Here is a 57671-nt window from a genome sequence, read left to right as displayed (position 1 = left end):
TGGTCGACCCCGGCATCGGGGTGCTCGGCCGCCTCGACGCGCTGCTCGCCGAGCACCGCCTGCATCCGGCCGCCGTGCTGCTCACCCACGGCCACCTCGACCACACCTTCTCGGTAGCGCCGGTCTGCGGTGCGCGCGGCATCACCGCCTACGTGCACCCGGGCGACCGGGAGATGCTGGCCGACCCGGCCAAGGGCCTCTCGGCCGACCTGACGTCGCTCTTCGGTGGCCGGTTGAGCTACACCGAGCCGGAGGACGTGGCGGAGCTGACCGACGGCGCCACCCTCACCCTCGCCGGCCTGGAGATCGCCGTCGACCATGCCCCGGGCCATACCGGCGGGTCGGTGCTGTTCCGGCTGCCGGGCGCCGGGTCGGGCTGGGAGGCCGACGAGCTGTGCCTCTCCGGTGACGTCCTCTTCGCCGGGTCGATCGGCCGCACCGACCTGCCGGGCGGGAGCATGCCGGCCATGCTCAGCAGCCTGCGCGACAAGATCCTCCCGCTGGCCGACGACACCGTCGTGCTGCCCGGCCATGGCCCCAGCACCACCATCGGCCGCGAGCGCGCCAGCAACCCGTACCTCATCGAGGTGGCTGGCACGTCGCCGGCCGCTCCCACCCGGGGCCTCTAGATCTTCGTCCGCGCCACGCGCGGACCCACGACACCACCGCGCCACCGGCGCGGAACCGCAAGGAGTACGCCGATGAGCAAGCCCACGCCCATCTCCGGCTTCCCGGAGTGGACCCCCGGTCAGCGGATGATCGAGCAGTTCGTGCTCGACAAGATCCGGGCCACCTTCGAGCTGTACGGTTTCGCGCCGCTGGAGACCCGCGCCGTGGAGCCACTGGACCAGCTGTTGCGCAAGGGCGAGACCTCGAAGGAGGTCTACGTGATCCGGCGGTTGCACGCCGACGCTGAGGGCTCCGGCGGTGACGACCAGCTCGGCCTGCACTTCGACCTGACAGTGCCGTTCGCCCGGTACGTGCTGGAGAACGCCGGAAAGCTGAGCTTCCCGTTCCGCCGCTACCAGATCCAGAAGGTGTGGCGCGGAGAGCGGCCGCAGGAGGGTCGCTACCGGGAGTTCGTCCAGGCCGACATCGACATCGTCGACCGGGACACCCTGGCCCCGCACCACGAGGCGGAGATGCCACTGGTCATCGGGGACGCGCTGCGGTCGTTGCCGATACCGCCGGTGGCGATCCAGGTCAACAACCGCAAGATCAGCGAGGGTTTCTACCGGGGTGTCGGGCTGACCGACCCGGAGGCCGCGCTGCGCGCCGTCGACAAGCTCGACAAGATCGGCCCGGCGAAGGTGGCCGAGCTGCTCGCCCAGACCGCCGGGGCGAGCGAGGCGCAGGCCAAGGCGTGCCTGGCGCTGGCCGAGATCTCCGCCCCGGACGCGTCGTTCGCCGACGCCGTGCGGGCGCTCGGGGTGAGTGACCCGCTGCTCGACGAGGGCATCGAGGAACTGATCCGGGTGGTGGAGACCGCCGCCGCGCACTCGCCCGGGCTCTGCGTGGCGGACCTGCGCATCGCCCGTGGCCTGGACTACTACACCGGCACCGTCTACGAGACCCAGCTGCGCGGCTACGAGCGCTTCGGCTCGATCTGCTCCGGCGGCCGGTACGACAACCTGGCCAGCGCCGGTGCTGTCTCGTACCCGGGGGTGGGGATCTCGATCGGTGTGACCCGGCTGCTCGGGCTGCTCTTCGGCGCGGGGGCGCTGTCGGTCTCCCGGGAGGTGCCGACCGCCGTGCTCGTCGCGGTGACCAACGAGGAGCAGCGGGCGGCCAGCAACCGGGTGGCGGAGGCGTTGCGGCGGCGCGGGGTGCCGACCGAGGTGTCACCGAGCGCGGCGAAGTTCGGCAAGCAGATCCGCTACGCCGAGCGGCGGGGGATTCCGTACGTCTGGTTCCCGGGCGTCGACGGAGCGCCGGACGAGGTGAAGGACATCCGCTCAGGTGAGCAGGTCACCGCCGCTGCGCAGGAGTGGATGCCCCCTCTGGAGGACCTCAAACCGACGGTTGGGTGAGTCTCTCCACTGGCGCTGACGGCTGCGGGGACCTACGGTAGCGTAAGTTACGCCACCGTAGGGAGTTTCTCGTGACCGTCAGCACCACATTGAGTCAGACCGCGCTGCTCGTCGAGTTGGAGCCGGTTGTCGCGCGCAACCTCGACCGCCACCTCTCGCTCGCCAAGGAGTGGTTCCCGCACGAGTACGTGCCGTGGAGCGAGGGGCGGACCTTCGACGGGCCGCTCGGCGGCGAGGCGTGGTCGCCGACCGACTCCACCATCCCGGACGTGGCCCGCACCGCGCTGATCGTGAACCTGCTGACCGAGGACAACCTGCCCTCGTACCACCACGAGATCGCCACCCTGTTCGGCCGGGACGGCGCGTGGGGCACCTGGGTGCACCGGTGGACCGCCGAGGAGGGGCGGCACGGCGTCGCGATCCGCGACTACCTGACCGTCACCCGGGCGGTCGACCCGGTGGCGTTGGAGCGGGCCCGGATGACGCACATGTCGGAGGGCTACACCAACGCCCACGGCGACGAGGTGCTGCACTCGCTGGCGTACGTCTCGTTCCAGGAGTTGGCCACCCGCATCTCGCACCGCAACACCGGCAAGGCCACCGGCGACCCGGCCTGCGAGGCGCTGCTGGCGCGGGTGGCGGCCGACGAGAACCTGCACATGGTCTTCTACCGCAACCTGCTCGCCGCCGCGTTCGAGCTGGCCCCGAGTCAGGCCATGCGGGCCGTCGCCGACGTGGTGGCCGACTTCCAGATGCCGGGCAGTGGCATCGACGGCTTCGCCCGCAAGTCGGTGGCGATCGCCCTGGCCGGCATCTACGACCTGCGCCAGCACCGCGACGAGGTGCTGCAGCCGGTCCTGCGCCAGTGGGACGTCTTCAACGTGACCGGCCTCAACGCCGACGGCGAGGCCGCCCGCGAGCAGCTCGCCACCCAGTTGGCGGACCTGGACCGCGCCGCGAGCCGCTTCGAGGAGAAGCGCGACGCCCGAGCCGCCCGCCAAGCCCTCCGCTAACCCCACCCCCAACCCCAACCCCCCCACCCCCGAACCCCCCACCCGCCTGGCTCGTGTTGATCAAGAGGTTTCGGTCACCGGAAGCCGGTTTTCTGACGCAAACCTCTTGATCAACGCGCGGTGGGGCGGGGCAGGGGCGGGGCAGGGGGTTAGGGGAGGGGGAGGATTAGGCAGGTGCTGGTGGCGTGGGCTGTCAGGCGGCCGGCGGCGTCGGTGATGCGGGCCTCGGCCAGGGCCGTGCGGCGGCCGCGTTGCAGCACCGTGCCCTCGCAGCGCAGGGTGCCGCTGGCGACGGTGACCGGGCGGAGGAACTTCACGTTGAGGTCCAGCGACGTGTAGCCGACGCCGGCCGGCAGGGTGGTGTGCACGGCGCACGCCGCGGCGGTGTCCAGCAGCGTGGAGAGCACGCCACCGTGGACGCTGCCGAGCGGGTTGTAGTGGAACTCCTGCGGGGTCAGTTCGACCACGACCCGACCCTCGTCGGCTTCCATCCGGCTCATGTCGAGAAGGTGCATCACCGGCGGCGCGGCCAGTTCGCCGGCGATCATCGCCCGGAGCATGTCCAGGCCGCTGCGTTGACCGACCTGGGCGGCGTTGACCGACGGGTCCGCCCAGGTGAAGGTACGGCTGCGCGCTGGTTCCTGCGTCTGCGTCATGGACGCAGCCTGGCAGCCGGTTGCTGAGTCTGTCAACGAGACTTAGCCTGGTCGGATGCGACCTGCGGCTCTGGACTGGTCAGTGGAGAACTGCACCATCGCCCGTGCGATGGAGATCCTCGGTGAGCGGTGGACGCTGGTGGTCCTGCGCGAGGTGTTCACCGGCGTACGCCGCTTCGACGACATGCGGGTGCGGACCGGCATTCCGCGCCAGGTGCTGACCAACCGGCTCGCCAGCCTGGTAGAGCAGGGCGTGCTCAGTCGCGAGCCGTACCGGGAGCCCGGCAGTCGCCTGCGCCACGAGTACCGGCTGACGGCGAAGGGTCTGGACCTGTGGCCGGTGCTGGTCGCCGTCCTCGGCTGGGGTGACCGGTACCTCGCCGACGCGGACGGCCCACCGCTGAGCGTCACCCACCGCGACTGCGGCGCCGAGGTACGCGCCGAGTTGCGCTGCGCCGACGGGCACGACGTCGGTCGGCCACGCGACGTGGTGCCCCGCCCGGGTCCCGGTGCCCGTCGCCGTACCCCCTGACCGACGGCGCCCGTCGCGCCGCGTGCCCCCACGCGCCGCGCCCCCCACGCGCCGCGCCCCCACGCGGCCCGCTCATCACGCGGCGCGCTCACCGGGCCGCGCTCATCACCCGGCGCTCGCCGTCGTGCCCGTCGCGGCGGGCGGTGCGCGCCGCGCCCGGTGCGCGGCGCGCATCGATGATTGTTCACTTCCTGATGGGCCGGGCGTCGGTCGGGTGTGACGGTGCCTGTTCACCAGCGTGTCGAGGGTGTTGCGGCCGTGTGGCCGATCAAGGACGGTGAATTCGGGCGAATCCAAGCCTTGTTAATGATCTTAAGTATGTGAATACTTCAGTCTCAGCCGGCCGGTTTCCCCAGATCGGCCGGGTTGCCCTCGGGTCAGCCGCCCCCGGCGAGACCCGCTCCCCCGCCCAGGAGGTTGTTACATGCGACCCACGAGGTCCTCATTCCGTGTTGCGGCTACCGTCGCCGTTTCCGGAACCCTGGTCGTCGGCTCGCTGATCGGTGCGCCGGCTCAGGCCGCTCCCGCCGCGTCGCCCGATGCCGCCGCCGCGATCGCCGCGGAACTCGGCGACCGCTCCGCCGGCTCGTACATCGACGCCAGCGGCAAGTCCGTCGTCACGGTGACCGACGCGGCCGCCGCCAGCAAGGCCAGCAAGGCCGGCGCCGTCGTCCGCTACGTCACCCGCGGCGCGGCCGAGCTCAACCGGGCCACCGCCGACCTGGAGCGCTCCGCCAAGATCCCCGGCACCGCCTGGTGGAGCGACCCGGTCACCAACCAGGTCGTCGTCTCCGTCGACAGCACCGTCACCGGGGCCAAGCTGGAGCGGGTCAAGGCCGCCGCCGCGCGGGCCAACGGCGCGGTCCGGGTCGAGGCCGAGGCCGGCGTGCTGAGCACCCGCATCTCCGGTGGTCAGGCCATCTACGCCGGTGGCGGCGGGCGTTGCTCGCTCGGCTTCAACGTGCGCAGCGGCAGCACCTACTCGTTCCTGACGGCCGGGCACTGCACCAACATCTCGTCGAGCTGGTACTCGAACTCCGCCCAGACCGCGCTGCTGGGCACCCGTACCGGCACCAGCTTCCCGGGCAACGACTACGGCATCGTGCGGCACAACAACTCGGCCAACGCGGCCGGCAACGTGTCCCTCTACAACGGCAGCTTCCGGGACATCACCGGCGCCGGCAACGCGTCCGTCGGCCAGGCGGTGCAGCGCTCCGGCAGCACCACCGGCCTGCGCAGCGGCTCGGTCACCGCGACCAACGCCACTGTGAACTACGCCGAGGGTTCGGTCTCCGGCCTGATCCGCACCAACGTCTGCGCCGAGCCTGGCGACAGCGGCGGCTCGCTCTTCGCCAACACCACCGCGCTGGGCCTGACCTCCGGTGGTAGCGGCAACTGCCGCACCGGCGGCACGACCTTCTTCCAGCCGGTAACCGAGGCGCTCAGCCGCTACGGCGTCAGCGTCTTCTGATCCACGCACCGCTCGCGGGCCGCCGGAACACTCCGGCGGCCCGCGTCGCGTTCACGGCCACCGGACCCCGCCGACACCGGCGAACGCGTCGGCGGTCAGCCGGGACCGGACGGTCTCGGCAGCAGCCGGGAGAACAGCACGGCGGCCAGCGGTGCGCCCGCCTCGGCGGCCGCCGCCAGCCGCTCGGTCAACCCGATCCACGCCCCGTCGGTGAAGAACTCGACGCCGAACCAGCCGACCAGGCCGAGCAGGACCGCCGCCGCGGCGAGCGCCACCCGGCGTACGGGAGCCGGCCCGTCCTGCGGCGGATGGCGGTGCTCCCGGGCGAGGGGCGACGCGGCGCGACGGGGCACCGCCAGGGCCGGCCAGACGGCCAACGCGCCGAACGCCACCCCGGCGGCCACGACGTGCGTCGTCGAACTGCCCGTCGCGTTCTGCGGGAACACGGCCACCAGCACCGTCGCCAGCCCGCCCAACCCGAGCAGCCCGCGGCCCGCCCGTGCGGCGCTGACCAGGCCGAGCGCGGTCGTCAGGTGACAGAGGCCCAGGCCCGCCAGCCCGATCGTCATGATCCAGCGATGGTCCGCGCCGGTGGCGGCGAGCGCGCTGATGGTCTGCCGCACCGGGTCGAACCCGTCGGCCTGGGCGGCCTGCGCCACCGTCCAGCCGCCGATGAGGAACAGCGGTGCGCCGGCGGCCGATAGCAGAGCCCAACGGGGAACGGCGGACATCGGGCGATCGTAGCGGTGCGACCGGCGCGGTTCCCGGGCCGCGCGGTCCGGGCAGACGGACGACGCCGAGGGCGCCGCCCGTCGACGGGCTGAAGCCCCCACCGACCACGCGGGGGCAGCGACGTCAGACCGGGGGCGGTGGCGACGCCAGCTCAGGTCCGGCGGCGACTCACGGCAGCCGGTCGGGTCGCCCGGGGGTCGGCCCGCTCGGGGGTCCGAGTGGATCCGGGGGTACGACGCCGATGGTCGGCAGGTCCGGGCCCACCCGTACGGTGCCGTCGGCCGACCAGGCGAGGTGCGCCCGCCGGGCGGAGAGGAGCGCCAGCAGAGGCCAGAGGGAGACCGCCACCGCCGTCACCCGCTCGGCCAATCCGGTGCGGGACCCGCTGGTCACCTCGAACGCGCACCAGCCGAAGAGCGCGAGCAGCACGAGCGTGGCGCTCAACCCCACCGACCGGCGGAACGCCCAGGGTGGCTCCGGCCGGTCGGGGTGTTCGGTGTCGTGGCCGCGCGGCAGCCGCAGCGCCGAACCGGCCGGCCAGAGCACCAGGGCGAGGACGGCCACCGTCGCCGTGACGCCGTGGCTGACCGAGCCGCCGACCGGCGGCCGGGGGAAGGCGACGAGCGCGATGGTGGCCACCCCGCCGATCGCGAGCAGGAAGCGGCTGGGCAGCCCGGCCGCGTGCAGGACGGCGGCGACGGACAGGTAGCAGCAGCCGAGCAGCACCAGGGCCACCACCATGATCCAGGCGTCGGTGGCGTCCTGCCCCGCCAGCTCGCTGATGGTGTCCCGGACCGGGTCGTACCCGACGGGCTGTCGGGCCTGGGCCACCGTCCAACCGGCCACCAGCAACACGGGCGCCGCCGCCCCCGTGGCGACGGCCCAGTTCGGTACGGGCCGCATTTCGCCACGTTAACCGCCGCGGCTGCCGGGGGAGTCGGGTTCGCCGGTCCACCCCACCAGCGAATCGTGCCGGCCTGCCGGGTGCCCGGAGGCGGGGCGGCCACCCCTGACAGAATGCGGGTGAGGACTGTTCCACGATGAGGAGTTGCCAGCCGTGATCCGTACCCACAATGCCGGAAGCCTGCGCGCCGCGGACGCCGGCTCGACGGTGACGCTCGCCGGCTGGGTGGCCCGCCGCCGCGACCACGGCGGGGTCATCTTCGTCGACCTGCGCGACGGTTCCGGTGTTGTCCAGGTGGTGTTCCGCGAGGAGGACGCGCACGCGCTGCGCAACGAGTTCTGCGTGAAGGTCGTCGGCGAGGTGACCCGCCGTCCGGCCGGCAACGAGAACCCGGAGCTGCCCACCGGTGAGGTCGAGGTGACAGCCGCCGAGCTGGAGGTGCTCTCCGAGGCGGCGCCGCTCCCGCTGCCGGTGGACGACCAGATCGAGGCCGGCGACGACATCCGACTTCGGTACCGCTACCTGGACCTGCGGCGCAGCGGCCCGGCGAACGCGCTGCGGCTGCGCTCGCGCGCCAGCCAGCTCGCCCGGGGTGTGCTGCACGAGCGGGACTTCCTGGAGATCGAGACCCCGACGCTGACCCGTTCGACGCCCGAGGGCGCCCGCGACTTCCTGGTGCCGGTGCGCCTGCAGCCCGGCAGCTGGTACGCGCTGCCGCAGTCGCCGCAGCTGTTCAAGCAGCTGCTGATGGTCGGCGGCATGGAGCGGTACTACCAGATCGCCCGCTGCTACCGCGACGAGGACTTCCGCGCCGACCGGCAGCCGGAGTTCACCCAGCTCGACATCGAGATGTCGTTCGTCACCGAGGACGACGTGATCGACCTCGGCGAGGCGATCGTCTCGGCGCTGTGGAAGGACCTGGCCGGGCACGAGATCAGCCGGCCGATCCCGCGGATCACCTGGCACGACGCGATGGCCCGGTACGGCTCGGACAAGCCGGACCTGCGCTACGGCGTCGAGCTGACCGAGCTGACCGAGTACCTGCGTGGCACCGAGTTCCGGGTGTTCGCCGGGGCGATCGATGCGGGCGGCTACGTCGGCGCGGTGGTCATGCCGGGCGGCGCGGCGCAGAGCCGCAAGGAGCTGGACGGCTGGCAGGACTGGGCGAAGGCGCGGGGCGCGCGCGGCCTGGCGTACGTGGTGCTGGACGCCGAGACCGGCGAGGCGCGCGGCCCGGTGGCGAAGAACCTCTCCGCCGAGCACCTGGGCGGGCTCGCCGACGCGGTCGGCGCCAAGCCGGGCGACGCGGTCTTCTTCGCGGCGAGCGCCACCACCCGGGAGGCGCAGGAGCTGCTCGGGGCGGCCCGGGTCGAGATCGCCAAGCGGTCCGGCCTGATCGACGAGAGCGCCTGGGCGTTCTGCTGGGTGGTCGACGCGCCGATGTTCGAGCGCACTGACGAGGGTGGCTGGACGGCCGTGCACCACCCTTTCACCTCGCCGAACGCGGATTGGGTGGACCGGTTCGAGGAGGCTCCGGACCGGGCCCTGGCGTACGCGTACGACATCGTCTGCAACGGCAACGAGATCGGCGGCGGGTCGATCCGTATCCACCGGGGTGACGTGCAGAAGCGGGTCTTCGACCTGCTCGGCATCACCGCCGAGGAGGCGCAGGACAAGTTCGGCTTCCTGCTGGAGGCGTTCAAGTACGGCGCCCCGCCGCACGGCGGTATCGCCTTCGGCTGGGACCGGGTCTGCATGTTGCTCGCCGGCGCGGACTCGATCCGTGAGGTCATCGCCTTCCCGAAGACCCGGGGTGGCTTCGACCCGCTGACCAGTGCTCCCACCCCGATCACCGCCCAGCAGCGCGCCGAGGCCGGCATCGACGCCAAGCCCAAGCCGGCCGCGACGGCCCACGCCGGCACGGCAGGCCCGGCAGCCCCGGTAGCCGACCCGGTCTGACCCCCTTCGCGCCGTCGATCATGGGGTTGACGGGCCCGCGCCACGGCGTGTCGCTCGTTAACCTCATGATCGACGTCGGCGGCGGCAGGGGAGTGGGCTGGGATGCGGGTGCTTGTTGTCGGGGGTAGTGGGTTACTCGGGCGGTCGGTTTGTCGGCGGGGCCTCGGGCTTGGTTGGTCGGTTGTTGGGACGTTCTACTCCGGTGAGATCGACGTGCCGGGTGTCGAGGCGCGTCGGCTGGACGTGACCGACCGGGCCGCCGTGCGTGCGCTGGTCGCCCAGGTGCGGCCGGACGCCGTGGTCGGGACCCCCTATCGGTACGAGAACTGGGCGGTCACCGCCGACGGGGCCGCGCACGTGGCGCTCGCCGCCGCCGAGGTGGGTGCCCGGCTGGTGCACCTGTCCAGCGATGCGCTGCACGCCGGACGACCCGTGCCGTACCTCGACGACGAGCCACCCACGCCGGTGCATGCGTACGGGGCTGCGAAGGCCGCCGCCGAGACCGCCGTGCGGGCGATCGACCCCGGCGCGGCGGTGGTGCGGACCTCGCTGATCGTGGGGGAGGGCAGCAAGCAGATCCAGCTCTGCCGGGACGCGCTCGCCGGCCGGGCCACCCTGTTCAGCGACGAGCTGCGCTGCCCGATCGACGTCACCGACCTGGCCGACGCCGTGCTGGAGTTGGTCGCCTCGGCGTACGCCGGTCTGTTGAACGTGGCCGGCCCGGACGCGGTCAGCCGGGTCGAGCTGGGCCTGCTGGTCGCCGAGCGGTACGGCCTGGATCCGGCCGGGTTGAAGAGCACCACCAGCGCGGCGAGCGGCCTGGTCCGCCCGACGGACGTACGCCTCGACTCCACCCGTGCCGCAGGCCTGCTGCGTACCCGGCTGCGCGGAGTTCGCGAAGTCCTCGCCCCCTGAACGGACTCATCCACACTTCCTGTGCACAACAGTTGTGCACAGGAAGTGTGCAGAGATAGTGTGCAGCCATGGAGAACCCCCCACCCGACGGCCGCACCGAGCCACGGCGCGTCGATCTGGACGGCCGGCAGGTTCGCGTGCTGGCCCACCCCCTGCGGATGCGGCTGCTCGGCTCGCTGCGCATCGACGGCCCGGCGACCGCGACGGCCCTCGCCGAGAAGCTGGGCACCAACACCGGCGCGACCAGCTACCACCTGCGGCAACTCGCCGAGGTGGGGCTCGTGGCCGAGGATCCCGACCGGGGCACCGGTCGGCAGCGTTGGTGGCAGGCCGCGCACGACATGAGCCACTTCGACCCCACCGACTTCGACGAAGACCCGGATACCCGCGCCGCCGTCCAGTGGATCCAGGCGGACCAGGTGCGGCTGATGGGTGAGCTGGCCGAGCGTTGGATGGCCGTCGAACACCACCAGACTCCGGCCTGGCGCGACGCCGCCGGGATGAGTGACCTGGTGCTGCCGCTCGACCCGGACCGACTGCGTGCTCTCAGCGACGACCTCTGGGCGGTGCTGATGCGCTACCGCGACGAGGCCGCGACCGATGCCCCCGACGTCAAGCCCGTGCACGTGTTCCTGGCCGGCTTCCCACGTCTGGACGAGCGCTGGTGAGCGCGCTGACCGTACGCCAGGTTCGGCGTCGTTACCTCACGCTGTACGGCCTGCGCTGGCTGCCCACGGGTCTGATGATCCCGGTGATGATCCTGCTGATGCAGGAGCGCGGCCTGACGTTGCCGCAGATCGGGCTGGTCGGCACGGCGCAGGGGCTGCTGGTGCTGGCGCTGGAGTTGCCCACGGGTGGGCTCGCCGACGCTCTCGGCCGGCGACCGGTGCTGCTCGCCGCCGGCGTGCTCAACCTCGCCTCGTTGGCGCTGTTCGCGGTGGCCGACTCGTTCGTGCTGTTCTTCGTGGTCTGGGCCTTGCAGGGCATCTACCGGGCACTGGACAGCGGCCCGTTGGAGTCCTGGTACGTCGACGCCACCCTGGCCGCTGACCCGGAGGCCGAGTACGAGCGCGGCCTCGGTTACGCCGGCACTGTCATCGGCGGGGCGATCGCCGGCGGCGCGCTGCTCAGCGGTGGTCTCATCGCGCTCGGCCCGATCGGGCCGGTCAGCGCGCTCACGGTGCCCGTGTTGGCCGCCATCGTCGCGCAGGCGGCGGCGCTCGTCGCGCTGGTCGTGCTGCTGGTCGAGGAGCGGCCGGCCACCGGGTTCGCGGCGCTGCGGGCCTCGGTGGTCCAGGCGCCCCGGATGATCGGCCAGGCCGTCGGGCTGCTGCGTCGCTCCCGGGTGCTGCTGGCGTTGGTGGCCGTCGAGCTGTTCTGGGGCTTCGGCATGGTCACCTTCGAGTCACTGCTGCCGGTCCGGCTCGCCGAGGTCATCGGCGACCCGGAACGCGCGGCGGCGCTGCTCGGACCGGCGAACTCAGCCGCCTGGCTCGCCTCGGCGGCCGGCGCGGCACTGACTCCACTGCTGCTGCGCTGGTTCGGCGCCGCGCCGGGTGCGGCCATGCTGCGCATCCTCCAGGGCGTGACGGTGGTCGGGATGGGGTTGTTCGCGGGGCCGGTCGGCGTGCTGGTGGCGTATCTGGCCTGCTACGCCGTGCACGGCGCGTCCAACCCGCTGCACAGTGGGTTGCTGCACCGGCAGGTCGACGGCCCGTACCGGACCAGCGTGCTCTCGCTGAACTCGATGATGGCGGCACCGGCCGGCGCGCTCGGCGGGGTGGTCCTGACCGCGATCGCCGCCGCTGCCAGCGTGAGCACCGCGATGGTGGTCGGCGCTGTGGTGCTGGCCGTCGCCGCACCGCTCTACCTGCCCGCCTGGCTGGCCGGGCGTCGGGCCGCCCCGGCTGTGGAGCCGACAGCGGTTCCGGTTCCCGCCGCCGACCGCTGAGGAAGGGGGCCCCTTGTCCGCGAGGGGCCCCCTTACTGCCGTCAGGCGAGGCGGATCGAGCTGAGCGGAAGAGTGTTGGTGTAGCCGAGGCGACGGTAGAGCCGCGCCGCGCCGACATTGTGCGTGTAGACGCCGAGCCCCACTGTGTCGTGGCGCCCCAGCAGCGCCCGGGTCATCCCGGCGGTCAGGGACGCGCCCAGCCCTCGACCTCGTTGGTCGGGGGCGACGGTCAGGCCGGCGAGGAAGCCGATGTCACCCTGGCTGCGGTCCGCGCCGCACGCCACCAACCGGTCGCCGGCCCGGATGCCGTACCAGTCCACCACCCGTGGGTCTCCCGGGCGGGAGGTGCTGCTGGGGAACGACTGTTCGACCAGCGCCGCCAGCGCCGGCTGGTCGGCGTCGGTGAGGCGTACCACCGACTGCTCGTCCGGCTGCGTCGGCGGCGACGCGTCGGTCCAGTGGAAGTCCCAGTCGCTGTGCTCGGCCACCGCCAACCGGTCGGCCAGCAGAGCGCGATCGTGTCGCGGCAGGTGCAGCCGTTGTCCGGGCTGGAGCAACCCGTCGGCGGCGAGCGCGACACAGATCTCCAGCGCCGGTTCGGCCGGGCCGATCGCGCAGCCGACCGGTCCGTGCTCGGGCGGGACCAGCCACAGCACGGCGCCATCGCGCCGGTACGCGCGGGCCGGCACGGCCCCCCGGAGCGCGTGCCGGGCGAACGGGTGATGGCCGACGGCGGCCAGGATGGCGCTCCGGTCCTGGAGCCCCCGGTCGTCGATGATCATGCGGTTCAGCCTAGGAGGCCGGGGGTGGAACGTCCGCGCCGGGCCGGCGCGGGGTAGCCACCTCCACCGTGGAGATTGGCGAGTCGACCGATTGGGTACATCACGCGCCGACCTACTGGGAACCCCCACCGGAGGACCGACATGCTCGCCATTCTCGCGGCCATCGTCTTTGGCTTTGCCCTGCTGCTCGACCTGCTCGACACCAACTTCGGCGCACCCGACCTGTTCAACTGGAACACCCTGGTGCTCATCGGACTACTCCTGCTCTCGCTCTACCTGGCCGGCGTGGGCAGCGGCCCGCGCGGCGGTGGCGGCGGTGGCGGTGGCCGCTGGTACCGGGGTCGTCGCCCCGGGCGTGGCTGACCGGAACCGATCACTGGCAGCGGGCCCACGGCGCGATTCCGGCGTCGTGGGCCCGGCCCGGTACTGTCTTCGTGATGGAGTCCGACGCCCTCTTCTCCCTCGGTGAACCGACCGGGTCGCGCAGCGCGCCCGACGGTCCCGCCGGTGTCGACGGCTTCACCGCGGTGGCCGACGATTCGCCCCTGCCGGTCCGGATGCGCCCGGTCACCCTCGACGAGTTGGTCGGGCAGGAGCACCTGCTCGCTCCCGGTGCACCGCTGCGGCAACTGGTCTCCGGCGGGGCGCCGATGTCGGTGATCCTCTGGGGTCCGCCGGGCAGCGGCAAGACCACCATCGCGCACCTGGTGGCCGGGGCCACCGACCGCCGCTTCGTGGCCATGTCGGCGCTCTCCGCCGGGGTGAAGGACGTCCGGGCGGTGATCGAGACGGCCCGCCGCCAGCGCCGTTCCGGCGGCCCGCAGACAGTGCTCTTCATCGACGAGGTGCACCGGTTCAGCAAGACCCAACAGGATTCGCTGCTCGCCGCCGTCGAGGACCGCACTGTCACCCTCCTGGCGGCGACCACCGAGAACCCGTACTTCTCGGTCATCTCACCGTTGCTGTCGCGGTGCGTGCTGCTCACCCTGCAACCGTTGGACGACGAGGCGGTGCGGGGCCTGCTGCGCCGCGCGGTCGCCGACAAGCGCGGCCTGGACGGTGCGCTGACCCTCACCACCGAGGCCGAGGACCACCTGGTCCGGCTGGCCGCCGGTGACGTCCGCAAGGCCCTCACCGCCCTGGAGGCGGCGGCGGCCTCCGCCACGGCCCTCGGCGGCGGGCGGATCGACCTGGCCACCGCCGAGCAGGCGGTCGACGTGGCGGCGGTGCGCTACGACCGCGACGGCGACGCCCACTACGACGTGGTCAGCGCCTTCATCAAGAGCATGCGCGGCTCGGACGTGGACGCCGCGGTGCACTGGCTGGCCCGCATGCTGGTCGCCGGTGAGGACGCCCGCTTCATCGCCCGTCGCCTGGTCATCTTCGCCAGCGAGGACGTGGGCATGGCCGACCCGACCGCGTTGAGCGTCGCCACCGCCGCCGCGCACGCTGTCGAGTACGTGGGCCTGCCCGAAGCGCAGCTCAACCTGGCCCAGGCGGTGATCCACCTGGCCACCGCGCCGAAGTCGAACTCGGCCACCACCGCCATCGGCGCCGCGATCGCCGACGTCCGGGCCGGTCGCGGTGGCCCGGTGCCCCGAGGGCTGCGCGACGCGCACTACGCCGGTGCGCGTGGGTTGGGCCACGGGACCGGCTACCGCTACCCGCACGACGACCAGCGCGGCGTGGTCACCCAGCAGTACGTTCCGGACGACCTGGTGGGCACCGACTACTACCAGCCCAGCCCACACGGCGCGGAGCGGTCGGTGGCCGGCCGGCTGCCGCTGCTGCGCCGGATCGTGCGTGGTCTGCCGGCCCCGGCCGCGCGGCCGACGCCGGCATCCGAGCCGTCCGTAACGGCGCAGAACGCGCCAGCGCTATCCCCGGGGGTCGCCCGTCCGACGACGGACACGGGTGCCCCCGGCATGATGCAGGACAGCGGCACCGACGCCGCAGGAGAGGGTCAACAGTGAGATCGCGTGGTGGGGACCGCCCGGACGAGGGCCCGGACGAGCGGCGCGATCCGCGTGCCAAGACCCGCCGTTGGGGTCGTGGCCGGGCGGCCGAGCCGGAGCCGGAGGAGCCGGTCGCCGGCGAGGAGTTCGGCTGGATCGACGACCTGCGCTCGGCCAAGCAGCAACGCACCGAGCTGGGCCCGGACGGCGCACCGGCGGAGCCGAACCGCCCCCGGGGCGGCATGCCGCCCGCAGACCCGGCCGGGCCGCCGGCCCAGGCCGCCCCGCGTACGCCGGCAGAGCCGCCCGGTGCGCGCGGCGGTGGGCCGGAGGCCTCGGCGCCGCCGACCCCGCGTCAGGGTGAGCCGGGCGTCGCCGCCCGTCGACCGGTCGACGGCCCCTGGCCGGGGGAGACGCCGCCAGCGGGCCGCCGCCCGGATGACCGGCCATCCGCCCCGGTCCCCGGCGCACCCGGGCAGCCACCGCGCCGAGGCGTGCAGCCGGTGCCGGGCGCCCGCGCCGCCGTACCGCCGTCTCCACCCACCGCCCGCCCGGGCGGGGGTGACCCGACCGGCCCGCAGGGGCCTCGCCCGGCGCCCGACGTGCCCGGCGGCCCGGCTCGTTCTCGCGGTGCGGCGGCCCCTCCGGGCCCACCCGTGGGCCCACCGGTCTCCGGCGCGCCGGCCGGTCGTCGTCCGGACGCCGCTGTGGCGCCGGGCCGTCGTCCGGACACCGTCGGGCCCGGCGGACATCCCGACGCGATGCCGCCGCTGCGCCGTCCGGACGCCGGCCCGCCGGTCCGCCGACCCGGCCCGGAGCAGCCGGTCGAACCTGGCCGTGCCCGGCCGACCGCCGACGGCATGCCCGCCGGTCGACGTGCCGCCGGCCCGACACCCGACCCGGCGCGGGCCGCCGGAGCACCCACCGCCGGCGGGCCGACCCGCTTCGACGGCGCGCCGGCTGGCGCGGTGCCGCCGACCGTGGACGGCCCGCGGCCCGACCCCGCCGTCGATCGTGGGCCGCGCGCCGCCCGGCGTCGTCCGGGCCCGGGCGACCCCGGCGCCCCCGAGCCCGTCGAACGGCCCGCCGCCGAACGTCCCCGTCCGGCAGCCGGCGGGCGTCGCCGCGCCGCGGAACCCGACGAGCCAGCGGTGCCCCGCTCGGGCAACGCGCCACCGGTGCCCCGTGCGGGCGAGGCGCCACCGGTGCCCCGCTCCGGAAACGCGCCGCCCGTGCCCCGTGCGGGCGAGGCGCCGCCCGGGCCCCGCTCGGGCAGCGCGTCGTCGATGCCCGAGGCGCCCGGCGCACACAGCGGCGCCCATCCCACCGTGAGCCCCGCCGACGGCACCGGTCGGCGTCGGGTCGTCTCCGACGAACCGGAACGCCGAACGCCACCCGGTGGCGAACCCCGCGTGGACCGGCCGGAGCGGCCGGCGGACTGGCTGCGCCAGGCCGGCCGGCTGCCGCACACCGACCCGGGCCTGCCGGTGGTCAACCGCCGCGAGGGCAGCCCGCCGGCCGGAAGTCGCCGTCCGGCGTCGCCCACCGGGCCGGGAGAGCACGCCGACCAGGCGTCCGGTCGCCTCGCCGTGCCGGACCCGGCCGCCGACCGCACCGCCGCTCGCCGGCCCGCCGGCCCGCCGGTCGACCCGGGCGCCGACGCACCGACCGGTCGTCGCGCCGTCCGGCCCGATCCGCTGGGGTCCACCGGAGAGCAGGCGTCGCCCTATCCGCCGGCCCCCGGCGAGCGGACCGCCCGTGGTCGGGGCGCCGCGGCCGTACCCACTCCCGACCCCACCGTCCGGCGTGGCCGGGCCGCGGCGGGGCCCGGTCCGGACGCACCGCCCACGGCGGACCCGACCGGCCGCCGACGTCGTCCGGCAGTCGAGCCCGGCCCCGACGGTACGGCCGGTCCCGGTCGACCCGGGCCGGCCAACGACACCGGCGAGGACCCCTACGGCGGTGGGCGACCCGCCCCCGGCGTCGGTCCCGCCGCTCGGGGCGCCGCCCGCTCCACCCCACCCGGCCGGGCGAGGCCCATCCCCGGCGACGCGCCGGCACCCGGCAGCGGGCGTCGGGGCGTTGACGGCCCAGCGCGCCCCGGCCCGGGTGTCGAGGCGGCCCCCCGGGACGCGACCCGTCCGGACGGTCCGGCCCGTGCGGCGGTGCCGCCGGGCGTGGATGGTCCGCCACGGTCACGTCCCGACGGTCCTGCTCGCGCGGCGGTGCCGCCGGGCGTGGACGGTCCGCCACGCTCACGTCCCGACGGTCCGGCTCGCGCCGCCGTCCGTCCCCCCGGTGTGCAGCCGCCCACCGACGAGCGGACCACCGGTGAGCCGGGGCCGGCGGGTCCGGCCCGTGGCGGTGCGTCGGTGGGCCGACCCGCGCCGGCCGACCGTGCCGCCGGGCGGGCCCTGCCCCCGCATCGGGAGCCCGGCCGTGCCGAGCCGAGCGGTGTCGCGCCGGTGCCGCCGCCCGGACGTGCCGGTGAGCCCGTCGGCGTGGCGCGCGCCGCCGTGGTGGTGCCCTCCGCGTCCGGTCCGGTCGACCGGCCGGCGCCGGAGCCCACCGACGGACCGGCGCTGCGCGCGGCCGGCCAGGACGTGCCGGACGACGACGCCGCGCCGGGTGCCCGTTCCGAGGAACGCCGGCAGACCCGGGAACGACGCCGCCTCCGCGCGGCGGTGTTGGTGCTGGTCAGTGTCGTGCTGCTCGGCGCGGTGCCGCTCTTCTTCGGCCTCCGGACGCTGAGCCGTGACCCGGTCTTCGACAACCTGGACCAGCTCAACGTGCCCGGTTGGGCGGCCGCGAAGACCGTCGACGACGTCAGCGGCAGCCGGTGGTGCCTGATCGACTGCCGGTTGCGGGAGCGGACCGTGACCTCGGAGAAGGCGCCCGAGGAGACCGCGCGGGTCTACGAGGACGCGCTGCGTGCGGACGGGTGGCGGCCGTGGAAGGTGAGCCGCTGCCCGGAGCAGCAGACGAAGGGCAGCTACACCTGCTGGCGTCGCGACGAGCTGACCCTCGACCTGTGGGTCCGCGAGCCGACCTGCGTGCCACCGCCGGTGGACGGCGAGCCGGCAGTCGTGCCGTCCGGTGACCCGTCGGCCGCTGCGACCGAGTGCACCGGCTCGTTGGTGTCGGTGAAGGTGCGCAATGCGATCGACGACGAGCGGACCAGGCCGCAGCCGACCACCGACCCGTCACTGACCGGTGAGGATCCGTTCCCCACTGTCAGTGCGGATCCGCTGGGCGAGCTGACACCCTCACCGTCCTGAGCCGGTCTCCATCACGGACGGTAGGGTCTGGGGCTGGCGGGCACGCCCGCCGTCGGTCAACGCCGACGGCTCGGCGGCCGGCCCGGGTGTCATGGTGGTGCGTTCCGAGGACGTCGGGTCCTGCGGAACTCTGCATGAGGAGGACAGGCATGGGCGACATTGGAGCGATCGCGGCGCTGATCGCGGCATCCGCGTTCGCGGTGCTGGTGCTCATCCTGACGCTGCCCATCCTGCGGCTGCGGCACACGGTTGACGCCACCACCCGCATGATCAACGACCTCAATGATCGGACGGCGCCGCTGCTCGGCGACGTGAACACCACTGTGAAGAACGTCAACACCGCGCTGGAGCAGGTGCAGACCTCGCTCGACGGGGTGAACCTGCAGTTGGCGAAGGTCGACACCATGACCAGCCACGCGCAGAACGTCACCGCCAACGTCGCCAACCTGGCCACCGTCGTCTCCGCCGCGGCTGCCAACCCGTTGGTCAAGGTGGCCGCGTTCGGCTACGGCGTGCGGAAGGCCGCCGCCGGCCGCCGGCACGCCGAGACCGAGCGCCAGGTGCGCGACACCATCAAGCAGCAGCGACGGGCCGCGCGACGCGGCAACAGCTGACCGGCCGGACCAGGGGGTAGCGGGACATGAAGCGCTTGTTCTGGCTCGGCGTCGGAGTGGCCGTCGGCGTGATCGTGGTACGTCGGGCGACCCGGACCGCGCAGGCGTACACGCCGGCCGGCATCGCCAGCTCGCTGACGGAATCCGCTGGCGGCCTCGTTGAGTCGCTGCGTAGTTTCGTGGAGGACGTCCGGGTCGGGATGGCCGAACGCGAGCAGGAGATCCACCAGGCGTTCGCCCAGGGCGAGGCGTTCGACGATCAGTTCGCCGACCTGCGGGAAGACCCGCGGATCGGCGATCGAGAAATCTTTCCGGAGGAACACCAGCGATGAAGACGGCGGAGATCAAGCGGCGGTACCTCGCGCACTTCGAGGCGAATGGCCACACCGTGGTGCCGTCCGCTCCGCTGCCCGCCATCAGCGACCCGAACCTGCTGTTCGTCAACGCCGGCATGGTGCAGTTCGTCCCGTACTTCCTGGGTCAGCAGACTCCCGCGTACCAGCGGGCGGTCAGCGTGCAGAAGTGCATCCGCACCCCGGACATCGACGAGGTCGGCAAGACCAGCCGGCACGGCACGTTCTTCCAGATGAACGGCAACTTCTCCTTCGGTGACTACTTCAAGGCCGGGGCGATCCCCCTGGCGTGGGAGTTGTCCACGAAGCCGATCGCCGAGGGTGGTTACGGGCTCGATCCGGATCGGATCTGGCCGACGATCTACCTCGACGACGACGAGGCGTACGAGATCTGGCGGTCGGTGGGGGTGCCCGCCGAGCGGATCGTCCGCCGGGGCAAGGCGGACAACTTCTGGTCGATGGGCATCCCCGGGCCGTGCGGCCCGTCGTCGGAGCTGTTCTACGACCGGGGCCCGGAGTACGGCCGTGAGGGCGGGCCGGCGGTCGACGAGGACCGCTACATGGAGTACTGGAATCTCGTCTTCATGCAGTTCGAGCGGGGCCCTGGTACCACCAAGGAGGACTACCCGATCCTGGGTGACCTGCCGGCGAAGAACATCGACACCGGCATGGGCCTGGAGCGGATGGCCTCGATCCTGCAGGGCGTCGACAACCTGTACGAGATCGACGAGGTCCGGCCGATCCTGACCCGGGCGGCGGAGCTGACCGGTAAGCGGTACGGCGCGCACTCCGGGCACGTGGCCAGCGAGTCGCACCCGGACGACGTCCGGCTGCGGGTGATCGCCGATCACGTTCGGACGGCGTTGATGCTGATCGGCGACGGGGTGACCCCGTCGAACGAGGGTCGCGGGTACGTGCTGCGCCGGATCATGCGTCGGGCGATCCGGTCGATCCGGCTGCTCGGCTGGCAGGACCGGGCGCTGCCCGAGCTGCTGCCGGTGGCCCGCGACTGCATGTCCCCGTCGTACCCGGAGCTGGCGACCGACTTCGACCGGATCGCGGATTACGCGTACGCGGAGGAGGAGGCGTTCCTGTCCACCCTGCGGGCGGGGACGACGATCCTGGACACCGCGATCGCGGAGACCCGCACGGCGGGCGGCTCCGCCCTGTCCGGTGCGAAGGCGTTCCAGCTGCACGACACGTACGGCTTCCCGATCGATCTGACCCTGGAGATCGCTGCCGAGCAGGGCCTCACTGTCGATGACGAGGGTTTCCGGCGGCTGATGGCCGACCAGCGGACCCGGGCGAAGGCGGACGCGCAGGCCCGCAAGACGGGGCACGTGGACCTGTCGGCGTACCGTTCGGTGCTCGACGCGGGTGGGCCGGTGACGTTCACCGGGTACAGCGAGGTGTCCCGCGAGTCGACGGTGCGGGCGCTGCTCGGCGCCGACGGCCCGCGCCAGGCGGCGACCGAGGGTGACACCATTGAGTTGGTGCTGGACACCACCCCGTTCTACGCCGAGGGCGGTGGCCAGCAGCCCGACCAGGGCATGATCACGGTCGGTGGCGGGCAGGTCGAGGTGCTCGACGTGCAGCAGCCGGTGCCCGGCCTGATCGTGCACCGGGCCCGGGTGATCCGGGGTGAGGTACGCGCCGGTGAGGCCGGCTTCGCCGAGATCGACACGACCCGGCGGCGGGCGATCTCCCGGTCGCACACCGCCACCCACCTGGTGCACCAGACGATGCGGAACTTCCTCGGTGAGTCGGCCACCCAGGCCGGGTCGCTGAACGCCCCCGGTCGGCTCCGGTTCGACTTCAACACCCCGACGGGGGTGTCGCCGAGCGTCCTGCGTGACGTGGAGCAGCAGGTCAACGAGGTGCTGCTGGCCGACCTGGAGGTGCACGCCTTCATCACCTCGTTGGACGAGGCGCGGCGGATCGGCGCGATGGCGCTGTTCGGCGAGAAGTACGGCGAGGAGGTGCGGGTCGTCGAGGTGGGTGACTACGCCCGGGAGCTGTGCGGCGGCACGCACGTGGCCCGCTCGGCCCAGCTCGGCCTCGTGAAGATCCTCTCCGAGTCGTCGATCGGTTCCGGTGTCCGCCGGGTCGAGGCGCTGGTCGGCATGGACGCGTTCGGTTTCCTGGCCAAGGAGCACCTGCTGGTCTCCCGGTTGGCCGAGCTGTACCGGGTGCCCAACGACCAGGTCGCCGACCGGGTGGAGCAGACCGTCACCCAGCTGCGCGACGCCGAGAAGGAGCTGGAGAAGCTGCGCGCCCAGCTGGTGCTGGGTGGCGCGGCGGCGCTCGCGGCCCAGGCCAAGGACGTGCGCGGGGTCGCGTACGTGGGCACCGAGGCGCCGGAGGGCGCGGCCGGCAACGACGTGCGCACCCTGGCCCAGGAGATCCGCGGCAAGATCGACCCGGCGCGGCCGGCGGTGGTCGCGGTGGCGGCCCGGTCGAACGGCAAGGCGTCCCTGGTGGTGGCGGTCAACGCGGCGGCGCGCGGTCGGGGCCTCGCGGCGTCGGATCTGGTGAAGGCGGCGTTCTCGGGGCGCGGCGGTGGCAGTCCGGACCTGGCGCAGGGCGGCGGTCTGCCCGCGGCCGAGGCGCCGAACCTGCTGCTCACCGTCGAGAAGGCGATCACCGAGGCGTGATCAATCATTACTGTGGGTCAGGGCGGGCCATCTGGTCCGCCCTGGTTCGTACCTGGCCGGTGGTGACCGTCGGTGGCTGAGCTGACGCGTGGGGTGCGGATCGGCGTGGATGTCGGTCAGGTGCGGGTGGGTGTCTCCCGCTCGGACCCGGACGGGATCCTGGCGACGCCGCTGGTCACCCTGGCCCGTGACCTCACGGCGGCGCCGGACGCGGTGCCGAGCGACCTCGCCGAGCTGGCCGCGTTGGTGGCCGAGCACGAGGCGGTGGGGGTTGTCGTCGGCCTTCCGGTCAACCTCGCCGGCAAGCACGGCCCTGCGGCCGCCCACGTGAAGGCGTACGCTGACCGACTGGTCGATGTGATAGCGCCTGTCCCGGTAACGCTCACTGACGAGAGGATGTCGACCGTGGTCGCTTCTCGTAGGCTTGCCGAGCGTGGCGTCCGAGGTAAACGTCAACGTGCGGTTGTCGATCAGGCGGCCGCGGTGGAGATCCTGCAGAGCTGGCTGGACGCGCAGCGGAGGCGGACGTAATGATCGACGATCTGGACCTTGGGTTCGACGAGCCGGAGCGGGGGGAGAAGGGTCGGCACCGGCGCGGCTTCCGCAAGCGCAAGAGCGGGTCCGGCGGCGGCCGGGGCAAGACATTCCTGGCACTGCTGATGGCCCTGGTCCTGCTGGGCGCGATCGGCGGCGGCGCGTTCTACGGCTTCGACCGGATCCAGAACTACTTCGTCACCCCCGACTACGACGGCAGCGGGGCCGGTGAGATCACCGTCGAGATCAAGAACGGCGCGCTGCTCGCCGACATGGCCGACGCCCTGGTGGCGGCCGATGTGGTGAAGAGCCAGAAGGCCTTCATCGAGGCGGCCGAGGCCGAGTCGCGCAGCAAGAACATCCAGCCGGGCACGTACAAGCTGCGCAAGCAGATGAGCGGTGAGAACGCCGTCGCCGCGATGCTGGACCTGAAGAACAAGATCGTCAACGGGCTGACGATCCCCGAGGGCCGCACGAGCTTCAACATCTACAAGCTGCTCTCCGAGAAGACCAAGATCCCGGTCAAGGACTTCCAGGCCGCCGCGAAGGACCCGGAGGCGCTCGGCGTCCCGGACTGGTGGTTCAAGCGCGACGACGGTAAGAAGATCGTCAAGTCCGTCGAGGGCTTCCTCTTCCCGGACACCTACGAGATTCCGCCGAAGTCCACCGCGGAGAGCATCCTCAAGCTGATGGTGAATCGCTTCCTCTCCGTCACCGGGGAGATGAAGTTCGCCGACCAGGTGCAGGAGAAGCGCAAGGTCAGCCCGTACGAGGCACTGATCGTGGCCTCACTGGCCCAGGCCGAGGCGGGCAACAAGGACGACCTGGGCAAGGTAGCCCGGGTGGCCTACAACCGGGCGTACGGCGAGTTCAACTGCAACTGCCTGGAGATGGACGTCACCGTCAACTACTACCTGGAGTCGATCGGCAAGCCGACCAAGTCGTCCAAGCAGATGACCGCGGCCGAGCTGGACGACCCGAAGAACCCGTACAACCGCAAGCTGCGGGGCATGATCCCCACCCCGATCAACAACCCCGGCAAGGAGGCCCTGGAAGGGGCGATGAACACGCCGCCGGGCAAGTGGCTCTACTTCGTGGCCATCGACAAGGAGGGCCACTCCGAGTTCGCCGAGACGTACGAGCAGCACCAGCGCAACGAGGCCAAGGCCCGGGAGGCCGGGATCATCTGATGGCGCTCAGGCGGCGGGCGGCGGTGCTCGGCAAACCGATCGCGCACTCCCTCTCCCCGGTGATTCACAACGCCGGCTACGCGGCGGCGGGACTGACCGGGTGGTCGTACACCCGGATCGAGTGCGCGGCGGCGGAGCTGCCGAATCTGGTCGTCGGCCTGGGCCCGGAGTGGGCCGGGTTGTCGGTGACCATGCCGGGCAAGGAGGCGGCGCTCGCGGTGGCCGACGCCGCCTCGCCGGTCGCCGCCGCCGTCGGCGCGGCCAACACGTTGGTACGCCGTCCGGACGGCTCCTGGTACGCGGACAACACCGACGTCGCCGGCATGGTGCACGTCCTCACCGACGCCGGGGTGAGTGCCGGTGCCGCCGTGACGGTGCTCGGTGCCGGTGGGACGGCCCGCGCCGCGCTCGCCGCCGCCGCGCAGCTGGCCTGCTCGGCGGTGACGGTGGTGGCCCGCCGACCGGAGGCGGTCGACGAGCTACGGCCGGTGGCCGACGCCGTGGGTGTCACGCTGACGCCCGCCCCATGGGCCGATGCGCCCCGGCACCTCTCGACCGCCGACGTGGTCGTCTCCACAGTGCCGAAGGGCGTCGCCGACCCGCTGGCCGGCGCGGTGGCCTGGCGGCCGGGCACTGTGCTCTTCGACGCGCTCTACGACCCGTGGCCGACGCCGCTGGCGACCGCCGCCGACGCGGCCGGCTGCCGGATCGTCTCGGGCCTGGATCTGTTGCTGGCCCAGGCGGTCGGGCAGTTCGAGCAGTTCACCGGCGTGGTCGCGCCGAGGGCGGCGATGGCCGCCGCGCTGGCGGCGGCTCGCGCCGGCTGAAGCGTCCACACCTTAGCTGACGGTTAAGACGCGCTTACGGAAAACTGTCCTACCTGCGACCTGTGCTGGTCATCGATACGCTGCTCACCGTTATGGACGCAGACACAGGGAGTTTCCTTGACCAGGCACGGACTGCACCGCATCACCCGGTTCCGTTCCGGACCCCGGCGTAAGGCGATTGCCATCGGCGTGGTCGGCGGTTCGGTGGTGGCCGGCATCGTGGCGACCATGATGCCGCTGCTGGCCAGCGACGACCTGTCGATCCGGGCGGCGGCGGACACCACCGCGACCGCGGTGACGCAGGACGGTGACAACGCGGCCAAGACGACCCTCGCGACCTGCGCGACGCGCTGCGACGGCAACCCGCGCGGTGGCCGCGAGGCGGTCATCGAGTTCGCGGTGACCACCGTGCCGGCCGCCGCGGTCAACGTCCGGGCGACGCTGCGGATGCACGCCTGGCAGCAGTTCGCCGCCACGGTGACGGCGCACGCGTCGCCGTTGAGTGCCCGCGAGTCGCGGCCTCCGCTGACGCCGGCCGGCGCCGCGCTGGACAGCGTGACCAGCGTGTCCAAGGGCGTCAACGAGTGGGACGTCTCCAAGCTGGTCACCGGCAACGGCACCTGGACGGTCTCGCTGGCGCAGAGCGGCCTGGAGAGCCGGATCTACTGGGCGTCGGTCGAGAACCGCAACCCGGACCTGCGACCCAGCCTGGTGATCAGCTACGACCTCGGGTCCCGGCCGTCGCCGGTGACGACCACCCGGCCGGCGCCGCCGCCGGCGCCGAGCGTGTCACCGACCACCGCCGCGCCGAAGCCGTCGCCGACCGTCGCCCCGACCCGGACGGCGACCCCGAGCCCCACCGGCACCCTGCCGGCCGGCAAGTGTGGGTCCGTCTCGGACAAGCTCGTCCCGTCCTGTGGCGCCTGGTGGGGCATGTACTCGCCGGCCGGAGCGGCCGGCGGCTGGGACCACGGCAAGGCCGTCGCGGACGTGGAGGCGCAGGTCGGGCGCAAGTTCGACATCGTGCACCGCTACCACGACTTCTCCAACTCGGGCAGCAACGGCGCCTTCCCCGACGTGTACGAACAGCAGCAGATGCGCGAAGGCCGTCTGATGTTCTTCGCCTGGGAGTCCCGCGACTTCTCCGCCGGCACGACCCTCAAGTGGTCCGATGTCTACGGAGGCAAGCAGGACGCGACGATCGACGCGGTCGCCGGCCGGATCCGGGCCGCCGGCGTACCGGTGTTCATCGGCTTCGACCACGAGCCGGAGGACGAGCCGAACAAGGGCAGCGACGCCGACTTCGTACGGGCCTGGCGCTACGTCCACGAGCGGTTCGCCAGCGCCGGCGCGACCAACGCGGTCTGGGTCTGGACGATGATGGGCTGGTCGGGGCACTACTCCCGGTACGCCGGCCTGTACCCCGGTGACCGGTACGTCGACTGGGTCGCCTACGACCCGTACAACTTCCACGTCTGCAACGGCAGCACGGTGTGGAAGAGCCCGAGCACGACGATCGGTGGCTTCTACCGTTGGCTGGACGACAACGGCATCGGCGCCGGCAAGCCCCGGATGCTCGCCGAGTTCGGCACCAACTTCAACTCCGCCGACCCGGGCGCCAAGCAGCGCTGGTTCCAGGAGTTCCCAGCGGCGCTGAAAGCGCACCCGAAGATCAAGGCGGCCATCTACTTCAACTCGGCCGGTATGACCAGCCGCACGTCGACCTGTGACATGACGATGAACCACGACGCCGCGGCGGTGGCGGGCTTCACGCAGGCCGGCAAGGACTCCTACCTGCGGCAACCCACCGGAGGTAGCCGCTGACGACCCGAATGAACTGACCGGACGGCGTTCGCCGGGGGGTCGCGCAACCGATCCTCCGGCGTTCTGTCGGCTTGCGGATTCATGCACCGCCCAATCGGCGGATTTTGTTAACCAGGCTGGACGAGGCACGCTACCTCGGGTTCTCATCCAATCTGGAGGCGCAGCGTGCCCATACTTCCGCACTTGTGGCGTTCCGCAGGACGACGTCGTACTCGGGCGGGGATGGTCGCGTTGGCGATCATCGCCGCAGCTCTGGGCGTGCCCACCACCGCGTCGGCCGCTGTGGTGCCGGCCCCGACGACGGCGACGCTGGTGTCGGCGAACCCCGCCGACGCGACCCCGCACGCCCGGGACGGTGAAACCCGCGCCTTCGCGCAGGTGGGCAACACGGTCTTCGTCGGCGGCAGCTTCACCCAGCTCCGGCAGACCGCCAGTTCCGCGTGGATCACGCAGCGTTACCTCTTCGCGTACGACCGGACCACCGGCACCATGTCGACCACCTTCCTTCCGGTGCTCGACGGCGCGGTCAACACCCTCATCGCCGGCCCCGGCGGCACGCTGATCGTCGGCGGCGCCTTCAAGAACGTCAACGGCGTCTCCCGCAAGAACCTGGTGGCGCTCAACCCGTCGACCGGCGCGATCATCGACAGCTGGGTCGGGCGTTCCGACGGTGGCACGGTCCGCGACCTGGCGCTGTCCGGCAACTGGCTGTACGTGGCCGGTGCGTTCAACTGGCTCAACGGCACCGCGCACGTGGGTCTCGGCCGGCTCAACGCGACCACCGGCGCGATCGACCCGAGCTTCAGCATCGACGCCACGGTGGGGCGGCACAGCACCACGTCGTACGTCTGGGCCATCGACGTCGCGCCGGACGGCGACACCCTGGTCGTCGGCGGCAACTTCACGCTCGTCAACGGCCTGCCGCGCAACCAGATGGCGTTGGTGGACGTCTCCGGGACGCCCGCGGTGCTGGACTGGAGCACCGAGAAGTTCGTCGCGCCGTGCGCCTCGCCGGCGACCTTCGTGCACTACGTGCAGGACGTGAAGTTCGGTGGCGACGGCAGTTGGTTCGTGGTCGGCACCAACGGCGGCGCGGGCTGGCCGTCCGCCTACTGCGACGCCCTGGTCCGCTTCGAGACCGCCGCGCGGGGCAGTGGCCAGCTCGCCACCTGGGTCGACTTCACCGGCAACGACACCATCACCTCGGTGGAGGTGGCGGACAACATCATCTACCTGGGCGGGCACTTCCGCTGGCTGAACAACCCGAACGCCAGCGACAACGCCGGCAACGGGGCGATCGACCGGCTCGGCATCGCCGCCGTCACTCCGGCGACCGGCATGCCGGTGAACTGGAACCCGCGCCGCAGTGGCAGCGCGTCGATGCCCGCCGGCACCACCGCGTGGGGTTCGTCGGTACCGGTGCTGTGGCGTGGTTCGGACGGCCTCTACTTCGGGCACAACTCCGACGGCATGGGCGACGAGTACCACGGCCGGCTGGGCATGTTCCCGCTGGCCGGCGGGCGCACGATCGCCCCGAAGAACCCCCCGTCGGCCACCAGTGGCAACCTCTACCTGAGCACCGCCCCGGGCACTGTGGCGAAGGTGCCGTTCGACGGCACCGCGCTGGGCACCGCGACCACTGTCAGCCAGCCCGCGTACACGGCGGCCGGTGCGACGTGGCGGGTCGACGACCGGATCTACTGGTCGCACACGGTGGCCGGCACGCCCACCGGTAGCCGGATCGACGTCTCGCTCTTCAACGGCGGCGCGATCGGCTCGCCGTGGGAGGCGTCCGGCTACAACGACTGGTACAACCCGGCGTTGCTCACCGGTGCCTTCTTCCTCGACGGCAGGCTCTACTACACCCGTACCGGGGCGAACAGTCTCTTCTACCGCTACTTCGAGATCGACGGTAACTACCTCGGCGCCACCGAGTTCACACTGCCGAGCACCGGGCAGAACTGGTCCGGTGTGCGGGGGATGGCCTGGGTGAACGGCCGGATCGTCTACGGGGCCACCGATGGCAACCTGCGCAGTGTGGCGTTCGATCCGACGGCCGCGCCGGCCGCTGTGGTCAGCGGTGCCACCGGGTTCGTGGTCAGCACCGCGACGCCCGAGTTGTCCTGGTCTACCCCATCGACGTTCTTCTCCGTAGAGTAAGGGTCAACCGTTCGTAACGGAGGATCGGTAGATTGTTCACGTAGGGCCGGTGGCGGCTACCGCCGCCACCGGCCCCGCGACGTGGGGGAGGGTCGTTGCTCGGCGCCGCTGGCATCCGAACGAGACGCGCGGTGCGTCTGGTCTTCGCGGTCAAACGCGGCTGGTACCGGCTCCGCTACCGGCGGTTGACACTCGGCCGGGACGTGGAGATCCGTGGCCGGATCCGGCTGCGTCGCGGCGTGCGGGTGACCATCGGTGACCGCACCCGCTTGAACAAGCTCGTCCGCTTCGCCGGCCCCGGCGAGGTGCGCGTCGGCGCGGACTGTCTGCTCAACGCCACCTGGATCGGCACCTGGACGTCCGTGACGGTGGGGGACCGGTGCCTCCTGTCGGACTGCGAGCTGCTCGACAACGACTTCCACAACCTGCCTCCCGAACAGCGGCACGCACCGCCGGGCCCGCTCACCCGGGCCCCGATCGTCCTTGAGGACAACGTCTGGGTCGGCGCGCACGCCCTGGTCCTGAAGGGCGTGCGGGTCGGCCGCGACAGCGTCGTCGGCGCGGCGACGGTGGTCCGCACGGACGTACCACCCGGCGTCGTGGTCGTCGGCAATCCTCAACAGACGGTGAAGAAGTTCCATGACTGACGCAGCGCCCGCCCCCTGGCCCACGGACGGCCCGTCCTCCGGTACCTCCCGGGCCGTGACACTGACGGACCTGCTGCGGGTGCCGATGCACCGGTTGCGGTTGGTGGCGGCGGTCGCCCTGGTCGGTCTGCTCGCCGCGCTCAGCTACGTGCTGCTGGTGCCGCCGGCGCTGTCCGCGAGCGCGGTGGTCGCGGTCCGACCGGTGGTCACCGACGCCTTCACCCCCAGCGGCGCGGGCGCCGACCGCGCGGTCAACATGAACGTGGAGAGCGGCATCGCCACCGGCACCGAGGTGGTGCAGCGGCTCGCCGAGTCGGCCGGCGGTGACCCGCGCGACATCCGCGACGCGCTCGAGGTCGAGGTGCCCACCGGCGGGCAGATCCTGCGCTTCACCTACCAGGCGCGCGACGCGCACCGGGCGGTGCAGAGCGCCAACATGGCCGCCGAGGCCTACCTGAGCGTGCGCCGGACCATGTACGAGCAGCAGCGCGCCGAGATGCTGCGCTCCTACGACGCCAGCATCACCAAGGTCGTCAGCCAGCAGACCGCGTTGCAGAAGCGGGCGAACACCGCCAAGGACACCGCCGCCGGTGACGCGCTGGTGGCCGAGCTGGCCGGGATCAACAACCAGCTCACCCAGCTCAACGCCGCCCGTACCGAGATCGCGGCCGTCGACGTCAACCCCGGCTGGGTCACCCAGACCGCCGAGAAGGCGCTGGTCACCTCCGCCGGGCACCGGCCGCTCTACCTGGTCGCCGGCCTGCTCGGTGGCGCCCTGGTCGGCATCGTGCTGGCCTACCTCTGGGAGTCGACCGACCGGCGGGTCCGCTCGGTCGCCGACGGCCGGGAGGCCTCCGGCCTGCCGTTGCTCGGCACCGTGCGCCGACCGGCGTTCCGGGGCAGCCCCCGGGCGGTCGACGCCGACGTCCGGTACGTGGCGATGGCGGTCGCCGAGCGCGTCCGGCAGCCCGCCCGGGTGGCGCTGCTCAGCGCCCGGGAGGACGCCACAGCGCTCACCGCCGGGCTCGCGGTGGCGCTCGCCGTCGACGGCCGGGAGGTCTTCGTCGCCGACGACAGCGGCCGGATCGAGCGGCTGCGGGCCAGCGTGCTCGCCGACCGGGGGCGGCTGCCCATCGACCCGTCCCGGCCGCTGGTGCCCAAGCCCCGACCGGCCGGCAGCACACCGGCCGCCGGTGCCACCACTGACAGCGCCCCCGCCCGTCGACCCTCCCCGCACCCGCCCGGCGCCCGCCCGTCCACCGACCCGGACGCCACGCTGACCTTGCCGCGGGTGTCGTCCGCCCGCCCGGAGAACAATCGCGTCGTCGCCCCGGACGAGGTTGCCGTGGGAGTGGGCAGTGTCCGGTTCGGCACCTGGCGACAGGGCGCCGATCACGGTCTGGTCCTGTTCAACGCCCCTCCGGCGGAGTCCGACGAGCGTGGCGTGGCCGTCGCCCGGCAGGGCAGCGCGGTGGTGGTCGTCGAGCGGGACCGCACCCGGCAGAGCGACCTGCGACGCCTCGTGGAGCGGCTGCGCGCCGCCGGCGTCACCCCGCTGGGCTTCGTGCTCACCCGAAACGGCCGGGCCTGAGCGTGTCGGTGACCCGCGCCCCGGCGACCGAACCACCGTCCGGAGGCGCTCCGGAGCAGGCCGCGCCGCTGCCGCCGTCCGCGCCACCGCAGCTGCCGCTCTGGCCGTTGTCGATGATGTTCGGCCTGGTGCCACTGTGGTGGCTGCTCGGCGCGTTCTACCTCGGCTGGCCGCTGCTGGGCGCGCTGCTGTTCGCGTTGCTGCTCACCCGGGGGCGGGTGCCGCTGCCGCCGGCGGCCGGCATCTGGCTGCTCTTCCTCGCCATCGTGGTGGTCAGCGCCACCCAACTGTCGTCGCCCGCCTCGCTGCTCACCTTCGCCCTGCGCCTGGCCTTCTACCTGACCGCGCTGGTGGTCGGCGTCTACGTCTACGCCGCCGCCCGGGAACGCTCCAGCCTGGTGGCGGTGCTCACCCCGCTCTGCACGTTCTGGTTCGGGCTGGTCGCGCTGGGCTGGCTCGGGGTGCTGGTGCCCCGGCTGGCCATGACGACCCCGATGGAGGTGCTGCTGCCCGGCGGGGTGGCCGGCACCCCGTTCATCCAGGACATGGTGCACCTCACCACGGCTGAGTACAGCGCCCGCTCGCTGAACCCGATCTACCGGCCGGCGGCGCCGTTCGCGTACACCAACAACTACGGCAGCGCGTACGCCATGACCCTGCCGTGCGTGGTGGCCTTCGCCATGCTGCGCCCGCGCGGGTTGCTGCGCTGGGCGCTGCTGGCGTCGCTGCCGCTGTCGCTGGCACCGGCGTTCCTCACCCTCAACCGGGCGATGTTCCTCAGCCTCGGCGCCGGGCTGGCGGTGCTCGGGGTGCGGGCCAGCCTGCGCGGCAACGTCCGGGTGGCCGCGTCGATCGTCGGGGTGGTGGTGATCGGCGCGCTGGCCACACTGTTCATTCCCATCACCGAGCTGATCAGCAGACGGGTCGACTCCAGTGACACCAACACCGACCGGCTCTCGCTCTACACCGAGGTGATCCGCCGGGTGCAGGAGTCACCGTGGTTGGGCTACGGCGCTCCGGTGAACGTCGACACCGTGTCGGCGGCCGCGCCGATCGGCACCCAGGGGCAGTTGTGGATGGTGCTGTTCAGCCATGGCGTACCCGCGCTTCTCTGCTTCCTGGCGTGGTTCGTGGCCGCCGCGGTGATCTGCGCGCGGGCGAAATCGGCGGCCGGGCAGTGGTTGGCGGTGGTGCCCGTGGTCTGCCTCGTGCAGATCCCGTTCTACGGCATGGCGAACCAGAACCTGGCGGTCGCGTTCTTCGCCGTCGCCTTCGCGATGGCGTTGACCGAACGCGAACGGCTGACCCGGCTGGTCGGGGCGTCGCCGGCGGCCCCGCGCACCGTGACGGTGCCCGCATGACCGCCGCCACCCGACCACCGGCCGGTGCCGACGAGGGCCGGCCGCCGTCCGGCCCCGGCCAGGACCAGGCCACACCGTCGCCCGCCGGGGATGTCGGCGCGGCCGAGACCCGCCGCAGCGCGCGCAGCGGGGTGGCCGGCCTGCTGGGCGCGGCCACCAGCGGGTTGTTCGGGTTCGTGCTGGCCGTCGTGATCACCCGGGGGTACGGCACGGCCGGCGCGGGCGCGTTCTTCGCCGCGATCGGTGTCGTCACCGTGGCCACCGCGATCTGCACCCTCGGCGCGGAGACCGGTCTGATGTGGGCGCTGCCCCGGCGCACCGCCGGTGTGCGCGGTGACGCGGCCCGGATCCTCCCGGTGGCGCTGATCCCGCCCCTGCTGGCCGGGCTCCTGGTGGCCGGTGTGGGCGTGCTGGCCGCCGACGCGCTCGCGCCCCGGCTGCTGGAGGGCTCCGGCGCGAGCGGCGACACACTGCTCACCGTCACGTTCGCCGCGGTGCCGGTGGTGGTGGCGATGACTTTGCTGCTGGCGGCGCTGCGCTGCGTACGGCCCATCCGGGCGTACGTCGGGGTGCAGTTCCTGCTGCTGCCGGTCGCCCGCCCGGTGCTGGTCGGCGCCGCCGCGCTGGCCGGTGGTGGTCTGCTCGCCGGCATGACCGGCTGGTTGGTGCCGGCGGCGTTGGCGCTGCTGGTCTGCCTCACCCTCGTCGCCGGCCCGCTCGGGCTGGGCCGGGGGGCGACGCTGCGTCCACGCCGCGCCGACTGGTTGACGTTCTGGCGCTTCGCGCTGCCCCGGGCCGCCTCGGCGGCCATCGACGCCGGCAGCATGTGGGTGGGGGTGCTGCTCACCTCGGCGCTGGCCGGGCCGGCGGACGCCGGCGTGTTCGGGGCCGTCGGCCGGTACGTGCTGGCCGGTCAGTTGGCCATGCAGGGGCTGCGGGTGGCGGTGTCCCCGCAGTTGTCCCGACTGCTCGGGCGGGGCGAGCGGGCCGCCGCGGCGGCCGTGCACCGGCAGCTGACCACCTGGGGCCTGGTGTTGTCCTGGCCGGTGTACCTGCTGCTGGCGGTCTTCGCGTTGGCCTTCCTCCAGCTGTTCGGGCCGGAGTTCACCGCCGGGGTGCCGGCGATGACGGTGCTCGCGCTGGCGATGCTGGTCAACACCGGAGTGGGCAACGTGCAGAGCCTGCTGCTGATGGGCGGGCGCAGCGGCCTGCACCTGGTCGCCGCCGTGGCCGGGTTGACGGTGACCGTGTCGCTGGGTCTCTGGCTGATCCCCTTGTACGGCGCGACGGGCGCGGCGGTGGCCTGGGCGGCCGGGATCGCCACCGAGAACCTCACCGCCGCCGGGTTCGCCCGGTCGGTGGTTCGGGAGCCACTGTTCGACGCCGCGATGGTGCGTGCCGCGGTGGCCACCGTCGCCGGTGTGGGCCTGGCCGCCGGCGTCGGCGCACTGGTGGGCGGTCGCGGTCTGCCCGGCCTCGCGGTGGCGCTGGCGGTGCTGCTGGCCGGCTGCGTCGGCATGTTGACGTTGCCCCGGGTACGCGCCGGTATCCGGGGGACCATGAGGCAGATCCGTGGAGGGAACGACGCGGCCGCGGCCGCCGGACCCGCCCCGGCATCGACGAGAGGCAGGTGAGGTCCGTCGTGGTGTCCATGCGTGACCGGGTCAAGCAGTTGGTTCCGACCCAGGTGACCACCCGGGTGAAGGAGTCGCTCGTCGACTACGGCGTTCGCACCAGCGATCGCCGGCCGCTGCCGGACTTCCTGATCATCGGGACCAAACGGGGCGGCACCACCTCGCTGTGGAACTACCTCATCCAGCATCCGCTGGTGCCCCGGCTGTTCCCCGCGTGGAACACCAAGTCGGCGCACTACTTCGAGGAGCACTGGGGTCGCGGCGAAGCCTGGTACCGCTCGCATTTCCCGACCGAGCGGCAACGCGACGCCCTGGCCAAGCGGCACGGTGGGCCGGTCCGGGTCGGTGAGGCCGCCCCGCTGTACATGTTCCACCCGCTCGCCGCGCAGCGGGTCGCCGCGCTGATGCCGACGGTGAAGCTCATCGTGCTGCTGAGGGACCCGGTGGAGCGGGCGTACTCGCACTGGAAGGAACGCCGCACCCACGGCATCGAACCACTGGACTTCGCCGCCGCCCTCGCCGCCGAGCCGGAGCGTACGGCGGGGGAGCGGGAACGGCTGATCGCCGAACCGGAGTCGTTCAGCGAGCCGTACGACTGGTACACGTACCGGGCCCGGGGGCGCTACCTGGAGCACCTGGAGCCGTGGCTGGAGCGCTTCGACCGGCAGCAGATCCTCTTCCTGCCCAGCGAGGACCTGTACCGCGACTCTCGCGCGACCTACCGGCGCACCCTGGACTTCCTCGGTCTGCCGGCGTACGACCTGCCCAACTTCAAGGTCTACAACGATCGACGTTCGGCGCCGTTGGAGCCGACGGTCCGCGCTGAGCTGACCGACTACTACCGGCCGTACAACGACGCGTTGCGCCAGCGGCTCGGGCTGGACCTCGACTGGGCGGACCGGGCGGCGTGACGACCCAGGCGGGCCCGGCCACCGACCCGCGCTCCCGGGGGGACGGCCTGGGTTGGGTGAGCCGCGCGGTCTTCCCGGACGACCGGGTCGGCCTGACCGTGGCGGGCGCCCCGCCGGCCGGTCACCGGGCGGTGGCCCGGTACGCGGTGGTGCCGTCGGTCGACCGGGCCCGGTTCCTGGTGCCGTTGGGCGCGCCCCGGGCCGGGGCGGCGTCCCTGCTGGCGTACAACGCCCTGCGGCCACCGAAGGTGCGCGCGCTGCGGGCGGTGCTCGGCGGGTTGGCCCGGTTGGGTCGGGTGGGGCTCGCGCCCTTCCCGACGTTGACCGTCACGGTGCCGGCCGGGGTGCCCGCCGCGGACCTGCTGCTGAGCGAGCGGCTCTCCGCCGACCTGGGTGACACGCCACTGCTGGCCGCTTTCGGGGTCCGCCCACCCGACCCGAACGGCAAGCCCACCCTGCAGCTCTTCGACGCCGACGGGCGTCCGCGCGGCTACGCGAAGATCGGCTGGAATGACGCGACCCGCGCGCTGGTCAGCGCGGAGGCGGCGGCGCTGCGGGCGTTGCCCGCGGTGGCCGACGTCGCCGACCACCCGACGCCGCCGAGGCTGCTCGCCGAGGTGTCCTGGGCGGGCCAGGTGGTCGCGGTGATCGAGCCGTTGCCTCCCGCGGTTCGCGGTGTGCCGGTGGACGACCCACCACGGATCGCCGCGCTGCTCGCCGTCGCCCGGCGCGGCGGCCCGGCAGGCACCCCTCGTCCGCTGCTCGACTCGGCCTTCCTGCACCGGCTGGGCGATCAGGCCGGCCGGGCCGCGGCGACCGAGCCGGGCGGTGCGCGGGCGGTCGCCGCGGTCTGCGCGCTGGCCCGCCGGCACGGCGACACCAGTGTCGAGTTCGGTCACTGGCACGGCGACTGGGTGCCGTGGAACCTGGGCTGGCACGCCGGCCGGTTGGTCGCCTGGGACTGGGAGCACAGCGGGCCGGACGTGCCGGTCGGTTTCGACCTGGCGCACGACGCGTTCCAGCGCGCGCTCGTGCTGCGGGGGGAGCCGGCGGAGGTCGCCGCGTCGGCCGTCGACGGGTATCTGAGCCGGCACGGTGAGCGGCTCGGTCTCGACGCGGCGCAGCGCCGGCTCGTCGCCGACGCGTACCTGGTGGAGATGTGGTTGCGGACCTGGCGGCTGGCCGACGCGGGCGCGGGCTGGAACGCCGCACTGCATCCCGCACTGTTGGACGTCATCGAGAAAAGACATAGCGGCTGATCGGGAGGAATCGCGGCGGCGCAGGCACGCCGCAGAGTAACGACAAAATCGCAGGTGGTCATGACGATCGATGGACCTCGGACGTTCGGTGCGCCCGCACCACCTGCTGCGGAGATCGTCATCTCGGCCGGTCGCTCTATTCAACGACCGGGGATCGTGTGATCTGCTTCTGCCTGGCGTGAACTGAAATTCCAAGCGAACTTGTGGGGAGTCGCGTGGACACGAACAACGACGACAGTGGGGCACCGGTGCTGCTGCTGGTCGGCTCCAGCGGCGGGCACCTGGCCCAACTACTGGCCTTGCGGCCCTGGTACGAACGGTGGCGGCGCTGCTGGGTCACCTTCGACACCCCGGAGGCGGTGTCGCTGCTGGCCGGCGAGGACCTGGTGCCGGCACACCACCCGACCACCCGCAACGTGCCGAACCTGCTGCGCAACGCGCTGCTGGCCTGGCGTGTGCTGCGGGCGCGGCGGGTCGCCGCCGTGGTCACCACCGGCGCCGGGGTGGCGGTGCCGTTCGTGGTGCTGGCCCGGTTGCGGCGCATCCCGACCGTCTACATCGAGGTGTACGACCGGATCGACACCCCGACGCTCACCGCCCGGCTCTGCCGGCCGTTCCTGTCCGCGATGCTCGTGCAGTGGGACGAGCAGCGCCGGCAGTACCCCGAGGCGACAGTCGTCGGGACGCTGCTGTGACGGGGGAGACGGGCACCGCCTGGCGTCCGCAACCGAGCACCGAGGCGGCCCGCCTGCCGCGCCAGCGCGACAGCTCGGCGGTCGCCCAGCTGCGACTGCTGGTGGCGGTGGGCACCGACAAGCACCAGTTCGACCGGCTCGTGGACTGGCTGGCGCAGTGGCACACGCAGGCCGCCGTCCCGATCGGGCTGACCGTCCAGCACGGGCACACCCGCGCGCCCCAGGTGCCCGGCGCGGTGGCGTTCCTCGGTCACGACGCGTTGCAACAGGCGATGAGCGACGCGCACCTGGTGGTCTGCCACGGTGGCCCGGCGACCATCCTGGAGGCCCGCCGGCACGGCCACCTGCCCATCGTGGTGCCCCGCGACCCGGCTCGCGGTGAGCACGTCGACAACCATCAGCTTCTCTTCGCCCGCCGGCTCGGCGCCGCCGGGCTGGTGGCGCTCTGCGAGACCCGGGAGGCGCTGCACGACGCGCTGACCGCAGGGGTGGCCGACCCATCCCGGTACGCGGTGGCCGCCGACCCGCAGGCACACGAGGCACAACGGGCGGCGGTGGCCCGGGTCGGGCAGATCATCGACGACCTGGTGGCCCGTTCGACCCCGCGCCCACCCCGGTGGCGGGCCTGGTCCCGGCCGCGTCCGGGTACGGAGGAGATTCGATGACCCAGCAGCCGAGCGTCAGCGTCGTGGTGCCCACCCGGGACCGCCCCGAGCTGCTGCGGGCGGCGGTGCGCGCGATCCTGGCGCAGGACTACCCGGGCCCGATCGAGGTCGTGGTGGTGTTCGACCAGTCCGCGCCCGACGAGTCGTTGACAGCGCTGGGCAGCGACCCGACCCGCGTGGTACGCGTGATCAGCAACACCCGTACCGCCGGGTTGGCCGGGGCGCGCAACAGCGGCACCCTCGCGGCCGAGGGTGAGCTGGTCGCGTTCTGCGACGACGACGACGAGTGGCTGCCCGGCAAGCTGGCCGCCCAGGTCGACGCGTTGGCCGGTGATCCGGCCGCCGAGTTCGTCTGCTGCGGCATCCGGGTCACCTATGACGGGCACACCGTCGACCGGGTGCTCGACAAGGACCGGATCACCCTGGACGACCTGTTGCGCGACCGGATGACGGAGCTGCACCCGTCGACCTTCCTGATCCGCGCCACCGCGCTGCGCGACGGGTTCGGGCTGGTCGACGAGGAGATTCCGGGCAGCTACGCGGAGGACTACGAGTTCCTGCTGCGGGCCGCGCGCAGCGCGCCGCTGATCAACCTGCGGACGCCGTCGGTGCTGGTCCGCTGGCACAAGCGCTCGTACTTCGCGCAGCGCTGGGACACCATCTCGGAGGCGTTGCAGTGGTTGCTGCGGCGTTATCCGGAGTTCGCCGGTCAACCGGCCGGCGAAGCCCGGGTGGCAGGGCAGATCGCGTTCGCCCAGGCCGCCGCCGGCGACCGCCGGGGCGCGCTGCGCTGGGCCCGGCGCACCCTGCGCAGCAACCCCCGGGAGCCGCGCGCCTACCTGGCCCTCGCCGTCGCCGGTCGGGTGGTCCGGGCCGACGCGGTGCTACGCACCCTGCACAAGCGCGGTCGGGGGATCTGAGCCGCCGTCGACGGGTGCGGGGCACAGGACGTCCGGCTCAGCGGGCGGCGGCGTCCGCTGGGCGGGACGGTCCGGGGAGCGTGCCGCGCCGGTGGCGGGCCGTGACAGACTGACCGCTGTGTTGCGTTGGCTGACTGCAGGTGAATCGCACGGTCCCGCCCTCGTCGCGATGCTGGAGGGGGTGCCGGCCGGCATCGAGGTGACCACCACCGAGATCGCCGACGAGCTGGCCCGTCGCCGGCTGGGTTACGGCCGGGGTGCCCGGATGTCGTTCGAGCGGGACGAGGTCGAGCTGCTCGGCGGCCTGCGGCACGGCGTCACCCTGGGCAGCCCGGTGGCGATCCGGGTCGGCAACTCCGAGTGGCCGAAGTGGCAGACCGTGATGGCCGCCGACCCGGTCGACCCGGACGAGCTGGCCCGCCAGGCGCGCAACGCCCCGCTGACCCGCCCCCGGCCGGGCCACGCGGACCTGGCCGGCATGCAGAAGTACGGCCACACCGACGCCCGGCCGATCCTGGAGCGCGCCAGCGCCCGGGAGACGGCCGCCCGGGTGGCGGTCGGCACTGTCGCGAAGGCGCTGATCCGGCAGGCGCTCGGCATCGAGATCGTCTCGCACGTCGTCGAGTTGGGCCCGGTGGCCGCGAAGCCGGGGCTGCGCCCCACTCCGTCGGACACCGCCCGGATCGACGCCGACCCGCTGCGCTGCCTCGACCCGGAGGCCAGCGCCCTGATGGTCGCCGAGGTCGACGCCGCGAAGAAGGCCGCCGACACCCTCGGTGGCGTGGTCGAGGTGCTGGCGTACGGGGTGCCGCCGGGGTTGGGCAGCCACGTGCAGTGGGACCGCAAGCTCGACGCCCGGCTGGCCACCGCGCTGATGTCCATTCAGGCGATCAAGGGCGTGGAGATCGGTGACGGCTGGCAGCAGGCCCGATCCCGTGGCTCGGAGGCGCACGACGAGATCATCCCGTCGGCGACCGGCGTGCGCCGGGTCACCGACCGGGCCGGCGGGCTGGAGGGCGGCATCACCACCGGTGAGCCGCTGCGGGTCCGCGCCGCGATGAAGCCGATCTCCTCGCTGAACCGGGCGCTGGCCACCGTGGACGTCGCCACCGGCGAGCCGGCCACCGCCATCAACCAGCGCTCCGACGTGTGCGCGGTGCCCGCCGCGGCGGTGGTCGCCGAGGCGATGGTGGCGCTGGTGCTCGCCGAGGCGGCCACCGAGAAGTTCGGCGGTGACTCGGTCACCGAGATCCGCCGCAACGTGGCCGGTTACCTCGACGCGCTGGTCATCCGCTGATGGCACCGGTGGTCGTGCTGGTCGGCGCGCCCGGTTGCGGCAAGACCACCGTCGGGCGGGCGCTCGCCGCGACGCTCGGCGTGGAGTTCCGGGACACCGACATCGACATCGAGCAGATGGCCGGTAAGCCGATTCCGGAGATCTTCATCGACGAGGGTGAGGCGCACTTCCGTACCCTGGAGCGGGCCGCCGTGGCCGCGGCGCTGGCCGCCGGCACCGGAGTGCTCGCCCTCGGCGGCGGCGCGGTGCTGGCCGAGGAGACCCGGGCCGCGCTGATCGGGCACCGGGTGGTGCACCTCTCGGTCGAGCTGCCCGACGCGGTGAAGCGGGTCGGGCTCGGCGCCGGACGCCCGCTGTTGGCGATCAACCCGCGGGCCACCCTCAAGCACCTGCTGGACCAGCGCCGGCCGCTCTACGCCGAGGTGGCCACCGAGACGGTGATCACCGACGGCCGAACCCCGGCCGAGGTCGTCGCCGAGCTCACCGCCCTGCTCCCGCGCTAACCCCCCCGTCGTCGTCGCCCCCCTCTTGCGCCGATCTTGCACTTTCTGCCCCGGCATAAGGGGCAGTTGCGTCCATGTCGCCAACCGGAAGTGCAAGATCGGCGCAAGAGGGGAGGGGTCTGGGTCAGCTGCGGGCGATCTGGTCGAGGATGTCGGCGAGGGCCTTCGGCTCGCTGAGCATCGGCCAGTGCCCGGTGGGCAACCCGTGCAGCTGGCCGTCGGTCAGCTCGGTGAAGAACGGGTGCTCCTGTCGGATCATCTGCCGCACCACGTCGAGCGGGATGGTGCTGGCGACCAGCGCGGTCGGCACCGAGCGCCCGCCGGTGCGTCGGACCGGGTCGGTGGCGGTCCGCAGCGGCTGCGGGGTGGCCCGGGTGCGCAGCAGCGCGAGCGTCGACTCGTCGAGGCCGGCCAGGTTGGTCGGGTCGGCGGCCGGTTCCCAGGCGGGCGGCGGCAGCAGGTGCCCGGTGCCGATCGCCTCGCGCAGCCGCTGCTGCTCCTCCGGCGGCAGCGTGTCGAACTGCGCCGTGCCGTCCGGCAACGGTCCACTCTCCACATAGACGACCCGGGCGATCCGGTCCGGGACGCGGTCCGCGGCCTGGGCTGCCGGCATCCCGCCGCCGGAGTGCCCGACCAGCAGGACGTCGCGCAGGTCCTCGACCTCGATCAGCCGGACGATGTCGGTGGTGTGCGTGTCCAGGCTGACCTGGGGCCCGGCGAGGTGGTCGCGTTCGGCCAGCCCGGTCAGTGTCATCGGGTGGACCTCGTGCCCCTGCGACCGCAGCGCGGCGGTCACGTCCCGCCACGCCCAGGCGCCCAGCCAGAACCCCGGGACCAGCACGAATGTCGCCATCTGTCGCTCCTTTGCTCGGTTACCGCTAGACCGTACGATCGAATCCGGACAGGATCCGCCCGGTTTGGAGGAGTGTCCCGTGTCACATCCCGCAGGTCGGGTGCTGGCCCTGCTGGAACTGCTGCAGGGCCGGCACCGGTCGACGGCTGCTGACCTCGCCGGCCTGCTCGGTGTGGACGAGCGGACCGTGCGCCGGTATGCGACAACGCTTGTCGAGCTGGGCATCCCCGTCACCGCCGACCGGGGTCGCCACGGCGGCTACCGGCTGCACCCCGGCTACAAGCTGCCGCCGCTGATGCTCACCGACGACGAGGCGGTGGCCGTGCTGCTCGGCCTCGTCGTCGCCGAACGGGTCGGGCTCGCCACCGAGCAGCCCGCCACCGCCAGCGCGCTGGCGAAGATTCGCCGGGTGCTGCCGGCGGCGCTCGCCGACCGGCTCGCTGCCGTCCAGGAGCATCTGGGCTTCACCCTGCGTCGCCCGGAAGCGGAACGCGGACCGGCGTCGGGCACCCTGCTCGCGCTGGCCTCGGCCGCCCGGCACCGGCAGCGGGTGGCGCTGGACTACCGCTCCTGGCGGGGCGAACGATCGCACCGCGAGCTCGACCCGTACGGGTTGGTCTTCCACGCCGGCCGCTGGTACGTCACCGGCCATGATCACCGGCGCGGGGAGGTCCGGACCTTCCGGCTGGACCGGATCGGCGCGGTGACGCCCGGCCTGGCGACGTTCACCGTGCCGGACGGTTTCGAGGCGGTGGCCTTTGTGACCCGGTCGCTGGCCGGGGTGCCGTACCCGCACGAGGTCGAGGTGGTGCTGGAGACCGACCTGGTGGCCGCCCGCCGCCGGATCCCGCCCAGCGTGGCCGAGTTGACCGTCACCACCGACGGGGTGCTGCTGCGGGCCCGGGCGGAGAGCCTGCCCGGGATGGCCGCGCTGCTCGCCGGGCTGGGCTGTCCGTTCACCGTGCGGCGTCCGGACGCGCTGCGCGTCGCGGTGGCCGAGCACGCCCGCCGGTTGGCCGACTGGGCGGCCCGGCCAGCAGGTGGACAGCCGCCGTCGCCGCGCCGCCCACTGGACTAGGCTGCCGGCGATGGACGAGGTGACCCGGATTCCGGTCGGCGGCGAGCGGCCGTACGACGTCTTGGTGGGACGTGACCTGCTGGGCGCGCTGCCTGGCCTGCTGCCCGGCGCGACGCGGGTGGCGGTGCTGCACGCGCCTCCGCTCAAGGCCCTCGCGGACGCGCTCGGCGAGCGGCTGCGCGCCGCCGGCGTCGAGCCGCTGCCGATCGAGGTCCCCGACGCCGAGTCGGGCAAACACATCGACGTGGCCTCCGCCTGCTGGGACCGGCTGGGGGCGGCGGGCTTCACCCGTACCGACGCGGTGGTCGGGGTGGGCGGCGGCGCGGTCACCGACCTGGCCGGCTTCGTCGCGGCCTGCTGGTTGCGGGGGGTGCGCTGGGTGCCGGTGGCGACCTCGCTGCTGGGCATGGTCGACGCCGCGGTGGGCGGGAAGACGGGCATCAACACGGCCGCCGGCAAGAACCTGGTCGGCGCGTTCCACCCGCCGGTCGGGGTGCTGGCCGACCTGGCCACGCTGGACAGCCTGCCCGCTGTCGACCTGGCGGCCGGGTTGGCCGAGGTCGTCAAGTGCGGGTTCATCGCCGACCCGACGATCCTGGATCTCGTCGAGGCCGACCCGGTGGCCGCCACCGACCCGCGTGCGGCGGCGAGCCGGGAGCTGATCGAACGGGCGATCCGGGTCAAGGCCGACGTGGTCGCCGGCGACCTGCGCGAGTCGGGCCTGCGGGAGGTGCTCAACTACGGTCACACCCTGGCCCACGCCATCGAGCAGCACGAGGGCTACCGCTGGCGGCACGGTCACGCCGTCGCCGTCGGTCTGGTGTACGCGGCCACGCTGGCCCGCCTCGCCGGGCGGCTGGACGCGCCGACCGCCGACCGGCACCGGGTCACGTTGACCGCGCTGGGCCTGCCGGTGAGCTACCCGGTCGACGCCTGGCCGCAGCTACTGGCCGCGATGCGGGTGGACAAGAAGACCCGGGGCAGTCGGTTGCGCTTCGTGGTGCTCGACGGGCTGGCCCGCCCGGCGATGCTGGAGGGTCCGGACGACGCGTTGCTGGCGGCGGCGTACCAGGAGGTGGCCAGCCCGTGAGCGCGAGGAGTGAGCCGGGTTTGCGAGCCCCGCAGTCGCGAACGACGGAGGCACGGTGAGGGTCTACGTGCTGAACGGGCCGAACCTGGGCCGGCTGGGCACCCGTGAGCCCGACGTGTACGGCGCGACCACCTACGCCGACCTGGTGGCGCTCTGCGAGACCACCGGTCGGGAGCTGGGGCTGACGGTGACGGTCCGGCAGACCGACGCCGAGCACGAACTGCTCGGCTGGCTGCACACCGCCGCCGACGAGGGCGCCGCGGTGGTGCTCAACCCGGCCGCCTGGTCGCACTACTCGTACGCCGTGCGGGACGCCTGCGCGATGCTGCGCGGGCCGTTGGTGGAGGTGCACATCTCCAACATCCACACCCGTGAGGAGTTCCGGCACCACTCGGTGGTGTCGGCGGTGGCGACCGGTGTGATCTGCGGTTTGGGCATTGACGGCTATCGCCTCGCCCTGCACCATCTGGCCAGCCGCTGAGGGCCCACCGACTGAGCGCTCCGAACGCGGGGCGGTCCGATTCGACGCAGCTTGTAGACTTGCCAGGTCTGTCCGCCAATTGATGATCAAGGCAGGAAATGGCCTCCACCAACGACCTCAAAAACGGCCTGGTACTCAACCTGGATGGCGAGCTGTGGGCCGTCGTCGAGTTCCAGCACGTCAAGCCCGGTAAGGGTGGTGCCTTCGTGCGCACCACGCTGAAGAACGTGCTGTCCGGGAAGGTGGTCGACAAGACCTTCAACGCGGGCACCAAGGTCGAGACCGCGACCGTTGACAAGCGCACGATGCAGTACCTGTACGCCGACGGCGAGGACTTCGTCTTCATGGATCTGGAGACCTTCGACCAGATCACCGTTCCCGGCGGCACCGTCGGCGAGGCAGCCAACTACCTGCTGCCCGAGGCGGAGGCGACCGTCGCCCAGCACGAGGGTGTGCCGCTCTACATCGAGCTGCCCACCAGCGTCGTGCTGGAGGTCACCTACACCGAGCCCGGCCTTCAGGGCGACCGCTCGACCGGCGGCACCAAGCCGGCGACCGTGGAGACCGGCGCCACCGTGCCGGTTCCGCTGTTCATCACCACCGGCGAGAAGATCAAGGTCGACACCCGCGACGGCCGTTACCTCGGCCGCGCCTGATGGCTGAGGGTGCCAAGCAGCAGATGCCGGCGCGCCGCAAGGCGCGCAAGCGGGCGCTGGATGTCCTCTACGAGGCCGACCTTCGGGACAAACCTCCGGTGGAGGTGCTCGCCGGCTACGTGCAGCGGATCGAGCAGCCCCGGCCGGAGCATCTGGGCTACGCGGTGGGCCTGGTTGAGGGCGTCGCCGAGCACCTCAACCGGATCGACGAGCTGATCGCCAGCTACGCCGAGGGTTGGACGCTGGAGCGGATGCCGGTCGTCGACCGCAATCTGGCCCGGATCGCCGTCTACGAGTTGCTCTACGTCGACGAGATCGACGACGCGGTGGCGATCAGCGAGGCCGTGGAACTGGCCCGGCAGATGTCGACCGACGATTCGCCGCGCTTCCTCAACGGGGTGCTCGGCCGGATCGCCGAGTACGCCACCCGCTGAGCGTCGCGCCGACGAACGCCGCAACACGAAGGGGCCCGTGCCATCCGGCACGGGCCCCTTCGGTGCAGCGGTGGATCAGGAGGCGAAGAACGCCCGGGGGTCGGCCACCAGCACGCCGTGCTCGGTGAGCCGCTCGATCAGACCCGACGGTGAGGCGTCGTAGACGATCGCGAGGGCCCGCAGGTCGTCGGCGCGGATGGAGAGCACCCGACCGTTGTAGTCGCCGCGCTGCTGCTGGATGGCGCGGGCGTAGCGGGCCACGTAGGCCAGGTCCTCGGAGGCCTCGTCGTAGAGCCGCTCCAGGTCCAGGACAATCTTGCTGGTGGGCTCGTGACGGACGCCACTGCCGTCAGGCAGCAGCTCCGAGACGGGTACGCGGTAGAACTCGGCCAGCTCGGCCAGACGGGACACCGTCACGGCCCGGTCGCCACGCTCGTACGAGCCGACCACCACGGCCTTCCACCGCCCGTTCGACTTCTCCTCCACACCCTGCAGGGAGAGACCCTGCTGCTGGCGGATGGAGCGCAGGCGGGCGCCCAGAGACTTGGCGTATTCAGAGGGCATTCGGACACTCCCAGTGCTGCTCGGGGTTCTCCCGTCGATCGCTACGGAGCGTGACGGTACGGGGAATGCGACACGTGGTCAAGTGGTCGTGACCCTACCGTTGGGGAGCGTCCGGGAAGTTATCCCCTTTTCCCACGCCTGACCCGGTGGTCAGCAGCCGCCGTCCATCGGCCCGGTGACCACTGGTAACGTGGCGGGAGCCCCGGTCCAGGTCTGCTCAGCGGTCCGGCCGGAGGTGCCCGACATCCTTTAACGACCCGTCCCGTGAGGCGGGGAAGGAGGTCCGCCGTGGCATACCCACCGGCTGCCCGCTCGTCACCACCGCGACAACCCTCGGTGAAGGTGATCCTCGCCAGCGCCGACGTGCAACGCGTGGTCGACCGCATCGCCCACCAGATCCTGGAGAAGACCCAGGGCGCCGCGAACACGGTGCTGCTGGGGATCCCCACCCGGGGCACCCCGCTCGCCCGACGCCTCGCCGACCGGATCAGCACCTTCGAGGACGTCGTCGTCCCGGTGGGTGTGCTCGACATCACCCTGTACCGCGACGACCTCCGTCGGCACGCCACCCGCGCGGTGGGCCCGACCGAGCTGCCCTCCGGCGGGATCGACGGCAAACGGGTCATCCTGGTCGACGACGTGCTCTTCTCCGGCCGCACCGTCCGGGCCGCGCTGGACGCGCTCAACGACGTGGGCCGCCCGGCGTCGGTGCAACTGGCCGTCCTGGTCGACCGGGGTCACCGGGAGCTGCCGATCCGCGCCGACTACGTCGGCAAGAACATCCCGACCTCGCTCGCGGAGAGCGTGAAGGTGACGCTCGCCGAAACCGACGGCGTCGACGAGGTCAAGCTGTACGGGGGAGCAAACTCATGATCAAGCACCTGCTCTCCGGCGGTGACCTGGACGCCGACACCGCCACCGAGATCCTGGACACCGCCGCCGAGATGGCCACCGTCGCCGGCCGGGAGATCAAGAAGCTTCCCGCGCTGCGCGGGCGGACCGTGGTGAACCTCTTCTACGAGGACTCCACGCGGACCCGGATCTCCTTCGAGGCGGCGGCGAAGCGACTCAGCGCCGACGTGATCAACTTTTCCGCGAAGGGGTCCAGCGTCACCAAGGGCGAGAGCCTGAAGGACACCGCGTTGACCCTGCAGGCCATGGGTGCGGACGCCGTCGTCGTCCGACACCCCGCCTCCGGCGCGCCGCACCGGCTGGCCAACTGGGTGGACGGGTCGGTGGTCAACGCCGGCGACGGCACCCACGAGCACCCCACCCAGGCGCTGCTGGACGCGTACACCATGCGGGCCCGGCTGGGTCGGCTCGCCGGCCTGTCGGTGGCGGTGGTCGGGGACGTGCTGCACTCCCGGGTCGCCCGCTCCAACGTGCTGCTGCTGTCCACCCTCGGCGCCAAGGTCACCCTGGTCGGCCCGCCGACCCTCATCCCGGTCGACATCGCGGGCGCGCTCGCCCCCGGCACCGACGTCTCCTACGACCTCGACTCCGTCCTACCCAACGTGGACGTGGTGATGATGCTGCGGGTGCAGCGGGAGCGGATGAACGACTCCTACTTCCCCTCCGCCCGCGAGTACGCCCGCCGCTACGGGCTGGACGGGCCGCGGATGCGCCGGCTGCCCGAGCACGCGATCGTCATGCACCCCGGCCCGATGAACCGGGGGATGGAGATCACCCCCGAGGTCGCCGACTCACCCCGCTCCACCATCGTCGAACAGGTCACCAACGGGGTCTCCGTGCGGATGGCTGTCCTTTACCTGCTGCTCGGAGGGAACAACCGGTGACCGCGTACCTGATCACCAGCGTGAGCGTCGTCGGCGCCGCGCCGACCGACCTGCTGATCCGCGACGGCGTGGTCGCCGACGTCGGTCCCGGCCTGACCGCGCCGGACGCCACAGTCATCGACGGCACCGGCCTGGTCGCCCTGCCCGGCCTGGTCGACCTGCACACCCACCTGCGCGAGCCCGGCCGGGAGGACGCCGAGACCGTCGAGTCCGGTTCCCGGGCGGCGGCGTTGGGCGGCTACACGGCCGTGTGCGCGATGGCCAACACCTCCCCGGTGGCGGACACCGCCGGTGTGGTCGAGCAGGTCTGGCGCCTCGGCCGGGAAGCCAACCTGGTCGACGTGCAGCCGATCGGCGCGGTCACCGTCGGGCTGGCCGGCGAACGGCTGGCCGAGCTGGGCGCGATGGCCGACTCGGCGGCCCGGGTGCGGATCTTCTCCGACGACGGGCACTGCGTCGCCGACCCGAAGTTGATGCGCCGCGCCCTGGAATACGTCAAGGCGTTCGACGGGATCATCGCCCAGCACGCCGAGGAGCCCCGGCTCACCGAGGGCGCCCAGATGCACGAGGGCGAGGTCTCCACCCGGCTCGGCCTGATCGGCTGGCCGGCGGTCGCCGAGGAGGCGATCATCGCCCGGGACGTGCTGCTCGCCGAGCACGTGGGCAGCCGACTGCACGTCTGCCACGTCTCCACCGCCGGCAGCGTCGAGGTGCTGCGCCAGGCGAAGGCACGGGGGGTACGGGTGACCGCCGAGGTGACCCCGCACCACCTGCTGCTCACCGACGTCAAGGCCGAGACCTACGACCCGGTCTTCAAGGTCAACCCGCCGTTGCGGACGGCCGCTGACGTCACCGCGCTGCGCGCCGCCCTCGCCGACGGGGTGATCGACGTGATCGCCACCGATCACGCTCCGCACGCGGTGGAGGACAAGGAGTGCGAGTGGGCGTACGCCCGACCGGGCATGCTCGGTCTGGAGACGGCCCTCTCCATCGCGCTGGACGTGCTCGGTCCCCAGTGGGACCTGATCGCCGAGCGGATGTCGCGCACCCCCGCCCGGATCGCCGGCCTCACCGGGCATGGCGTCGACCCCGCGCCGGGAGTGCCGGCCAACCTGACAGTGATCGACCCGGCCGCCCGCCGCACCATCGAGCCGGCGGAGTTGGCCAGTCGCAGTCGCAACACCCCGTACGCCCGCATGACGCTGCCAGGTCGCATCGTGGCGACCTTCCTGCGCGGCGAGCCGACGGTCCTGGACGGAAAGGCAACCAAGTGACGCGCAGACGTTCCGCGATCCTCGTACTGGAGGACGGGCGCACGTTCCCCGGTGAGGCGTACGGGAGTGTCGGGGAGACCTTCGGCGAGGCGGTCTTCACCACCGGCATGACCGGTTACCAGGAGACGTTGACCGACCCGTCGTACCACCGGCAGGTGGTGGTGCAGACCGCCCCGCACATCGGCAACACCGGCGTCAACGGCGAGGACGACGAGTCCGGCCGGATCTGGGTGGCCGGCTACGTGGTGCGCGACCCGGCCCGGATCGGCTCGAACTGGCGCGCCACCGGCTCGCTGGAGGACCGCCTCGCCACCGAGGGTGTGGTCGGCATCAGCGGAGTGGACACCCGGGCCCTGACCCGGCACCTGCGCGAGCGCGGGGCCATGCGGGTCGGCATCTCCAGCGTCGAGACCGACCCGCAGCGCCTGCTGACCCGGGTCCGCCAGGCCCCGCAGATGGTCGGCGCGGACCTGTCCGCCGAGGTGAGCACCACCGAGCCGTACGTCGTCGAGGCGGTCGGCGAGCACCGGTTCACGGTGGCCGCACTGGACCTGGGCATCAAGCGCAACGTGCCGCGGCGGCTGGCCACCCGCGGGGTGACCACCCACGTGCTGCCGGCGTCGTCGACCATCGACGAGATGCTCGCCACCGGCGCCGACGCGATCTTCCTGTCGCCGGGCCCGGGCGACCCGGCCACCGCCGACGCGCCGGTGGCGCTGGCCCGGGAGGCGCTGCGGCGGGAGGTGCCGCTGTTCGGCATCTGCTTCGGCAGCCAGATCCTCGGTCGGGCGCTCGGCTTCGGCACCTACAAGCTGGGCTACGGCCACCGGGGGATCAACCAGCCGGTGCTCGACCGGGTCACCGGCAAGGTCGAGGTGACCAGCCACAACCACGGCTTCGCCGTCCAGGTGCCCGGTGCCGGCGTCGGCGCCGTCGTCCCCGACCAGGTGATCGACACCGACTTCGGCGGCGTTCAGGTGTCCCACGTCTGCCTCAATGACAACGTGGTCGAGGGGCTGCGGGCGATCGACGTGCCCGCCTTCACCGTCCAGTACCACCCGGAGGCGGCGGCCGGCCCGCACGACGCGGACTACCTCTTCGACCGTTTCGCCGAGCTCATCGAGGGCCGGAACCACAGCAAGGGGCGCAGCAATGCCTAAGCGGACCGATCTCAAGCACATCCTGGTGATCGGCTCCGGGCCGATCGTCATCGGGCAGGCCTGCGAGTTCGACTACTCCGGCACCCAGGCCTGCCGGGTCCTGCGCAGCGAGGGGATCCGGGTCAGCCTGGTCAACTCCAACCCGGCGACGATCATGACGGACCCGGAGTTCGCCGACGCGACGTACGTCGAGCCGATCACCCCGGAGTTCGTCGAGCTGGTCATCGCCAAGGAGCGCCCGGACGCGATCCTCGCGACCCTCGGCGGGCAGACCGCGCTGAACACCGCCGTCGCCCTGCACGAGAACGGCGTCCTGGAGAAGTACGGCGTGGAGTTGATCGGCGCGAACATCGACGCCATCAACCGGGGCGAGGACCGCCAGCTCTTCAAGGAGATCGTCGCCAAGGCCGGCGTACGCCTGGGTGTCGAGGACCCGGCGGGCCTGGTGCCCCGCTCCCGGGTCTGCCACTCGATGGAGGAGGTCGAGGCGACCGTCGCCGAGCTGGGCCTGCCGGTGGTGATCCGCCCGTCGTTCACCATGGGTGGCCTGGGCTCCGGCATGGCGCACACCCCGGAGGACCTGGCCCGCATCGCCGGTGACGGCCTGGCCGCCAGCCCGGTGCACGAGGTGCTCATCGAGGAGAGCGTGCTCGGCTGGAAGGAGTACGAGCTCGAGCTGATGCGCGACCGGCACGACAACGTGGTGGTGGTCTGCTCGATCGAGAACATCGACCCGATGGGTGTGCACACCGGCGACAGCGTCACGGTGGCGCCGGCCATGACGCTCACCGACCGGGAGTACCAGCGCCTGCGTGACCTGGGCATCGCCGTGCTGCGCGAGGTCGGGGTGGACACCGGCGGCTGCAACATCCAGTTCGCGGTCAACCCGGTCGACGGCCGGATCGTCGTGATCGAGATGAACCCCCGGGTGTCGCGGTCCTCGGCGCTGGCCTCCAAGGCGACCGGCTTCCCGATCGCGAAGATCGCCGCCAAGCTGGCCATCGGCTACACCCTCGACGAGATCCCCAACGACATCACGTTGAAGACTCCGGCGGCGTTCGAGCCGTCCCTCGACTACGTGGTGGTGAAGATCCCCCGGTTCGCGTTCGAGAAGTTCCCCGGCGCGGACCCGGAGCTGACCACCACGATGAAGTCGGTGGGCGAGGCGATGAGCCTCGGGCGTAACTTCACCGAGGCGCTGAACAAGGCGATGCGCTCGATGGAGACGAAGTCGGCCGGTTTCTGGACCGTGCCGGACCCGGCGGGCGTCACGCTCGCCGACACCCTCGCCGCGCTGCGGATCCCGCACGACGGCCGGCTGTACACAGTCGAGCGGGCGCTGCGCCTGGGCGCGTCGATCGCCGAGGTGGCCGAGGCGTCCGGCGGGATCGACCCGTGGTTCCTGGACCAGATCGCCGCGCTGATCGAGTTGCGCGCCGAGATCGTCGACGCGCCGGTGCTCGACGCCGACCTGTTGCGCCGCGCCAAGCGGGCCGGTCTGTCCGACCGGCAGCTCGCCGCGCTCCGCCCGGAGCTGGCCGCCGAGGACGGCGTCCGGACCCTGCGGCACCGCCTCGACGTGCGCCCGGTCTACAAGACCGTGGACACCTGCGCGGCCGAGTTCGAGGCGACCACGCCGTACCACTACTCGACATACGACCTGGAGACCGAGGTCGTGCCGTCGGACCGGCCGAAGGTGCTGATCCTGGGCTCCGGCCCGAACCGGATCGGGCAGGGCATCGAGTTCGACTACTCGTGCGTGCACGCGGTGCAGGCGTTGCGGTCGGCCGGCTACGAGACGGTCATGGTCAACTGCAACCCGGAGACGGTCTCCACCGACTACGACACCGCCGACCGGCTCTACTTCGAGCCGCTGACCTTCGAGGACGTGCTGGAGGTCTGGCACGCGGAGGACTCGTCCGGCCGGGCGGCCGGCGGGCCGGGGGTGGTTGGGGTGGTCGTGCAGCTCGGCGGGCAGACCCCGCTGGGGCTGGCACAGCGGCTCAAGAACGCCGGTGTGCCGATCGTCGGCACCTCCCCGGAGTCGATCCACCTGGCCGAGGAGCGGGGCGCGTTCGGCGCGGTGCTGGCCCGCGCCGGGCTGCGCGCGCCGTCGCACGGCATGGCCACCTCGTACGACGAGGCGAAGGCCATCGCCGACGAGATCGGCTACCCGGTGCTGGTCCGGCCGTCGTACGTGCTGGGCGGGCGGGGCATGGAGATCGTCTACGACGATCCGACGCTGCGCGACTACATCGGCCGGGCCACCGACATCTCCCCGGACCACCCGGTGCTGGTGGACCGGTTCCTCGACGACGCCATCGAGATCGACGTGGACGCGCTCTGCGACGCCGACGGCGAGGTCTACATCGGCGGCGTGATGGAGCACATCGAGGAGGCCGGCATCCACTCCGGCGACTCGTCCTGCGCGCTCCCGCCGATCACCCTCGCCGGCTCGCACCTCGCGGAGGTGCGCCGCTACACCGAGGCGATCGCCCGGGGCGTCGGCGTGCGGGGCCTGCTCAACGTGCAGTACGCCCTCAAGGACGACGTGCTCTACGTCCTGGAGGCCAACCCGCGCGCGTCGCGGACCGTTCCGTTCGTCTCCAAGGCCACGGCGGTGCCGCTGGCCAAGGCGGCGGCGCGGATCGCGCTCGGGGCGAGCATCGCCGAGCTGCGCGCCGAGGGCCTGCTGCCGGCCACCGGGGACGGGGGCACGATGCCCGCTGACGCCCCGGTGGCGGTGAAGGAGGCGGTGCTGCCGTTCAAGCGCTTCCGGACCCGCGCGGGCAAGGGGATCGACTCGCTGCTCGGCCCGGAGATGAAGTCGACCGGCGAGGTGATGGGCATCGACACCAACTTCGGGCACGCCTTCGCCAAGAGTCAGTCGGCCGCGTACGGGTCGTTGCCGACCGCCGGGAAGATCTTCGTCTCGGTGGCCAACCGCGACAAGCGCGGCATGATCTTCCCGATCAAGCGGCTGGCGGATCTGGGCTTCGAGATTGTCGCCACCGCCGGCACGGCCGAGGTGCTGCGCCGCCACGGCATCGCCTGTGAGCAGATCCGCAAGCACTACCAGGCCGGTGCGGGCGATGACGCGGTGTCGTTGATCGGCGGCGGCCACGTGGCGCTGGTGATCAACACCCCGCAGGGTTCCGGTGCCAGCGCCCGCTCGGACGGCTACGAGATCCGCAGCGCGGCCGTCACCGCGGACATCCCCTGCATCACCACCGTTCCCGGCGCGGCGGCGGCGGTGATGGGCATCGAGGCGCGTATCCGCGGCGACATGCAGGTCCGGCCTCTGCAGGACCTGCACGCCATCCTGCGGGCGGCCCAGTGACAGTGTTCGAGCGGGCGGTACGGCCGTGGTTGTTCCGGCTCGGCGGCGGGGACGCCGAGACGGCGCACGAGTGGACGCTGCGGCGGCTGGCGGCAGTGTCGCGGCGGCCGGCCGCGCTGGCCGCGCTGCGGTCCCGGTACGCGGTCGCCGCGCCGCGCACGGTGTTCGGGGTGCGCTTCCCCAACCCGGTCGGCCTGGCCGCCGGCATGGACAAGGACGGCGCGGCGTTGCCGGCCTGGCCGGCGCTCGGCTTCGGGTTCGTGGAGGTCGGCACGGTCACCGCGCACGCCCAGCCGGGCAACCCCCGGCCCCGGCTGTTCCGGCTGCCGGCCAGCGAGGCGGTGGTCAACCGGATGGGCTTCAACAACGCCGGTGCCGCCGCGCTGGCCGCCCGGCTGGCGGCGCTGCCGCGCCCGCTCGGGGTGCCGTTGGGCATCTCGCTGGGCAAGTCCAAGGTGACACCGCTCGACGAGGCGGTCGAGGACTACCTCGCCTCGTACCGGGCGCTGCGCGGGCACGGTGACTACTTCGCGGTGAACGTGTCCTCACCGAACACCCCGGGTCTGCGGTCGTTGCAGGACCGCGCCCACCTGGACGCGCTGCTCGGCGCGCTGGTGGGGGAGAAGCCGGTGCTGGTCAAGATCGCGCCGGATCTGACCGAGGCGGCGATCGCCGAGCTGCTGGAGGTCTGCCTGGCCCGGGGCGCCGCCGGGGTGATCGCCACCAACACCACCCTGTCGCGCGACGGGCTCGCCGACGTCGACGTCGAGCGCGGCGCGCAGGCCGGTGGTCTCTCCGGTCGGCCGCTCACCGGGCGGGCCCGCGACGTGGTCGCGTTCGTGCACCGTGAGACCGGCGGCCGGCTGCCGATCATCGGCGTCGGTGGTGTGCTGGACCCGGACGACGCGGCCCGGATGTTCGATGCCGGCGCCGCCCTGGTGCAGCTCTACACCGGCTTCATCTATCGGGGTCCGGCCCTGGTGCGGGCCGCCGTCCGCGCGACCGCCGGGTCCGCGCCCCCGTCGACGGCACCGGACCCCGTCGCCGGCCGGTGACCGTAGCCAGCCTGGTGCTGACCCGGTGCAGCCGGGGTGCAGAGCCCGCTCCGCGCCAGGGGCCCCTCGCCGGTTGTTGCCCCTTTGCTCTGCACCCGTGGACGCACCACCAGGAGCGCGGCCCCCGACCAGCGGGTGTCGCCTCCGCGGGTGCAGAGCAAAGGCAGGCGGCGAGGTGCGGGCGCGGCGGGCCGGACGGCGGCGGCGGGGCGGTTCGGCCCGGCCCGGCCCGGCCGCAGGACGTCCGTCGTCCGGACGGTTCGAGGCACGGAGGAGTACGCGTGACACCTGAGGAGATTCTGGCCGCCGATCGGGCCCATGTCTGGCACCCGTATGCCGCGCTGCCGCCAGCGAACCCGCCGTACGTGGTGCAGAGCGCCGAGGGCGTACGGCTGCGGCTGGCCGACGGGCGGGAGCTGGTGGACGGGATGTCGTCCTGGTGGGCGGCGATCCACGGGTACCGGCACCCGGTGCTGGACGCGGCGGTGACCGACCAGCTCGGCCGGATGAGCCACGTGATGTTCGGCGGGCTCACCCACGAGCCGGCGGTGCGGCTCGCCCAGACGCTCGTCGAACTGACCCCGGACGGCCTGGAGCACGTGTTCCTGGCCGACTCCGGCTCGGTCAGCGTCGAGGTGGCGGTGAAGATGTGCCTGCAGTACCAGCGGGCTGTCGGCCGGCCCCAGCGCCGCCGGCTGGCCACCTGGCGGGGTGGTTACCACGGTGACACGTTCCACCCGATGAGCGTCTGCGACCCGGAGGGCGGGATGCACCACCTGTGGGGCGACGTGCTGCCCCGGCAGGTGTTCGCCCCGGTGCCGCCGGGCGGCTTCACCGATCCGCCCGACGACGCGTACGTGGCGGCGCTGGTGGAGACCGTCGAACGGCACGCCGACGAGTTGGCCGCCGTGATCGTCGAGCCGGTCGTGCAGGGCGCCGGGGGAATGCGTTTCCACCATCCGGGTTACCTGCGGGTGCTGCGTGAGGTGACCCGCGCGCACGGAATTCTGCTGATCTTCGACGAGATCGCCACCGGCTTCGGCCGGACCGGTGAGATGTTCGCCGCCGGGCACGCCGGTGTGACGCCGGACGTGCTGTGCGTGGGCAAGGCGTTGACGGGCGGGTACCTGACCCTCGCGGCGACGCTGTGCACCCCGGAGGTCGCCCGGGGCATCTCGGCTACCGGCGTGCTGGCGCACGGGCCCACGTTCATGGGCAACCCCCTGGCCTGCGCGGTGGCGAACGCCTCCATCGGGCTGCTGCGGGCCGGAGACTGGGCCGGCCAGGTCGCCAGGATCGGCGCCGGCCTGCGCGCCGGCCTGGAGCCGCTGCGGGGCACGCCGGGCGTGGCCGACGTGCGGGTGCTCGGCGCGATCGGCGTGGTCCAGCTCGATCACGAGGTCGACCTCGGCGCGGCCACCGCCGCCGCCGTCGCCCAGGGGGTGTGGCTGCGTCCGTTCCGCGACCTGATCTACACGATGCCGCCGTACGTCACCGACGACGTCGACCTGGCCCGGATCGCGACCGGGGTCGCGGCGGCGGTGGCGGTCGGCTGAGTCGGCCCGGTCACCGGGTCGACGGTTACCCGGGCGGGGCAGCCGTCCGGACGAGAAGAGGGGAACACTCCCATGGAGAGCTTCGGTACCCGGCTGCACCGGGCGATCACCGAGCGGGGCCCACTCTGTGTGGGCATCGACCCGCATCCCGGTCTGCTGGCCCAGTGGGGCCTTCCGGACGACGTGCACGGGCTCGACCGGTTCAGTCGAACCGTCGTCGAAGCGCTCGGTGACCGGGTTGCGGTGGTCAAGCCTCAGTCGGCCTTTTTCGAGCGATTCGGATCCCGAGGTGTGGCGATTCTTGAGTCAACTATCCGACAGTTACGAGATGCCGGCTCGCTCGTTCTGCTCGACGTCAAGCGGGGCGACATCGGCTCGACGGTGAGCGCGTACGCCGCCGCGTACCTTGACCCATCCAGTCCTGTCTATGTCGACGCGGTCACCGCGAGCCCCTACCTCGGGGTCGGCTCGCTGGCGCCGATGTTCGAGTTGGCCGCCGAGCACGGCGGCGGTGTGTTCGTGCTGGCCCTCACGTCCAACCCCGAGGGCGCGGCCGTGCAGCGGGCCGTCACCGCCGACGGCCGGACCGTGGCGCAGACCGTGATTGACGAGATTTCCCAGCTCAACAGGGGTGCGTCCCCGCTCGGGAGCTTCGGACTGGTGGTTGGCGCGACCATCGGTGACACCGGTCACGACCTGTCCGGGGTGGGGGGCCCGCTGCTCGCTCCGGGGCTCGGCGCGCAGGGTGCCGGCGCGGCCGATCTGCGTACCGTCTTCGGTTCCAGCCTCGCCTCGGTGCTCCCGTCGTACTCCCGGGAAGTGCTCTCGGCGGGCCCCGACGTGGGCGCGTTGCGGGCCGCCGCGGACCGCGTTCTGGTCGACTGCCGGGCCGTTCTGCCTGCCCGGTGACTGACTGACGGGTCGGTCACTCTACGGTGATCATGCGGCCCCCACGTTGCCGAAAGCTCCGTTGGCCGCTAGTTTTCCCCGCGCTGGGAACCATGGACCCCTTGGTTCACAGCGACACCACGTTTCACAGATGCGGCGGTGCGCCCCGCCCGCCGCGATAGGGACCTGAGGAGAACTGGTGCCGCTCCCGTCACTGACCCCCGAACAACGCGCTGCCGCGCTCGAGAAGGCCGCGGAGATCCGCAAGGCCCGTGCTCAGCTGAAGGAGCAGCTCAAGCAGGGCAAGACCACTCTCGGTGCCGTCCTCGAGCGGGCCGAGAGCGACGACGTCGTCGGCAAGCTCAAGGTGTCGGCCGTCCTGCAGGCCATGCCGGGCATCGGCAAGATCCGGGCTACCCAGATCATGGAGAAGCTCAAGATCGCCGACAGCCGTCGCCTGCGTGGCCTCGGCGAGCAGCAGCGCAAGGCACTGCTTGGAGAGTTCGCCGCCAACTGAACCTGGCAGCGTGTAGAAACAAGCAGTGAGCACGGATGACGAGGCGCGCCCGGCGGCTCGGCTCACTGTCCTGGCTGGACCTTCGGGATCCGGCAGGGAGAGTGTCGTCGAGCTCGTCCGGGCGCGTTCTCCGTCCGTGTGGATCCCGGTCGCGGCAACCACCAGGCCGCGCCGGGAGTCGGAGATCGACGGGGTGGACCGCGTCTTCCTCGCCCCCGCCGAGTTCGATCGCCGAATCGTCGACGGTGAGCTGCTGGAATGGTCCCGGATCGGTTCCTACCGCCGGGGCACCCCGTACCCGCCGCTGCGCGCCCGGCTCGACGCCGGGCAGCCGGTGCTGCTCCCGCTCGACCTGCGCGGCACCCCACTGGTCCGCGCGCGCCTGCCCGACGCTCGGCTGGTGCTGCTGAGCCCACCCGGGTACGCCCCGGACGCCACGGTGGTCGCCACCGTCGAGCACACGCTGACCCACGACCACACCGAACGGGTGGTTGAAGAGCTGGTAGGCTTACTCGGTTCTTCTTATCCGGATCCGGCCTGGTCGCGCGTGCGTGGCTGACGGCCGGCCACCGTTGAGACTCAGCACCGCGTCCGCGCGGCTCGAAAGACGCAGAGGTTAATTCGTGGGATCCATCGCCAACCCCGAAGGCATCACCAACCCGCCGATCGACGAGCTCCTCGAGAAGACGACGTCGAAGTACGCGCTGGTCATCTTCGCCGCCAAGCGCGCGCGCCAGGTCAACGCCTACTACAGCCAGCTCGGTGAGGGTCTGCTGGAGTACGTCGGTCCGCTCGTCGAGACCACCCCGCAGGAGAAGCCCCTCTCGATCGCCATGCGCGAGATCAACTCGGGCCTGCTCACCGCCGAGCCGACCGACCAGCCGTAAGCCCCCGCTGGCCGATGTCCGCCTCGATCGTCCTCGGGGTCGGTGGCGGCATCGCCGCCTACAAGGCGTGCGAGCTGCTGCGACTCTTCACCGAATCCGGTCACCGGGTTCGGGTCGTGCCCACCGCGTCGGCGCTCCGGTTCGTGGGAGCGCCGACCTGGGCCGCGCTCTCCGGTCAACCCGTCGCCGACGACGTCTGGACCGACGTCCACGAGGTGCCGCACG

General features: G+C 72.6%; 54 protein-coding genes (2 of these 54 only partly in view). 48 read left to right on the top strand and 6 right to left on the bottom strand.

The window, feature by feature from the left end; all coding sequences use genetic code 11:
* From ACX27O_RS20645 to ACX27O_RS20635, 3 genes are all read left to right on the top strand, one after another.
* Positions 1 to 629: the 3' portion of an MBL fold metallo-hydrolase gene (locus ACX27O_RS20645; protein WP_030336975.1), read on the top strand. The gene continues 82 nt to the left of window position 1, outside the view; 629 of the gene's 711 nt are visible here — the last part of the coding sequence; the start codon falls outside the window, past its left edge; it ends in the stop codon at positions 627 to 629.
* 72 nt (positions 630 to 701) lie between these two features.
* Positions 702 to 2030: a histidine--tRNA ligase gene (gene hisS / locus ACX27O_RS20640; RefSeq protein ID WP_458939928.1), complete on the top strand. Its 1329-nt coding sequence runs from the start codon at positions 702 to 704 to the stop codon at positions 2028 to 2030.
* 71 nt (positions 2031 to 2101) lie between these two features.
* Positions 2102 to 3043: an acyl-ACP desaturase gene (locus tag ACX27O_RS20635; protein ID WP_030336979.1), complete on the top strand. Its 942-nt coding sequence runs from the start codon at positions 2102 to 2104 to the stop codon at positions 3041 to 3043.
* A gap of 149 nt (positions 3044 to 3192) precedes the next feature.
* On the opposite strand, the gene ACX27O_RS20630 is transcribed toward ACX27O_RS20635, so the two are convergent.
* Positions 3193 to 3699 (bottom strand): PaaI family thioesterase, encoded by a 507-nt coding sequence (locus tag ACX27O_RS20630; RefSeq protein WP_458939927.1) that lies wholly within the window; start codon positions 3697 to 3699, stop codon positions 3193 to 3195.
* 55 nt (positions 3700 to 3754) lie between these two features.
* Between ACX27O_RS20630 and ACX27O_RS20625 the strand changes: the two genes are divergently transcribed.
* Together ACX27O_RS20625 and ACX27O_RS20620 are read left to right on the top strand one after the other, a co-directional pair.
* Positions 3755 to 4231, top strand: coding sequence for a winged helix-turn-helix transcriptional regulator (locus ACX27O_RS20625; protein WP_210863111.1), 477 nt, complete (start codon positions 3755 to 3757; stop codon positions 4229 to 4231).
* Between the two features lie 424 nt (positions 4232 to 4655).
* On the top strand, positions 4656 to 5702 hold the full coding sequence (locus tag ACX27O_RS20620; RefSeq protein ID WP_030335581.1) for a S1 family peptidase: 1047 nt from the start codon (positions 4656 to 4658) through the stop codon (positions 5700 to 5702).
* A gap of 95 nt (positions 5703 to 5797) precedes the next feature.
* On the opposite strand, the gene ACX27O_RS20615 is transcribed toward ACX27O_RS20620, so the two are convergent.
* Together ACX27O_RS20615 and ACX27O_RS20610 are read right to left on the bottom strand one after the other, a co-directional pair.
* A complete protein-coding gene (locus ACX27O_RS20615) occupies positions 5798 to 6433 on the bottom strand; it encodes a DUF998 domain-containing protein (RefSeq protein WP_458939926.1) in 636 nt (211 codons plus the stop codon).
* Between the two features lie 169 nt (positions 6434 to 6602).
* The gene (locus ACX27O_RS20610; protein WP_358126541.1) at positions 6603 to 7337 is read right to left on the bottom strand and encodes a DUF998 domain-containing protein; all 735 of its coding nucleotides are present in this window, start codon (positions 7335 to 7337) and stop codon (positions 6603 to 6605) included.
* 154 nt (positions 7338 to 7491) lie between these two features.
* Between ACX27O_RS20610 and aspS the strand changes: the two genes are divergently transcribed.
* The 4 genes from aspS to ACX27O_RS20590 all read left to right on the top strand — a co-directional run bounded on the left by aspS (position 7492) and on the right by ACX27O_RS20590 (position 12163).
* Positions 7492 to 9297 (top strand): aspartate--tRNA ligase, encoded by a 1806-nt coding sequence (aspS, locus tag ACX27O_RS20605; protein ID WP_458939925.1) that lies wholly within the window; start codon positions 7492 to 7494, stop codon positions 9295 to 9297.
* Positions 9298 to 9399: 102 nt separating this feature from the next.
* On the top strand, positions 9400 to 10212 hold the full coding sequence (locus ACX27O_RS20600) for an SDR family oxidoreductase (protein ID WP_358136414.1): 813 nt from the start codon (positions 9400 to 9402) through the stop codon (positions 10210 to 10212).
* Between the two features lie 68 nt (positions 10213 to 10280).
* On the top strand, positions 10281 to 10880 hold the full coding sequence (locus ACX27O_RS20595; RefSeq protein ID WP_358126551.1) for an ArsR/SmtB family transcription factor: 600 nt from the start codon (positions 10281 to 10283) through the stop codon (positions 10878 to 10880).
* A complete protein-coding gene (locus ACX27O_RS20590; protein ID WP_435817689.1) occupies positions 10877 to 12163 on the top strand; it encodes an MFS transporter in 1287 nt (428 codons plus the stop codon). The genes ACX27O_RS20595 and ACX27O_RS20590 overlap by 4 nt, the downstream gene beginning before the upstream one ends.
* 41 nt (positions 12164 to 12204) lie before the next feature.
* Here ACX27O_RS20590 and ACX27O_RS20585 read toward each other — a convergent pair whose 3' ends face one another.
* Entirely contained in the window at positions 12205 to 12945 is a 741-nt protein-coding gene (locus ACX27O_RS20585) for a GNAT family N-acetyltransferase (RefSeq protein ID WP_358126554.1), read from the bottom strand.
* 141 nt (positions 12946 to 13086) lie between these two features.
* On the opposite strand from ACX27O_RS20585, the gene ACX27O_RS20580 reads away from it, so the two are divergent.
* The 22 genes from ACX27O_RS20580 to ACX27O_RS20475 all read left to right on the top strand — a co-directional run bounded on the left by ACX27O_RS20580 (position 13087) and on the right by ACX27O_RS20475 (position 39817).
* Complete coding sequence (locus tag ACX27O_RS20580) at positions 13087 to 13308, top strand: hypothetical protein (RefSeq protein WP_030335598.1); 222 nt, start codon at positions 13087 to 13089, stop codon at positions 13306 to 13308.
* Between the two features lie 74 nt (positions 13309 to 13382).
* Positions 13383 to 14918 carry a replication-associated recombination protein A gene (locus ACX27O_RS20575; RefSeq protein ID WP_030335599.1) on the top strand — a complete coding sequence of 512 codons (1536 nt, stop codon included), beginning with the start codon at positions 13383 to 13385 and terminating at the stop codon, positions 14916 to 14918.
* 2585 nt (positions 14919 to 17503) lie between these two features.
* Entirely contained in the window at positions 17504 to 18178 is a 675-nt protein-coding gene (locus ACX27O_RS20570) for a hypothetical protein (RefSeq protein WP_210857835.1), read from the top strand.
* A gap of 149 nt (positions 18179 to 18327) precedes the next feature.
* On the top strand, positions 18328 to 18792 hold the full coding sequence (locus ACX27O_RS20565) for a DUF948 domain-containing protein (RefSeq protein ID WP_030335603.1): 465 nt from the start codon (positions 18328 to 18330) through the stop codon (positions 18790 to 18792).
* Positions 18793 to 18818: 26 nt separating this feature from the next.
* On the top strand, positions 18819 to 19124 hold the full coding sequence (locus ACX27O_RS20560) for a hypothetical protein (protein ID WP_030335605.1): 306 nt from the start codon (positions 18819 to 18821) through the stop codon (positions 19122 to 19124).
* The gene (gene alaS, locus ACX27O_RS20555; RefSeq protein WP_030335607.1) at positions 19121 to 21799 is read left to right on the top strand and encodes an alanine--tRNA ligase; all 2679 of its coding nucleotides are present in this window, start codon (positions 19121 to 19123) and stop codon (positions 21797 to 21799) included. The genes ACX27O_RS20560 and alaS overlap by 4 nt, the downstream gene beginning before the upstream one ends.
* 72 nt (positions 21800 to 21871) lie before the next feature.
* Positions 21872 to 22330 carry a Holliday junction resolvase RuvX gene (gene ruvX, locus ACX27O_RS20550; RefSeq protein WP_124857577.1) on the top strand — a complete coding sequence of 153 codons (459 nt, stop codon included), beginning with the start codon at positions 21872 to 21874 and terminating at the stop codon, positions 22328 to 22330.
* A complete protein-coding gene (gene mltG / locus ACX27O_RS20545) occupies positions 22330 to 23523 on the top strand; it encodes an endolytic transglycosylase MltG (RefSeq protein ID WP_210857832.1) in 1194 nt (397 codons plus the stop codon). The genes ruvX and mltG overlap by 1 nt, the downstream gene beginning before the upstream one ends.
* Positions 23523 to 24350, top strand: coding sequence for a shikimate dehydrogenase (locus ACX27O_RS20540; protein ID WP_030335613.1), 828 nt, complete (start codon positions 23523 to 23525; stop codon positions 24348 to 24350). Before mltG ends, ACX27O_RS20540 begins: the two co-directional genes overlap by 1 nt.
* A 117-nt stretch (positions 24351 to 24467) precedes the next feature.
* Positions 24468 to 26174 (top strand): glycoside hydrolase, encoded by a 1707-nt coding sequence (locus ACX27O_RS20535; RefSeq protein ID WP_030335615.1) that lies wholly within the window; start codon positions 24468 to 24470, stop codon positions 26172 to 26174.
* A 222-nt stretch (positions 26175 to 26396) separates the two neighbouring features.
* On the top strand, positions 26397 to 28334 hold the full coding sequence (locus ACX27O_RS20530) for a hypothetical protein (RefSeq protein ID WP_210857831.1): 1938 nt from the start codon (positions 26397 to 26399) through the stop codon (positions 28332 to 28334).
* A 131-nt stretch (positions 28335 to 28465) separates the two neighbouring features.
* Complete coding sequence (locus ACX27O_RS20525) at positions 28466 to 28981, top strand: acyltransferase (protein ID WP_245233720.1); 516 nt, start codon at positions 28466 to 28468, stop codon at positions 28979 to 28981.
* Entirely contained in the window at positions 28974 to 30572 is a 1599-nt protein-coding gene (locus ACX27O_RS20520; RefSeq protein ID WP_030335620.1) for an LPS biosynthesis protein, read from the top strand. The genes ACX27O_RS20525 and ACX27O_RS20520 overlap by 8 nt, the downstream gene beginning before the upstream one ends.
* A 68-nt stretch (positions 30573 to 30640) precedes the next feature.
* Positions 30641 to 31933: an O-antigen ligase family protein gene (locus tag ACX27O_RS20515; protein ID WP_245233722.1), complete on the top strand. Its 1293-nt coding sequence runs from the start codon at positions 30641 to 30643 to the stop codon at positions 31931 to 31933.
* Positions 31930 to 33567, top strand: a complete 1638-nt coding sequence (locus tag ACX27O_RS20510) for a lipopolysaccharide biosynthesis protein (protein ID WP_458939924.1) — start codon at positions 31930 to 31932, stop codon at positions 33565 to 33567. The genes ACX27O_RS20515 and ACX27O_RS20510 overlap by 4 nt, the downstream gene beginning before the upstream one ends.
* Positions 33568 to 33575: 8 nt before the next feature.
* Positions 33576 to 34478: a sulfotransferase domain-containing protein gene (locus ACX27O_RS20505; RefSeq protein WP_030335624.1), complete on the top strand. Its 903-nt coding sequence runs from the start codon at positions 33576 to 33578 to the stop codon at positions 34476 to 34478.
* Entirely contained in the window at positions 34475 to 35737 is a 1263-nt protein-coding gene (locus ACX27O_RS20500) for a hypothetical protein (protein WP_210866553.1), read from the top strand. Before ACX27O_RS20505 ends, ACX27O_RS20500 begins: the two co-directional genes overlap by 4 nt.
* Before the next feature lie 215 nt (positions 35738 to 35952).
* Positions 35953 to 36432 (top strand): glycosyltransferase family 28 protein, encoded by a 480-nt coding sequence (locus ACX27O_RS20495; RefSeq protein ID WP_030335627.1) that lies wholly within the window; start codon positions 35953 to 35955, stop codon positions 36430 to 36432.
* Entirely contained in the window at positions 36429 to 37097 is a 669-nt protein-coding gene (locus ACX27O_RS20490; protein ID WP_051708748.1) for a glycosyltransferase, read from the top strand. Before ACX27O_RS20495 ends, ACX27O_RS20490 begins: the two co-directional genes overlap by 4 nt.
* Positions 37094 to 38017: a glycosyltransferase family 2 protein gene (locus ACX27O_RS20485; protein WP_030335631.1), complete on the top strand. Its 924-nt coding sequence runs from the start codon at positions 37094 to 37096 to the stop codon at positions 38015 to 38017. Before ACX27O_RS20490 ends, ACX27O_RS20485 begins: the two co-directional genes overlap by 4 nt.
* A 118-nt stretch (positions 38018 to 38135) precedes the next feature.
* A complete protein-coding gene (aroC, locus tag ACX27O_RS20480; RefSeq protein WP_030335634.1) occupies positions 38136 to 39314 on the top strand; it encodes a chorismate synthase in 1179 nt (392 codons plus the stop codon).
* Entirely contained in the window at positions 39314 to 39817 is a 504-nt protein-coding gene (locus ACX27O_RS20475; RefSeq protein WP_030335636.1) for a shikimate kinase, read from the top strand. Before aroC ends, ACX27O_RS20475 begins: the two co-directional genes overlap by 1 nt.
* Positions 39818 to 39941: 124 nt before the next feature.
* Here the strand turns inward: ACX27O_RS20475 and ACX27O_RS20470 are convergent, their stop codons facing one another.
* The gene (locus ACX27O_RS20470; protein ID WP_458939923.1) at positions 39942 to 40670 is read right to left on the bottom strand and encodes an alpha/beta fold hydrolase; all 729 of its coding nucleotides are present in this window, start codon (positions 40668 to 40670) and stop codon (positions 39942 to 39944) included.
* Positions 40671 to 40749: 79 nt separating this feature from the next.
* On the opposite strand from ACX27O_RS20470, the gene ACX27O_RS20465 reads away from it, so the two are divergent.
* The 5 genes from ACX27O_RS20465 to nusB all read left to right on the top strand — a co-directional run bounded on the left by ACX27O_RS20465 (position 40750) and on the right by nusB (position 44409).
* Positions 40750 to 41748, top strand: a complete 999-nt coding sequence (locus tag ACX27O_RS20465; RefSeq protein WP_210863873.1) for a helix-turn-helix transcriptional regulator — start codon at positions 40750 to 40752, stop codon at positions 41746 to 41748.
* A gap of 10 nt (positions 41749 to 41758) precedes the next feature.
* Positions 41759 to 42838, top strand: coding sequence for a 3-dehydroquinate synthase (gene aroB, locus ACX27O_RS20460; protein WP_458939922.1), 1080 nt, complete (start codon positions 41759 to 41761; stop codon positions 42836 to 42838).
* 55 nt (positions 42839 to 42893) lie between these two features.
* A complete protein-coding gene (gene aroQ / locus ACX27O_RS20455; protein ID WP_030335643.1) occupies positions 42894 to 43319 on the top strand; it encodes a type II 3-dehydroquinate dehydratase in 426 nt (141 codons plus the stop codon).
* A 98-nt stretch (positions 43320 to 43417) separates the two neighbouring features.
* Positions 43418 to 43975 carry an elongation factor P gene (gene efp / locus ACX27O_RS20450; protein WP_007458344.1) on the top strand — a complete coding sequence of 186 codons (558 nt, stop codon included), beginning with the start codon at positions 43418 to 43420 and terminating at the stop codon, positions 43973 to 43975.
* Between the two features lie 23 nt (positions 43976 to 43998).
* Positions 43999 to 44409: a transcription antitermination factor NusB gene (nusB, locus tag ACX27O_RS20445; protein WP_184188983.1), complete on the top strand. Its 411-nt coding sequence runs from the start codon at positions 43999 to 44001 to the stop codon at positions 44407 to 44409.
* Positions 44410 to 44484: 75 nt separating this feature from the next.
* Here nusB and bldD read toward each other — a convergent pair whose 3' ends face one another.
* Positions 44485 to 44973, bottom strand: coding sequence for a transcriptional regulator BldD (bldD, locus tag ACX27O_RS20440; protein ID WP_007458348.1), 489 nt, complete (start codon positions 44971 to 44973; stop codon positions 44485 to 44487).
* Positions 44974 to 45261: 288 nt separating this feature from the next.
* Between bldD and pyrR the strand changes: the two genes are divergently transcribed.
* The 12 genes from pyrR to coaBC form a co-directional block, all read left to right on the top strand.
* Positions 45262 to 45846 (top strand): bifunctional pyr operon transcriptional regulator/uracil phosphoribosyltransferase PyrR, encoded by a 585-nt coding sequence (pyrR, locus tag ACX27O_RS20435; protein WP_030335648.1) that lies wholly within the window; start codon positions 45262 to 45264, stop codon positions 45844 to 45846.
* Positions 45843 to 46769 (top strand): aspartate carbamoyltransferase catalytic subunit, encoded by a 927-nt coding sequence (locus tag ACX27O_RS20430; protein ID WP_030335650.1) that lies wholly within the window; start codon positions 45843 to 45845, stop codon positions 46767 to 46769. Before pyrR ends, ACX27O_RS20430 begins: the two co-directional genes overlap by 4 nt.
* The gene (locus ACX27O_RS20425) at positions 46766 to 48043 is read left to right on the top strand and encodes a dihydroorotase (protein ID WP_030335651.1); all 1278 of its coding nucleotides are present in this window, start codon (positions 46766 to 46768) and stop codon (positions 48041 to 48043) included. Before ACX27O_RS20430 ends, ACX27O_RS20425 begins: the two co-directional genes overlap by 4 nt.
* Complete coding sequence (carA, locus tag ACX27O_RS20420; protein ID WP_210858684.1) at positions 48040 to 49203, top strand: glutamine-hydrolyzing carbamoyl-phosphate synthase small subunit; 1164 nt, start codon at positions 48040 to 48042, stop codon at positions 49201 to 49203. Before ACX27O_RS20425 ends, carA begins: the two co-directional genes overlap by 4 nt.
* Positions 49196 to 52543, top strand: a complete 3348-nt coding sequence (gene carB / locus ACX27O_RS20415; RefSeq protein ID WP_210866549.1) for a carbamoyl-phosphate synthase large subunit — start codon at positions 49196 to 49198, stop codon at positions 52541 to 52543. The genes carA and carB overlap by 8 nt, the downstream gene beginning before the upstream one ends.
* Positions 52540 to 53598, top strand: coding sequence for a quinone-dependent dihydroorotate dehydrogenase (locus tag ACX27O_RS20410; protein WP_458939921.1), 1059 nt, complete (start codon positions 52540 to 52542; stop codon positions 53596 to 53598). The genes carB and ACX27O_RS20410 overlap by 4 nt, the downstream gene beginning before the upstream one ends.
* A gap of 281 nt (positions 53599 to 53879) precedes the next feature.
* On the top strand, positions 53880 to 55154 hold the full coding sequence (locus tag ACX27O_RS20405) for an adenosylmethionine--8-amino-7-oxononanoate transaminase (protein WP_210861954.1): 1275 nt from the start codon (positions 53880 to 53882) through the stop codon (positions 55152 to 55154).
* A 72-nt stretch (positions 55155 to 55226) separates the two neighbouring features.
* Positions 55227 to 56063 carry an orotidine-5'-phosphate decarboxylase gene (gene pyrF, locus ACX27O_RS20400; RefSeq protein WP_210861956.1) on the top strand — a complete coding sequence of 279 codons (837 nt, stop codon included), beginning with the start codon at positions 55227 to 55229 and terminating at the stop codon, positions 56061 to 56063.
* A gap of 178 nt (positions 56064 to 56241) precedes the next feature.
* Positions 56242 to 56559 carry an integration host factor, actinobacterial type gene (mihF, locus tag ACX27O_RS20395; protein WP_030335662.1) on the top strand — a complete coding sequence of 106 codons (318 nt, stop codon included), beginning with the start codon at positions 56242 to 56244 and terminating at the stop codon, positions 56557 to 56559.
* A gap of 25 nt (positions 56560 to 56584) precedes the next feature.
* A complete protein-coding gene (locus ACX27O_RS20390; RefSeq protein WP_030335664.1) occupies positions 56585 to 57118 on the top strand; it encodes a nucleoside/nucleotide kinase family protein in 534 nt (177 codons plus the stop codon).
* A gap of 64 nt (positions 57119 to 57182) precedes the next feature.
* Entirely contained in the window at positions 57183 to 57446 is a 264-nt protein-coding gene (rpoZ, locus tag ACX27O_RS20385; protein ID WP_030335666.1) for a DNA-directed RNA polymerase subunit omega, read from the top strand.
* 14 nt (positions 57447 to 57460) lie between these two features.
* Positions 57461 to 57671, top strand: partial view of a bifunctional phosphopantothenoylcysteine decarboxylase/phosphopantothenate--cysteine ligase CoaBC gene (gene coaBC / locus ACX27O_RS20380; RefSeq protein WP_458939920.1) — the start only. 998 nt of this gene lie beyond the right edge of the window; only the first 211 of its 1209 coding nucleotides appear in the window; its start codon is at positions 57461 to 57463; its stop codon lies off the right edge, out of view.

The sequence above is a fragment of the Micromonospora sp. SD19 genome (genome assembly GCF_054462275.1).
Note: the sequence above shows the minus strand (reverse complement) of the source record. Positions and strands in the feature narration are given on the sequence as shown.

What these genes read in the sequence shown, in the direction of transcription:
- hisS (WP_458939928.1), top strand. Translation starts at nt 702, where the DNA reads ATGAGCAAGCCCACGCCCATCTCCGGCTTCCCGGAGTGGACCCCCGGT.
- ACX27O_RS20630 (WP_458939927.1), bottom strand. Translation starts at nt 3,699, where the DNA reads ATGACGCAGACGCAGGAACCAGCGCGCAGCCGTACCTTCACCTGGGCG.
- ACX27O_RS20625 (WP_210863111.1), top strand. Translation starts at nt 3,755, where the DNA reads ATGCGACCTGCGGCTCTGGACTGGTCAGTGGAGAACTGCACCATCGCC.
- ACX27O_RS20620 (WP_030335581.1), top strand. Translation starts at nt 4,656, where the DNA reads ATGCGACCCACGAGGTCCTCATTCCGTGTTGCGGCTACCGTCGCCGTT.
- ACX27O_RS20615 (WP_458939926.1), bottom strand. Translation starts at nt 6,433, where the DNA reads ATGTCCGCCGTTCCCCGTTGGGCTCTGCTATCGGCCGCCGGCGCACCG.
- ACX27O_RS20610 (WP_358126541.1), bottom strand. Translation starts at nt 7,337, where the DNA reads ATGCGGCCCGTACCGAACTGGGCCGTCGCCACGGGGGCGGCGGCGCCC.
- ACX27O_RS20600 (WP_358136414.1), top strand. Translation starts at nt 9,400, where the DNA reads ATGCGGGTGCTTGTTGTCGGGGGTAGTGGGTTACTCGGGCGGTCGGTT.
- ACX27O_RS20595 (WP_358126551.1), top strand. Translation starts at nt 10,281, where the DNA reads ATGGAGAACCCCCCACCCGACGGCCGCACCGAGCCACGGCGCGTCGAT.
- ACX27O_RS20585 (WP_358126554.1), bottom strand. Translation starts at nt 12,945, where the DNA reads ATGATCATCGACGACCGGGGGCTCCAGGACCGGAGCGCCATCCTGGCC.
- ACX27O_RS20580 (WP_030335598.1), top strand. Translation starts at nt 13,087, where the DNA reads ATGCTCGCCATTCTCGCGGCCATCGTCTTTGGCTTTGCCCTGCTGCTC.
- ACX27O_RS20575 (WP_030335599.1), top strand. Translation starts at nt 13,383, where the DNA reads ATGGAGTCCGACGCCCTCTTCTCCCTCGGTGAACCGACCGGGTCGCGC.
- ACX27O_RS20565 (WP_030335603.1), top strand. Translation starts at nt 18,328, where the DNA reads ATGGGCGACATTGGAGCGATCGCGGCGCTGATCGCGGCATCCGCGTTC.
- ACX27O_RS20560 (WP_030335605.1), top strand. Translation starts at nt 18,819, where the DNA reads ATGAAGCGCTTGTTCTGGCTCGGCGTCGGAGTGGCCGTCGGCGTGATC.
- alaS (WP_030335607.1), top strand. Translation starts at nt 19,121, where the DNA reads ATGAAGACGGCGGAGATCAAGCGGCGGTACCTCGCGCACTTCGAGGCG.
- mltG (WP_210857832.1), top strand. Translation starts at nt 22,330, where the DNA reads ATGATCGACGATCTGGACCTTGGGTTCGACGAGCCGGAGCGGGGGGAG.
- ACX27O_RS20540 (WP_030335613.1), top strand. Translation starts at nt 23,523, where the DNA reads ATGGCGCTCAGGCGGCGGGCGGCGGTGCTCGGCAAACCGATCGCGCAC.
- ACX27O_RS20530 (WP_210857831.1), top strand. Translation starts at nt 26,397, where the DNA reads ATGGTCGCGTTGGCGATCATCGCCGCAGCTCTGGGCGTGCCCACCACC.
- ACX27O_RS20520 (WP_030335620.1), top strand. Translation starts at nt 28,974, where the DNA reads ATGACTGACGCAGCGCCCGCCCCCTGGCCCACGGACGGCCCGTCCTCC.
- ACX27O_RS20510 (WP_458939924.1), top strand. Translation starts at nt 31,930, where the DNA reads ATGACCGCCGCCACCCGACCACCGGCCGGTGCCGACGAGGGCCGGCCG.
- ACX27O_RS20485 (WP_030335631.1), top strand. Translation starts at nt 37,094, where the DNA reads ATGACCCAGCAGCCGAGCGTCAGCGTCGTGGTGCCCACCCGGGACCGC.
- ACX27O_RS20475 (WP_030335636.1), top strand. Translation starts at nt 39,314, where the DNA reads ATGGCACCGGTGGTCGTGCTGGTCGGCGCGCCCGGTTGCGGCAAGACC.
- ACX27O_RS20470 (WP_458939923.1), bottom strand. Translation starts at nt 40,670, where the DNA reads ATGGCGACATTCGTGCTGGTCCCGGGGTTCTGGCTGGGCGCCTGGGCG.
- aroB (WP_458939922.1), top strand. Translation starts at nt 41,759, where the DNA reads ATGGACGAGGTGACCCGGATTCCGGTCGGCGGCGAGCGGCCGTACGAC.
- efp (WP_007458344.1), top strand. Translation starts at nt 43,418, where the DNA reads ATGGCCTCCACCAACGACCTCAAAAACGGCCTGGTACTCAACCTGGAT.
- nusB (WP_184188983.1), top strand. Translation starts at nt 43,999, where the DNA reads ATGCCGGCGCGCCGCAAGGCGCGCAAGCGGGCGCTGGATGTCCTCTAC.
- bldD (WP_007458348.1), bottom strand. Translation starts at nt 44,973, where the DNA reads ATGCCCTCTGAATACGCCAAGTCTCTGGGCGCCCGCCTGCGCTCCATC.
- ACX27O_RS20430 (WP_030335650.1), top strand. Translation starts at nt 45,843, where the DNA reads ATGATCAAGCACCTGCTCTCCGGCGGTGACCTGGACGCCGACACCGCC.
- carB (WP_210866549.1), top strand. Translation starts at nt 49,196, where the DNA reads ATGCCTAAGCGGACCGATCTCAAGCACATCCTGGTGATCGGCTCCGGG.
- pyrF (WP_210861956.1), top strand. Translation starts at nt 55,227, where the DNA reads ATGGAGAGCTTCGGTACCCGGCTGCACCGGGCGATCACCGAGCGGGGC.